This is a genomic window from Blautia faecicola, from assembly GCF_004123145.1.
In the GTDB taxonomy this organism is placed as follows: Bacteria; Bacillota; Clostridia; order Lachnospirales; family Lachnospiraceae; genus Oliverpabstia; species Oliverpabstia faecicola.
Genome location: NZ_SDKC01000001.1, coordinates 945,172 through 1,002,842, shown reverse-complemented (window position 1 = coordinate 1,002,842; position 57,671 = coordinate 945,172). Strand labels below are relative to the sequence as shown.

Genomic DNA, 57,671 nt, shown 5'->3' with positions numbered 1-57,671 from the left:
CTTTTCCCAGATTGCAGTGGATCTTTCCACTGTTATACACCAGAATGATCTCCTGATTCTCATTGAAACACAGCATCTCAGGCAAAATCTCGTATTTTTCCACCATTCGGGTGATTCCGAGGATCGTATTGTAGATGCCGTCGGCAACCGCCGGAATCGTATCGCCAAGCGCGATCCCGCTTGTCTTGTCCGTAATGCCGATCACTCGCGGCACATCCGTTACCGCTGCCTTGAACTTTGTCGCATTTTCATTGCCGGAATCGGACTCCACCGCCTGCAGTACCTGGTCATCGGCATTGTCTGCCTGCGCGGTCTCACTGTCGGTACCCTCTTCCTGTGCATCCTCCGTATCTGTACCGTCCGTGGTATCCGTGCTTTCTCCGGTCAGAGATTCCAGCGCCGCATCCGCTTCCTGTGCAGCTGCCTCCTGCGCCGCCTGTTCTTTTAACTGGTTCAGTTCTTCCTCTTCCTGATTCAGCGCATCGATTTCTTCCTGTTCCATCGATGTCACTTCCACAACCAGTCCATCCTTATTAAAATACAGCCTGTCCGTTCCCTGCGCGATATAGCCGACGATTTTCTTCTCGTTTACGTGAATCCGAAGCGTATGGGCGTTGACCCGCTCAAGATCAAAGGAATCCACAAACGGAATATTTTCTGCATTTGTATGTTTCTGGAAGAGCATCGCAAGAACCGTGTTGGATGTCATCGGTGTTGTCAGCACATATTCCTTGATCTGGTCATCCGTATATCTGGTACTTCCAACCACATATACGTTATCTACTCTGAACAGAAAGAAAAACGCCCCCAGAGCCAGCAGCACTATGACTGCCACGGCTCCGGCTGTAAGCATTTTTCCTTCTTTTGTCAGTCTTCTCTTTCTGATTTTTTTTTTCATTTTTCCACCTGTTCCCTTATTCTGATTACCGCTCCCAGCTGCCCGAACAGCTGATCCGGATGTTCATATCCCCGTTCGATATATTCCGCATGCTTCACGACACTTTCTCCCTGTGCCGAAAGCCCCGCCACCACAAGTGCGGCTCCTCCACGCAGTTCCCGGGCACATACGGCTGCCCCCGTCAGCTGTCTGCCACCGGAAATAACCGCCTGCCTGCCGCTGACCGTTACCCTGCCGCCCATTTTTTCCAGTTCCTCCACGATCTGGAACCGTTTTTCAAAAATGGTTTCCTCGATCCGGCTCTCCCCCGGAACTGTCAGAAGCACCGCCATCAGAATCGACTGCATATCCGTCGGAAATCCGGGATACGGCATGGTACTCACTTTTTCCACCGGAAAGCGGATCCCGGCTGCGTTCGCCCTTAGTGTACCACTCCTCATCTCCCATTGTCCACCCATTTTCTCATATACGGTAAGCACGGATCGCATTTCCCGCGGATCCACATCTTTCAGACTGATCTGCCCGCGGGTCGCTGCCGCCGCATACAGACAGGTTCCCGCAACGATCCGGTCGGACGGGATCGTATATTCCACATCCCGCAGTGCCGCAGCTCTCCGCATCCAGATCTTTCCTGTGCCGATTCCCCGGATCTCCGCCCCCATCGCCTGTAAAAAGCAACAAAGATGCTGAATCTCCGGTTCCCGGGCACAATTTTCCAGAAGCGTTTCCCCTCTTGCTGTAACGCCCGCAAGGAGTGCATTTTCCGTAGCTCCCACACTGGAAATCGGGAAACGGATATGTGCGCCGGAAAGTCCCTCCGGACATTCCCCACAGATCTCTCCCTCCGTCTCCCGGATCTCCGCTCCCATTTTTTTCATCGCTTCCAGATGCAGGTTGACGGGACGCGCTCCGATCGTACAGCCGCCCGGATAACCGATCCGGATCCGTTTACACCTCCCCAGCATACTGCCGAGCAGGAGGATTGAGGATCGCATCGTGCGCGTCTCTTCCCCCGGAATCCCGCTCTCCCGGATCTTTTTACAGTCCATCATCAGGGTGTGATCCTTCCACGCTGTCTTTACTCCCAGCGACTGCAAAATTGCCTCCATCTCAAACACATCCGCGATCCGGGGACAGTTGTGAAGCACGGTCACTCCCTCATGCAGCACTGCAGCCGCCATCATTGGCAGGGCAGCATTTTTCGATCCCTGAACCTTTACTTCTCCTTCCAGCGGACCATTTCCACGCATCCATATTTCACTCACTCGTTTGCTCCCACATGCCCTGTTATCTTATTCTATGCTGCCCGGGAGTATCTGGTGACTGACAGCGCGAGCCCCATCTCCCCCAGCAGAAACAGCACCGAAGTTCCTCCGTAACTGATAAACGGCAGCGTGATCCCGGTATTTGGGATCGTGTTTGTCACAACGGCGATGTTCAGGATCACCTGGATTGCGATATGCCCCATGATCCCTGCACCGATCAGTTCCCCCATAAGATCCCCCGCACGGACCGCCGCCACCATAAGCCGCCAGATCAGACAGGCAAAAAGAAGGATGACCAGAATCGCCCCGAAAAGCCCGGTTTCCTCACAGATAATAGAAAAGATCATATCATTCTGTGCTTCCGGTACAAACCCGAGTTTTTGCAGGCTGTTTCCCATCCCCCGCCCGAAGATCCCGCCGCTTCCGATCGCATACAGTCCCTGGATCGTCTGAAATCCTTTCTCATATTTTTCCGGATCCCGCCAGATGGCAAGGCGTTCGAGCCGGTAGCTTTCCATACTTAAAAAGATCGCGATAAATCCGATCCCCGCCGTGCCGATGCCAAGGAAAGGCAGATAGCGCGGATGTGCCACAAAGATCAGGATCACACCGATTCCCAGAATGATGATCGCCGTGCTCAGGTTATTCGTACCTACCAGCCCGACGATCGGCAAGAGCGCCGCCATCGTCTGGATCATAAACCAGATAGTGTCCGTCTTTTTCTTCCGGTTACTGATCCGGGATGCCAGAAAAAGTACCACCGCCACCTTGGCAAATTCCGCCGGCTGAAACGAGAGCGGTCCGAGTGCCAGCCACCGCTTCGATCCGTTATACGATCTTCCGACAAAAAGAACCGCCGTGGACAGCACAATGGAACACAGATACAGCGGCGTGGCAAATGCTGCCACCCGGTGATAGTCGATCCGCGCCATCACAAAGAACGCCGCCATCCCCAGCACACTGGCAAATAACTGTTTTTTCAGGTAATATCCCGCATCCTGAAACTTTACCTCTCCATTATATGTACTTGTACTATATAAAAGAAGCAGTCCCACCACTGTCAGTGCCATGACAAAAAGGGTAAGAAGCTCATCTGCCTGCCCGATTTTTCTTTCTTTTTTCATGGATTTTACACGCTTTTTTTTCAGTCTATGAACCGTAAAAATATTCAGTACTTTTTTTATAAAATCCCATTGACAAATACTGATTTTTTTTTATAATTAGTTTTAACAATAGTAAACATGAAATTTAGTAATACAATACTTTCCCGATTATCAGTAAGGCGGATCTTTTTACCTGCTACATGGCTGATAATCGGGATTTTCGTGTGTTTTTTCAAAGGAGTTTTTATGGATATTGGAACAAAACTGAAAAGTCTGCGAACGCAGAACGGACTGACCCAGCAGGAACTGGCGGACCGGGCGGAGCTTACCAAGGGGTTTATCTCTCAGGTTGAGCGAAATCTCACCTCTCCCTCCATCAGTACCCTTGCGGATATCCTGCAGTGTCTTGGCAGCAGCCTCCAGGAATTTTTTACGGATGACACGCCGGAGCAGATCGTCTTTCGGGAGGAAGATTATTTTCTGAAAGATGATCCCGAACTCGGGCATCAGATCGAATGGCTGGTTCCAAACGCACAGAAAAATCAGATGGAACCCATTCGTATGACCCTTGCCCCCCGGGGACGCTCCTGTATCGAGTCGCCCCATGTGGGAGAAGAAATGGGGTACGTCCTCGAAGGAAATATCCTTCTTACACTGGGCAAGAAAACCTACCGCGTACAAAAAGGTGAAACGTTTTATTTTCCCGCCAACCAGGAACACTGGCTGGAAGCAGGGAAATGGGGTGCTACGATCCTGTGGATCTCCTCCCCTCCAAATTTCTAATGATAAAAAGGAGAGACTATGAGCAATCGATTAATAGATTTACAGCATATTACAAAAATCTTTGACGGAGAAAAGATCCTCGACGATCTGAATCTCTATATCCGTAAGAACGAATTTCTCACCCTTCTCGGTCCGTCCGGCTGCGGCAAGACCACAACTCTGCGGATCATCGGCGGCTTTTTATTCCCGGATGAGGGAAATGTCATCTTTGACGGAAAAGATATCACACAACTGGCCCCCAACAAACGCCAGTTAAACACCGTCTTTCAGAAATACGCCCTGTTCCCGAATATGAACGTCGCGGAAAATATTGCTTTCGGTCTCAAGATAAAGAAAAAAAGCAAAGCCTATATCGATGACAAGATCAAATACGCACTGAAGCTGGTGAATCTTGACGGCTATGAAAAACGTAAAATCGATGCGTTAAGCGGTGGTCAGCAGCAGCGAATCGCCATCGCCCGCGCCATCGTCAACGAACCGAAGGTGCTTCTTCTCGACGAACCGCTCGGCGCGCTGGATCTCAAGATGCGTCAGGACATGCAGTACGAACTGATCCGTCTGAAAAATGAGCTGGGCATCACCTTTGTCTACGTTACCCACGATCAGGAGGAAGCCCTCACGATGTCCGATACGATCGTCGTCATGAACGGCGGTTATATCCAGCAGATCGGTACACCGGAAGATATCTACAACGAGCCGCAGAATGCTTTCGTTGCCGACTTTATCGGTGACAGCAACCTTTTTGGTGCCACGATGATCCAGGATCGTCTGGTGGAGATTCTCGGTGCCAAATTCTTATGCGTGGACGAAGGATTCGGAACAAACAACCCGGTCGATGTGGTTATCCGCCCGGAAGATGTGGAACTGGTGGAGCCGGAAGTCGGCATCATCAAAGGCCGCGTAACTTCCGTCATCTTCAAAGGCGTACACTACGAGATGACCGTTATGGCAAATGGTTTTGAATGGCTGGTACACAGCACGAATATGTATCCGGTGGACCGTGAAGTCGGTATCTTTGTCAAACCGTTCAATATCCAGATCATGCACAAACCGGAATCCGATGATGCAAAGGCGGTAGATATCAATGAATAGTTCAAAGAAAACCTGGTTTGCCTTTCCCTATATCCTGTGGATCATCGGATTTACCATGATCCCGCTGGGACTGGTATTTTACTACGCATTTACCTCCGCAGACGGCGGATTTACCCTGGCAAATGTCCTTGCCATCGCAGAACCCGTCCATCTGAAATCCCTGTGGACCTCGATCAAGATGGCGGTTTTGACCACCCTGATCTGCTTTCTCCTGGCGTACCCGCTGGGACTGGTGCTTTGCAGCCTGAACTTAAAGAAAAGTAATTTTGTTATTTTCCTCTTTATTCTTCCGATGTGGATGAACTTTCTGCTGCGGACCATGGCGTGGCAGCTGATCCTGTCCAACAACGGTGTGTTAAATACCCTGCTTGGTTTCCTGCATCTTCCGAAGGTGCATATCATCTACACGTTCCAGGCGGTTCTGATCGGCATGGTTTATGACTATCTGCCGTTTATGATCCTTCCGATCTACAACTCTCTGTCTTCCATCGGTGACGATGTGGTGGAGGCCGGAAAGGATCTCGGAGCCAGCTATTTTACGATTTTACGGAAGATCATTTTCCCGCTGTCTCTTCCGGGAGTCATCAGCGGTATCACGATGGTATTCGTTCCTTCCATGACTTCGTTCGTGATCTCGAATATCCTGGGCGGATCGAACACCTTACTGATCGGTAATATCATCGAGCAGGAATTCACGTATAACTTTAACTGGAACCTCGGCAGCGGACTTTCTTTTGTGCTTCTGGTATTTACCCTGATCAGCATGGGACTGATGTCCGTCTTTGACAAATCAGAAGGAGGAAATAACATATGGTAAAAACATGGGCCAAACGGCTGTATATGGCATTCATCTTTCTGTTGTTGTATCTGCCGATTATTGTTCTGATCGTACTGTCTTTTAACAAATCCAAAGCCAGAGTCACCTGGCGTGGGTTTACCCTGCAGTGGTATGCAAACCTGTTTGAGAACAGCCGGATCGTGGATGCATTTACCACTACGCTCGCGCTGGCTTTCGGTGCTGCACTGGCTGCCACCGTCATCGGTGTGGTTGGCGCGATCGGTATCAACGCGATGAAAAAACGGAATTATTCAATCATGCTGGGAGCTACCAATATCCCGATGTTAAATGCAGAGATCGTGACCGCACTGTCCCTGACACTGTTATTTATCCGGTTTATCAAACTGGGATTTACGACCGTTTTTATCGGTCATGTGACATTCTGTGTCCCGTATGTGATCCTGAATGTCCTGCCGCGTTTTCGTACCCTGAATAAGAATGCGTATGAAGCCGCACTCGATCTCGGAGCCACCCCGCTGTATGCCTTTTTCAAGGTCTGCTGGCCGGAACTGATGCCGGGTATCATGTCCGGTTTTCTGATGGCGGCTACAATGTCGATGGATGATTTTGTAATCACATATTTTACCAGAGGTCCGGGAATCAATACGATCTCCACGCTGGTTTACTCTGAAGTAAAACGTGGTATCCAGCCGGAAATGTATGCTCTTTCCACGCTTCTGTTCCTGCTGATTCTTGTTCTTCTGCTGCTCTTTAACTTCTTATCTGGAAGAAAAAGCAGCATAGAAGTGTAAAGGAGACTCATGATGATGAAATGTAAATTATTGGTGATACCTGCCCTTGCCGGATCCCTGCTGCTTCTGGGTGGCTGCGGTTACAACAAGAACAATTCTTTAGTAGTTTTTAACTACGGAGATTACCTGGATTCTTCGATCATTGATTCTTTTGAGGAGGAGACCGGGATCAAGATCCTGTATGAAGAGTATCAATCCCCGGAAGAAATGTATATGAAATACAAGGCAGACATCGTAGACTATGATGTGATCTGTTCTTCCGATTATATTCTGGAGAAGCTTCGTCAGGAGGATGAACTGCTCCCGATCAATTTTGATAATATTCCGAATGCTGCCAATGTGGATGAGCATCTCTGGGAGTTTTCGAAGTCGTTTGACCCGGAAAATAAATATACGATCCCGCATTACTGGGGTACGCTCGGTATCCTTTATAATACCCGGCTGGTGGACGAGGAGGTGGATTCCTGGGATATTCTTTTTAATCAAAAATACAGCGGACAGATCATCATGGAAAACAGTGTCCGGGATTCGTTCGTTCCGGCGCTGAAGCTGCTTGGTTATTCGATCAATACGGATAATACCGATGAGCTGGATGAAGCGGAAGCAATGTTGAAGGAGCAGCGCCCGATGGTACAGGCGTATCTGCTTGATTCCGCCCGTGATGAGATGATCGCGGAAAATGCGGCGATCGCGCTGGTGTATTCCGGGGAGGCTCCTTATGCGACGGAGTATAATGAGGATCTGGCTTATGTGGTTCCGAAAGAGGGGTCGAATGTCTGGGTGGATTCCTGGGCGATCACGAAGGACTGTAAGAATACGGAAAATGCGGAGAAGTTTCTGAATTATCTGTTAGAGGTAGAGATTTCGAAGATCAGTTTTGAGTATAATCATTATGGAACGCCGAACAAGAAGCTGGCGGAGATTCTGCCGGCGAAGTATACGGAGGACCCGGCGCTGTTTCCACCTAGTGATGTGTTGGATAATTGTGAGATTTTTAAGTCGTTGGATCAGGGGACACAGAATTATTATAGTAAGTTGTGGAAGGAAATTAAGTTGGATTAAGAAAGTTTGATTGCTCAAGACGAATTGTTTTTTGCTGTGAACTGGAATGGGAGGATGATAAAGTTGAAAGGAAATTTAATTTGTATGTTTATAAAACTTTATTAATCTTCTTCTCTTTTGCATTGTTTATATAAAATACCTTGAGAATATATGTAATCGTAAAAGCATTTATTCTCAAGGTATTTTATTTTTCTCAGTTATTATCCAATTTCGATTTCTACACTCCACATTCCCAATTACTGCGATAATTGTTCTGTTTTTGTTTATTCTAAGCTCAAGTTCCGGAGGTCTTCCGGGATGGGGGCGGTTAGGTGGAGTTTCTCGCCGGTGTAGGGTTGACGCAGGGTTACCTGGTAGGCGTGGAGGGCTGCGCGGTGGAGTTGGGTTTGGGGGCCGCCATAGAGGGGATCGCCCAGGAGCGGGCAGGTCTGGGTGGCCATGTGGAGGCGAATTTGGTGGGTTCTGCCGGTTTCCAGGTGGAGGGCGAGGCATTGTGTTACTTTGCCGGTCCAGAGGGGTTTATAGAGGGTTCTGGCGGGTTTGCCGAGAGGGGTGGAGATCATGCGAAGATGGTTTTCCGGATCGGGGGACATTGGGGTGTCAATCAGGGTCCAGGCATCTGTGTCTGATGTGGTTCCAAGATCTTCCAGGCGCCGGGTGATTTCGTTCCAGCCGGGGAATTTTTCTGCTTCGTTTTTTTCCATGATCTCCTTCTCGTACTCTTTTTCTATTTCACGTTTCTTTTCCTGGTCGATGTTCCGGGCATCGTCTTTTCTGTTCTGCGGAAGCTGGGTGACAGCAAGATAAGTTTTCCGGAATTCTCTCCGCTCTCTCTGTTTTTGCAGTCTGGCGGCTGCGATCTGGTTTTTGGCGAAGAGGACGATGCCGGAGGTGTCTTTGTCCAGGCGGCCGATGGGGCGGACGGTGTGGGACTCCTGCCGGGAAGCATAATAAGCGCTTACCTGGTTTGCCAGAGTGTCTTCGTAGTGACCGCCCTGCGGGTGCGTGACCACACCTGCCGGTTTATTGACAGCTAAAAGGTCCTGGTCTTCGTAAAGAATGTCCAGGACCTCTGTGTTGGCTGTCAGATGACCGGAACACTGTGTTTCCGTCTCCAGCAGGATCTCTATGATGTCACCGGGCAGCGTTTTTTCCGTCACTCTGCACCGGATGCCATTTTTCCGGATTCCGTCAGGAAGAAATTTTGCACGGCTGATCTCTTTTTTCGTGAAACCTGCCTGTCTTCGCAGGACTTCCTGCACCGTTCCTCCCTCTTCCACCTGAAGGCTCCATACCCTCCGGCTCTCGTTACGCATCTGCCTCCGGCAGGGCGTATACATATTCTTTGAACATCCGGCCACGCTGTTCGTAATTATCAAACTGTCCCCAGCTTGCACATGCCGGTGATAAGAGGACTGCATCACCTTTGTTCGCTTTTTCGGCACAGATCTTTACAGCCTCTTCCAGATTGTCCGCCAGGATCGTATTCATAAAACCACACTTGTGAGCAGTTTCTTCGATCTTTTCTCTCGTCTGACCGATCAACACCAGGTAACGCACTTTTCCGTCAAATGCTTCAATCCACTCTTCGTAAGAAGACTGTTTGTCATATCCACCACCGATCAGCAGTGTCGGGCGGTCCATCGCCTGGATGCCTTTGATGGCTGCATCCGGGTTGGTTCCCTTCGAATCGTTGTAATATACGACTCCGTTTTTCTCTGTTACATATTCAATTCGGTGTTCTACCGCTACAAAGTTTTCCACACTCTCTTTGATATTTTCCACCGGAACCCCTGCGTAATATGCCATGGCTGCTGCCGCCATTGTATTTTCGTGGTTATGTCGGCCAAGGATCTTCAGGCGGTCTGTGGTCGTGATCACGAATTCTTTTTCTCCGGCTCTTAAAACAATCTCTTTTCCTCTCAAGAAAATACCCTGTGAAAGTTCTCTGAGGCTGGAAAAATACACAACTTTTGCTTTCACCTGTCCGCTTTCCCCGAAAGTTCTCAGCACCTCATCTTCATAATTCAGTACACAGACCTGATCTTTTGTCTGGTTGCTGGTGATCAGTTCTTTCACACGGATATATTCTTCCATCGTATGATGACGGTTCAGATGATCCTCTGTGATATTCAAAATTGCACTGACTGCAGGCTGGAAGTCCTGGATGGTCTCTAACTGGAAGCTGCTGATTTCCGCCACTGTCACAGTCTCTTCTTTTGTGTCCAGAGCTACAGAAGTATACGGTGTTCCAATATTTCCAACCACATAGACACTGTCCAGATAATCACTCATGATTTTTCCAAGCATGGCAGTTGTCGTTGTCTTTCCGTTGGTTCCTGTGATCGCCAGGACTTTTCCTTTGCCCATCTGATAAGCAAGTTCTACCTCACCCCAGATCGGAAGTCCCTGTGTGCGAAGTGTCTTCACAATCGGAAGATCCGTCGGAACTCCAGGACTCATCACTACCAGATCCAGTGTTTTTCTCGCCTCTTCAGGCAGTTCTCCGAGAATAATATCCACATTCTCCGGCTGTTCCAGTCTGGCTTTGATCGCCTCCGGATCCTGTTTGTCATTTCCATCATAAATCACCGGACACGCTCCCACTTTACAGAGCAGATCCGCTGCACCGATACCACTGATACCAGCACCAAATACTAATACACGTTTTCCTTCTAACTTCATGGTTCTCTCCCCGTTTTTTTCTTATGTACACTCGGAATCTTTTTTGTGCTTGATTTTGTGAGAAGATTTTTTGTCAGTTGCATCCAAATTTCTGAGGCGTACGCGATACGTACGTTGATGAAATTTGGGTGCAACTGGCGGAAAATCAGCCACAGAAGCAAGTGCAAAAAAGACTCCGAGGGTACATCCATTACAGTGCCAGCAGACCGATCATGCACAGGATGGCTGTGATGATGGAGAATACTGCCACAACTCTTGTCTCAGACCATCCACACAGTTCAAAATGATGGTGGATCGGTGCCATTTTAAAGAATCTCTTTCCACCGGTCTTTTTAAAGTAAGTAACCTGGATCATAACAGAAGCTACCTCGATCAGATAGATCAGACCTACCAGGATCAGAAACAGCGGCATCTGTAACATATAGGCAGTACCTGCAACGAATCCGCCCAGTGCCAGAGATCCGGTATCTCCCATAAATACTTTCGCAGGAAATACATTGAACAGCAGAAATCCCATCAACGCACCGACAACCGCACAGGTGATCGGTTCAATACCGCTTTGTGTTCCCACTGCCACAACCGTAAAAAATGTTGCAACCATCACGGTCACGCTGGATGCAAGACCGTCCAGTCCGTCTGTAAAGTTTACACCGTTTACCGTACCGATCACCGCTACAAATAACAGCGGTACTGCCACCCAGCCGATGTTCCAGTAATAACCATGGCTGAACGGTACCAGCAGTGTCAGTTTCACATCGGTAAAACGAATCAGATAAAAAGCAAAAATTGCAGTTACCACGATCTGTCCTGCCATCTTCTGTGCCGGAAGCAGTCCGTCGGAACGTTTCAGCACAACTTTCAGATAATCATCCAGGAATCCGATCAGACCAAATCCCAGCGTCAGGAATAAGATCGGAATGATCTTCGGATAATCTTTTACATAAAACAAAGATGTCACTGTTACTGCGATCAGAAAGATCAGACCACCCATCGTCGGGGTTCCCGCTTTGGAAAGATGAGACTTCACACCGTCGGTACGTTCCGTCTGGGACGCTTTCAGTCTCCGCAGAAACGGAATAATCACGGGTGCCAGAATCACACTGATCACAAAAGAAATAATCACCGGTATCACAATTTTAAAATCCATATTTCACCTCGTACATTATGAACATTTTTCTGTTCAGTTTTTTTACGTTCTAAGTATAATACTTTTCCCCCCATTCAGCAACCGTTATTCCACACGCTTCCGCAAATTCCGGGATTCTGTCATTCTGTTTTGCTTTTCTCCGCCACGACTTCCGTTTTCTCTATCCCCAGATACGGCAGCACATTCTCAAAAATCGTTTTCATCACCGGGGCTGCTATCGTTCCGCCATAATAGATTCCCTGCGGATTATAGATGATACAGACCCCGAGGATCACCGGATCGTCCGCCGGGGCAAAACCGAGAAAAGAGGAAATATACCGGTTGGCACTTCTTGGAAGCGTCTGGGAAGTGGCTGTTTTCCCGCCGATCCGATAGCCCTCCACCTGCCCGTTTTTTCCGCCGCCCTCCTTCACCACCATCTCCAGAGCGTAGCGCATTTTCTCTGAGGTCTGCTCGGACAGGATTCTTTTTTTCTTCTCATAGGAATACGTTTTTATGACCTTTCCCTCCTGATCCTGTACCTTCACCCCGAAGTGTGGCGTGATCCGCTCACCACCATTAATCAGGGAAGCGGCTGTCGTTGCCAGCTGCATCGGCGTGATCTGAAAGGACTGCCCGAATGCGATCGTCGCCAGTTCCACCTGCCCGATATTTTCCTCTTTGTGCATGATCGTCCCCGCCTCTCCCGGCAGATCGATACCGGTCTTTTCCAGCAGACCGAATTTTTCAAAATAAGAATAATATTTTTCCACTCCCAGCCGCAGCGCCACATCGATAAATACCGGGTTGCACGAATTTTCTACCCCCTGCACAAAAGTCTCGGCTCCGTGTCCGGTTCTTCTCGCACAGTGGATCCGCCGGTCTTCCACCACCCGGAATCCCGGACAGGAAAACTGATCCTGCAATGTCACCACACCGGCTTCCAGACCTGCGGATGCTGTGATGATCTTAAAGGTGGAACCCGGTTCGTAGGTATCGTTGATACAGGTATTTCGCCACATCCGGTTTAAGGCATCTGTTTTCTCCTCCTGACCAGAAAGAACCGTCCCTGCTGACAGGGTGTAGGGATCATTCAAATTGAACTCGGGGACGTTAACACAGGCATAAATCTCCCCGTTTTTCGGATTTAATAACAGAATCGATACTTTCTCGGCTTCTTTTTGTTCCATCACCCGTTCCGCCTCCTGCTGGGCATACATCTGGATGTTATAGTCCAGGCTGGTGCTAAGATCGAAGCCCGCCACAGGCTCCTTCCGTTTTTCTCCGATTCCATTCTGTTCGATTCCCCTGGCATCTGTCGTTGTGAGGATGGTCCCGTTGATCCCTTTTAGTACCTCTTCATATTTTACTTCCAGTCCGATGATCCCCTGATTATCCCCTCCGGTAAATCCGAGTACCCGGGAAGCAAGTTCATTGTATGGATAATATCTTCGAAAATCCTCGTCCACTTTTACACCGGCAAGCTGATATTCCCGGATCTTATCCCCCACTTCTTTCTCCACGTTTGTTTTGACTCTTTCAATCGAAGAAACTTTTTCCACCCGTTTTCGCGCTCCCGCCTCATCAATCCCTAGTTCTTTTACCAGCATCGCGATCACCTTTTCCGGTTCTTTGATCTGGCTGTGGATGACCGATATCGTACAGACGGTCTTATTATCCGCCAGCACCGTTCCATTCACATCCAGAATCCGCCCTCTCGCCGCCTTGATCTTACGCTCTCTCTCATGCAGATCATCGGCTTTTTTCGCATAATACTCCGACTGTACCACCATCAGACTGACCAGCCGGCCGATCAGACCTGCGAGCATCGCGATACAACACAGAAAAACCACCAGCGTCTTTTTCTTATGAAACGTTTTATTTTTACTCATAAAGAAACCCCGCAGAAGCTTTCCATCTAATGTATGGCTGCTTCTGCGGGGTTATTCATATTCGTAATCTTCCTTAATTGCCACTCTGTATTGCCGCTTCTTCGTCCGTGATACCGTCGCTCTCCTGCTTGTTATTGAGCGTTGTCTCACTGTCGTCTTCCGGCGGTGCTGCCGTCGCGGTGTCATCTGCGCTGTCTGACTGTCCGGTGGATTCCACTTTCTGATTGATCAGTTCTTCCAGATAACTCATCTTGGCATTGGTCTTATCCGTCACTTCTTCGTCCTGGAAAATATTCAGGTATGGCAGGATTTCTGTCATAATCCCCTTGTAAAGATACTGGGCATACAGACTGTCTGCCTGAGATTCTGCATTCGGTTCATCCACAACCACATAGACAACCACCTGCGGATCATCAAGCGGTGCAAAACCGATAAAGGATACCAGATATTTTTTATCTTCACGCGGATATTTCTGTGCGGTTCCTGTCTTTCCGCCCATGCTGTAGCCGTCTACTTTCGCTGTTGCTCCAGTACCGTCCGACTCCATAACCGCGCCCATGTACTGACGAATCAGTGCGGAGACATCGCTGGATACCGTCTGCTTGGTTACCACCGGCTGGATGTCTTTGATGACATCTCCATCCTCATTCATAATCTTGCTGACCACATGCGGCTGATAGTAATATCCGCCATTGATCGCCGAACAGATCGCTGCAATCTCCTGGATCATGGTACAGGTATATCCCTGTCCGAAAGATGCACTGGCAAGCTCGGTGCTTCCCGAAGACAGATTTTCTTCGGAATGAAGGATACCGGTAGCTTCTCCCGGAAGATCGATGCCCGTAGTAGAGCCGAAATTAAAGATTTTCTGATATTTCAGAAATTCCTCCGGACCTAGCAGTGCTCCGATCTGCATCAGACCATCGTTACAGGAATGTTTGATCAGATCCGACAGGGTCTCTGTTCCGTGCGCTCTCGGATAGATAGAACACCGGATCATCGTATCCCCAAATTTCTGATAGCCGTCGCAGACAAAGGTATCGGTCGGCTGTACCACATCCGCATCCAGTGCTGCCCCGATCGTCAGTGGTTTTACTGTCGATCCAGGCTCGAACGCATCACTGATACAATAGTTCTGCCAGATGCCGTACAGTGCTTCCAGCATCGTTCCGTCATCCTTGTCTTTCATTTGCTTGATCTCTTCGTCCGAATAATATGGCGTGAGATCTCTCGGGTTATTCAGATCGTATGGATTGTCGGTTGCCATGGCAAGGATCTCACCGTTTTTCGGATTGGCTACCACCACGCCAACATTGGCGGCTCCCTGTTCTCCTCGCGGACCGTTTGCCATACCGGTCATAAACTTGTCGATATATTTTTCTACTACCTGCTGGATATTCAGGTCAATCGTTGACTGTACGCTGTTTCCGTTGACCGGATCGATGATCGTCTGCTCCACATCGTCATCGGAATTATAGTATCCGAACTGTCTTCCGTTGACACCGTTCAGGGTACTGGAATAATATCCCTCGATTCCCCAGTCTGCGGTATCTCCCGTATAGGTAAATCCGACCAGATGACTGGCTGTGGAATTCAGCGGATAGACTCTCCGGTAATCTTCCTCGAACCATACCCCTTTGACATTGGAACGTTCTGCGATTTCTTCTTTGGTCAATGTTTCTTTTGCCTCATCGCTGGACACATCGGTATAGTCCTCAAACGCTTTTTTCTGGTTGATGGACACATTGCTTTGCAGGATCTGATACTGGCTGCTCTTTGTCGTCTTATCTTCCAGTCTTTCCCGAATCGTTTCCTCATCCAGCCCCAGCACATCCACCAGGGCTTTGATTGTCGGTTCCACATACTCTTCTTTGGTATTGACCACTTTACAGTCCAGGATCACTTTATACACTTTCTCACTGGTCGCCAGTACCACACCATTCCTGTCGGTGATGTCCCCACGTTTGAACGGGATCACACGGCTGTCATACTTTTGCTGTGACTGGCTTAGTACCTGTTTGCTGTACTGTTTTCCCTGGCTGGCATTGATCACGGTAATTCGTATGCCTAAACCTACGAAAGCCAGTACGACTATTCCAAACAGCCATACCAGCTTCATACGCATCTTACTATTTATCTTTCTTGTTAAAAGGGCGTTGCCCCTTTTCTTTCTTCTTTTTCTTTGCACGTAACCACCTTATTTTGTCGTATCAGGTACATCTTTATACTGACGTACATAGCTGTTTCCTGCTGTATCAAACTGATAAATCTGATCTTCCTGCGGATAGGTCATCCCCAGTTCGTTCATCGCTTTATCCTTTATCTTTTCCAGATCCACTGATGAGATTACACTGTTGTATAATGCATCATTGTCTGCTTTCAGCTGACTCAGTTCTGATTCCGTAGTAGCAATCTGTTTATTCTGTGTTGTGATTGCAGATTTGATCTGCAGATAACGGGCACACATAAACAGAGCTGTCGCTGATACCACCGCCAGAAACATCACATAACCACGGCTCATGGCTCTGGTTCTCGCACGATTTCTGGAAGTCGACCGTCGAACCGGTTTTCTTTCCGGCTCTTCCTGTGGTATGGCCTGAATCTTGCGGATCGTATTGCCGTCCACGACATACTGTTCCACTATTCGTTCCGATCTGGAATTTACCCTTCTGTTTTGCTTTCTGGCCATTGTTGCTGTCTCCTTACTTTGCTTCGGATATCTGACGTTCAAATACCCGCAATTTTGCACTCTGTGAGCGACTGTTCCACTCGAGTTCTTCCGCAGACGGAAGAATCGGTTTTCTTGTTATCACTCTGCCCTTGGATACTTTTCCGCATACACATACGGGAAAATTCGGCGGACAGGTACATGGATTTTCATTTCTTCGGAAAATCGTCTTTACGATCCGGTCTTCCAGAGAATGGAAGGTAATGATACAAATCCTTCCCCCGTCATTTAAAAAGTCAATCATTCCATCCAGAGAATCGCGCAGAACATCAAGCTCATGATTCAGTTCGATCCTGAGCGCCTGAAACGTTCTCTTGGAAGGATGTCCGCCCGTTGCCCGGACTTTCATCGGAATGGCTCTTTTTATAATCTCCGTTAATTCTCCTGTGGTATGGATCGGTGCTTCCTGTCTTGCCAGACAGATATGTTTTGCAATATTTTTCGCAAACTTGTCCTCTCCATAGTCACGAATAATCCGGTACAGATCACTCTCGCTGTAAGTATTTACGATATCTTCCGCCGTCTTGGTCTGCCGCTGATCCATACGCATATCCAGAGGCACATCCTCCCGGTACGTAAAACCGCGTTCTGCATGATCCAGCTGATAGGAAGATACTCCCAAATCCAGCACAATACCATCAACAGAGTTGATTCCCCTTTTTTTCAATTCCGGGACCATGTGGCAATAGTTGCTGCGAATGATCATCGTGCGATCCTGATAGTCCCGCAGTCTCTCACTTGCCGCCTGTATTGCCGCATCGTCCTGGTCTATTCCTATTAATCTCCCCGTGGCAGATAATAATTTGCACACTTCTGAGGCATGTCCTGCCCCTCCCAAAGTTCCGTCAACATAGATGCCATCCGGCTTGACTTTCAGATTGTCTATGGTTTCTTTCAGTAATACCGATTTGTGTTTAAACTCCATCTAACGCTCTTACTCCTTTTTCTTTCACCGGACTTTAGATGATAATTCCCATCTCCTGCATGTCTTCTGCAATCGCATCCATATCATCATAGTCATTATTTTCACTCCACTTCGCCTTGCTCCAGACTTCAATCCGGTTCAGATTACCGGTGAGTACCACATCTTTTTCCAGACCTCCAAATTCCCGTAACGTTGCCGGTACCAGAATTCTCCCCTGTCGATCCAGTTCACATGTCGTCGCACCTGCCACGAAGAATCGTGAAAATTTTCTCGCATTTTTGTTTGTAAGCGGTAAAGCTTCCAGTTTCTTCTCAAAGACTTTCCACTGTTCCATAGGATAAATAGAAAGGCAGCCGTCTAAACCCTTTGTTAACACGAATTCATCTCCCAGTTCTTCGCGAAACTTAGACGGTATAATAAGTCTTCCTTTTGCGTCAATTGTATGACTGTACTCTCCCATGAACATAGAATTTACCCTCTTTGAGTACCGGGGAACTCCCCGGAATCATGAAATAAACGGTTCTCCCCAACCTTTTATTTCGGGTGCTTGTTGGAATCGGCTGCCACACGTTCTCCCCTTCGCACCACTTTCCTCCACTTTCTACCACTTATGCTCTTTATTCTAAACCATATGTTGAAAGAATACAAGGGGAAATTTTGGAAAAAAAATGAGGAAAAGTCGAACTTTTCCTCATTTTTCCTCGTTTTTTTACTACTCATTTACTTATACATTGAAACGGAATAAAATCACATCTCCGTCTTTTACCACATACTCTTTTCCTTCCATGCGGACCAGACCTTTTTCTCTCGCACCTGCATAGGAACCGGATTCCAGAAGATCTTTATAGTTGACAACTTCTGCTTTGATAAATCCTCTCTCAAAATCGGTATGAATCTTTCCTGCTGCCTGCGGTGCTTTCGTTCCCACTTTGATGGTCCATGCACGGGTCTCATCCTCGCCGGCAGTCAGATAACTCATCAGTCCCAGCAGTTCATAACTTGCCTTGATCAGTTTCTCCAGACCGGACTCCTCAATTCCCAGATCATCCAGGAACATCTTCTTCTCATCGTCTTCCAGCTCTGCGATCTCCTGCTCAATCTCCGCACAGATGACAAACACACCGCTGTTCTGCTCTTTTGCCAGCTCGCGGACTGCCTGTACATGCGGATTGGAAGCTCCGTCATCCGCCAGATCATCCTCGGAAACATTTGCTGCAAAAATGACCGGTTTTGCTGTCAGCAGATTGTACTCCTGCATCCATGCCTCTTCATCTTCATTTTCCAGCTCCAAGCTGATCGCCGGTTTTCCGTCTTCCAGATGCGCTTTGATTCTCTGCTGCAGTTCCAGCTCTTTCGCTGCTGTCTTATCCATTCTGGCTGCCTTTGTCGTCTTGGCAATTCTTCTCTCCAGAATCTCCAGATCCGAAAAGATCAGTTCCAGATTGATTGTCTCAATATCACGTACCGGATCGATCTTTCCATCCACATGGATAACATTGGAATCTTCAAAACAACGAACCACATGAACGATCGCATCCACTTCTCGAATATTCGCAAGAAACTGATTACCCAGGCCTTCTCCCTTGGAAGCTCCTTTTACCAGACCTGCAATATCCACAAACTCAATCACCGCCGGAGTCACCTTCTTGGAATGATAAAAATCCCCCAGCAGTTTCAGTCTCTCATCCGGCACTGCCACGATACCCACATTCGGATCAATCGTACAGAACGGATAATTGGCAGACTCAGCACCTGCCTTAGTCAGTGAGTTAAATAATGTACTCTTACCTACGTTCGGAAGTCCAACGATACCCAACTTCATAATCTATATTCCTCTTTCCTGTCTGTTATTCTTCATCCAGCCCTTATATCCCCGGCTGTATTTTTCCATGTATTCTCTATGAATACACATCTTCTTAGAGTCTACCATATTTCCCACACACAGGCAAGTTTTCTTTTCTCCCACCATTTGTTTTGAAAAATCATTTTTGGTTTTTTAATATTTTAATGGTATGCTGTTCCTCTTTTACCCTACGCCCTTCTGTTTTTATGACGTTTCTTATAATCCTCTCTGATCGATGCACAGCAGGCTGATATCGTCTGATTCATCTCCACTCTGCTCCTCGATTTCCTTACAGCAGATACGGTTTCAGAAAGGACCTGATAATTCAGAGCAGTTCCTTCTCTGTCGCATTCATAATTGATCGCCCTGTCAGCTCCGATACCAACTCTTCCGGCGACTTCGATTGCATCTATGTTGGCTCCCAGGAATAAGAATTCCCAGCCATACTTCTCTTTTTCCTTCTCAACCATTTTCTTCACTTTATGAAAGGAATATTTATGACTGGCATTTTCCATACCATCGGTTGTTATAATAAATAAAGTCTTTTCCGGTCTGTCCTCTTCTCTGGCATACTTGTGAACCTTTGCAATATGGTGAATCGCTCCGCCGAGTGCGTCGAGAAGTGCTGTACACCCCCTCACATAATATTGACGGTCATTCATCGGCTCTACCTTATCTACCGGCACCCTGTCATATAAAACCTCTTGCCGATCATCAAAAAGCACTGTGGAAATGCAGGCTTCGCCTTCCTCTTTGCTCTGCTTCTCAATCATGGAATTAAAGCCGCCAATCGTATCCGCCTCAAGTCCTCTCATAGAACCGCTTCTGTCTAAAATAAAAACAACTTCTGTTAATCCTTTACGCATAAAATTCGTCCTCCTTTACGATTCTCACCTCGCGGTGTTTTCTTTTTACAGACTCATTATACGAAAAAGATCTTCCAAACCGGTCGCTTTCAAAGCGACCTTAAATTTCTATGAAATTATACACGGCAAGCCATGCTCCTCCAGCTGAATATCAAGCTCAATCATGTCATAAATTTCATTCTCAATGAAATACGAAAAGATGATATCCGTCTTATCACAGGGCGATAACGCATATCCTGCTCTTGCCAGCAAATCTTTTGATTCATCCAGATTCACCTTTGCCCCAACACACAGGCATAACGCGGTCAGCTTGTTGGGATGGTAGTTTGCTCTCGTGCTGTTCTTCAAAATCAAGGCATGCAGTCTCATCACTTTCACATAATTTATCGCCTTGTCGAACTTCTTTCGAGAGATATTTCTTTGCCGTTTCCTTTTTTAATGTGGAAGTCTGACGTCTTTCCATCCTCTGAGCGTTCGGAAGATACGCGTCATAGACCAGTTCGCTTTGTCTTATCGGAACATAAGCATCACCATACTCTTTTTTCCTGGCTTCCTTAACATAGTTCTGATCGATATACGCTTCCAGTCCGGGATAAATTTTCTCTCCCAGCTGAGTAGCCTTCGTATCAAACACTATCAGGAAAATATCCATTTCATTGCTAAGCAAAAATGCATTCATCTCATCTACTGCAATTCGCATTCCTTCTTCCTTGGGATACCCAAATCCTCCGGTAGAAATAAGGGGAAATGAAATAGATTTTATGCTGTTCTCCTTTGCAATCTGTAGACTCTTTCTGTAACAGGAACGAAGCTTTTCTTCCTCTCCCTGATCTCCTCCCATATAACGCGGACTTACTGCATGAATAATATACCTTGCCTCAAGATTAAATCCAGGAGTGATAAAAGCTCCACCTTCTGGCACAAAACCAATTTTTTCTTTTCGATATTTCAGAAGTTTATCGTAGCCTGCTGCCTTGTAAACAGCACTGTCACAGCCGGTACCAACTGATACATATTCATTTGCCGTGTTGACAATAGCTTCTGTATGCATTTTTGTAATGTCATTGCGTACGATCCTGAATGGCACTCCAATCGCCTCCTGTTCTTCCCTTTCCTGTCGCCCTATTCCGGAACTGCTATCACAATCCCCCTGTAAGCCACCAAATTTCTTAATAAACGCGTAAAATATAATAGCCGGGTGACCTCCCAGTGCAAGGGGAAAAGCAAAACATACACACTGGGAGTCCCCGGTTACTACCAAGAATCTATTCAGTTTCCGAAACCTCAGACTGAAATCCAGTCTTTTTTAAAACGTAACCTTTAACGTCTTAATCTCATAAGGTTTCATCTCGAAAGTCGCCTGATTTCCTGTAAACTCTACAGGATCTGCTCCTTCCTCCATCATATTACACTCGACAACAGATGTCAATTCCTTACCGAAAATTAGTGTCACCGGAGTTCTTCTGTTATAGCACTCGTACAGACGAACGATGACAGCATCCGAATCTTCCGCTTTTTTCACAACCTCGATCACTGCATTATCCTGATCAGAGGAAACCAGAGAATATTCCGGAGCAAGTGTTCCTCCTTCATTCTCTTTCCAGCTGCAGGTCAGAGGGTTATTGATCTGGTAAGCCTGTTTTACCGTACCGGCTTCTCGCCAGCCGCCCTGATGTGGATAAATAGAATAAGTAAATTCATGCAGTTCTTTATCAGCTTCCGGATTCGGATGAATCGCAGATTTCAGCATGGACATACCGATCACACCATTGCGGACACCAACACCATACTTGCAGTCATTTAACATACTGACACCGTAGCCATCCTCGGACACATCCATCCATTTATGGTGGCAGACTTCAAATTTTGCAAAATCCCAGGAAGTATTGTCATGGGTATCACGTTTTACGTTACCATACTGGATATCAAATGTAGCTTCGTTGGTATGTACATCGATCGGGAAGTAGTCTTTCACAAAGATCTGATGCTCTTTCCAGTCAATTACATTCTTGATATCGATTCTTGGAATGTCATGATACAGATAAATAAACTGTGTGATCGTGGAATCCAGATATTTACGCTCTACTTTTACGCAGGCTCTTACCGGACCATTTTCCACTACTTCCATCGCAGATACCTGATCGATATCCCAGGATTTTTCTGTATAATAATTGTTTACATCCCATGCATCATAGTTGTGCGGACGGTCTTCGTAACTTACGATCACGTTACCGGCTTTGCCAGGTTTCAGTACGTCACGATCTGCTTTCTTATCATAGATCTTCGCAAACTGACCTTTTTCATTATATTCTACCTTGAAGAACTCATTTTCCATCACCTCTGTGGAAACTTCCATCGTCGGTGTGGTATCTGCTGTTTCTTCTTTTACGGTATAAGTCTTATATCCTTTTCCCGGTACGCCTGCTGCAAAGAATACATATGCACCGTCTGCGGTTTTCTGAACAGCCAGTTTTGTCTCGCCGTCGTAAACTGCAGGCTCTCCCATGCCTTCCGGAACGGTAAAGGTTATCAGATCATAAGCAGCTGCACTGTTCGGGTTGTAAACAACCAGAGAATGTTTCGGTGCTTTTACACCTGCTGCGATATGTGCCAGTGTTGCATCGGTCAGCGCTTTGTTCTCTGCAAAGATACCTTCGTACTCTGCTTTGGAATCATCATATACTTCTTTGATCGAAGATCCCGGCAGAATATCGTGGAACTGGTTACGCAGGATGACTTCCCATCCTTCATGCAGTTCTTTTTCCGGATATGCACCACCTGCAGTCTGTGCATCCAGCATTGCGTACATTTCTTCGTTCTGATATGCAAACTCCGCTTTCCGGTTGAACTTTTTGTTTCTTGCCATAGAAGTATAAGTACCTCTGTGGTATTCCAGATACAGCTCGCCCACCCAGGTCGGCAGATATTTTTTTCCGGTTACATGTTTATCCAGAACATGGAAGAATTCTTTTGCAGTAGACATCTTGGTTCTCGGCATACCCGGGAGACCTTTTGCCAGACGTCTCTGATTCTCCAGCATATCTTTGGTTGGGCCACCGCCACCATCTCCAAAACCGAAGCTGCAAAGTACTTCTTCGTTCAGATATTTCTGGCTGTATCGTGCCCATGCACCCTTCATCTGGCTTGGATTGATATATCCGTTATAGGTGGTAAAGTGTTCTGTCTCTGTACCCCCCTCAACTGCTGCCCTATTGTAATCACGGGTCGGAACAAAATGTGTCAGTACACGGGTTCCGTCGATACCTTCCCACTCGAATGTATCATACGGCATCTTGTTGAACTCATTCCAGCTGATCTTTGTGGTCATAAAGTAAGGGATTCCACATTTCTGCAGAATCTGCGGAAGTGCTGCGGAATAACCGAATACGTCAGGAAGCCACAGAATCTCATTGTCCACGCCGAACTCTTCTTTGAAGAATCTCTGTCCGTGTACAAACTGGCGAACCAGTGCTTCACCGGAAGCGATATTACAGTCTGCCTCTACGAACATACCACCGTCCGGCTCCCAGCGTCCTTCTTTGACTCTTTCTTTGATCTGTTCATACACATCTGGAGCATTTTTCTTCACATATTTGTACAGCTGTGGCTGGCTGGACATAAATACATATTCCGGATATTCTTTCATCAGTTCCAGTACGGTAGAAAAGCTTCGGACTGCCTTGTCTTCTGTCACACGCAGAGTCCACAGCCATGCACAGTCAATGTGTGTATGTCCTACACAGTAGATGATCGGGCTTTTCTCACCGTCACAATATTTCTCATAAAATTCTTTTGTGATGTACTCCTGTGCTTTTTCCAGGCTTTGATAATACTCTTTGGAACCTTCTTTTCTCATATCCAGCAGATTCAGAGATTCGTTCAGTGCCTGAATAATCGTAATATATGCCTGATCTTCCGTGTTCAGCAGTCTGGCACTCTGGTACGGAACTTCCAGGTCATAGTAATATTTCTCAGTCTTACGATCCAGTACTTTCAGGCTGGAGTTCATCTTCAGACTGAAGTTCTGGTCTCCGGTAAATGCGGAAAGAACAATGCGATAGGTGTCTCCTGCTTTGGCAGGCTCTGCCAAAATGATTTCTCTGTGGTTGACATCAAGCCCCTGTACTCTCACACCGTTTACAAAGATGGAAAACTGTGGATTCGTTGCATCCCACTCTCCTTCTTTTCCGGTTTTCAGTTCATACACTACACACTCTCCGTCAAATTCTTCCGGAATTGTCACTACGGTCTCAAACCAGTAATATTCTCTGTGTCCGCCCCACAGTTCCTGGTTCGTAATCTCGGTCCAGGATGAGGTATCCAGATTGTTTACATCCAGACATCTCTCATCGGTGCGGATCATCTTGTAACTCGGAATCGCAACCTGCTTCGGATATACCTGTTCCTGCAGATATTCCAGCATTTTACCGATTCTTTCTTTTAGCAATATCATTTTTGCTACCTCCTGATAAATAATAACTTATTGGCAACCGTTTTCTCTCTTTACCCCCTGCGGTTGCACAAAAAAACATCACCAATGCCTGTGCACACAGCAAACATTAAAATAAATCTGTGTACTTTTCTGCATCCGGCGATGTTTTTTTATAGCGGTTCTCTTAGGAAACAGAACATACAGCAGAACTGACAGCTTTTCGTCGAGAACTTTCCCATCACGGAAAGCACTGCTGGTAATATTATACCATACACTCTCTCCTTTTTAAAGTTCTGATGTTATCTTTTTCCTATATTTATTCGTTTTTTCAGATTTTTTTCGTCAACTTTACTTTTTCATAGAAAGCGCAAATAATGCAAACAATGAGTTCGCCCATGCGAACCATTCTCTGGTGAATTTCTTCGGATCCTGACAGTCAAATCCCTCGTGCATCACTTTACAGTCTGCATCGGTAGCCAGAAGGGTTTCCAGCAGTTCTTTTCTCTCTTCTTCGTCATCAGAAGTCAGTCCCTGCATCGTCAGTGCGATGTGCCAGATATACTGATCCGGTGTGTGCGGACTTCCGATTCCTTTTGCGCTGGCGCCTTCAAAATAATATGGATTCTTTTTGCTTAATACAAAGGCTCTTGTATTTTTATAGATTGGATCGTCTTTGCCACAGTATGCCAGCCACGGCAGAGATAACAAACTCGGCACGTTGGCATCGTCCATCAGATTGTAGTTGCCAAGACCGTCTGTCTCGTACGCATAAATCTTTCCGAAGGTTTCATCTTCCACGATACCATATTTCCGGATACCTTCCTGGATCTCTACCTGTAATTCTTTTGCTTCTTTTGCCATCTGTGGATCCTGGAAATCTTTCTCCAGGAATTCTGCCATATAATCCAGAACTACGCTTGCAAACATGTTGGACGGAATCAGATAACCATACTTGCACGCATCATCACTTGGGCGGAATCCGGACCAGGTCATACCGGTGTAACCTACCGGTGCACCCTTTCCATCGTTACTTAAGGTATCAGACGGCGGACAGTTGAGACGTACGAAAGAATACTCGGAGTTCTCATGGTACTGCTCTGTCTGCCATACATCCAGGATATCGCGGAATGCCTGTTTTACTTCCGGGGTGAAGACATCTCTTGCTCCGGAATTCTCCACATACCGTTTGATCAGCCAGATCGGGTAGCACAGGGAGTCAATCTCGTATTTTCTCTCCCAGTTCCACGGATTGTATTTAGTCAGGTCTTTCTCCCAGCAGTTTCCGTTGTCTTCTTCGTTAAATGCATTGGCATACGGATCAATATGTACATACTTTGCCTGACGGGCGATCAGCCCTTTTACCATCTCTTTTAAGATCGGATATTCTTTCAGATATGGCAGATAATGAACGACCTGTGCAGAAGAATCTCTCAGCCACATTGCTGCGATATCTCCGGTAAATACATACGCTTCTCCGCTCTCAAGAAATTTTGTCGTGGTTTTTGCAGTACTTACATAACAGTTCTGGAAGGTTTCCTGCATCTTCGGGTTTCCTTCCCAGTATGCTGCTTCTTTTTTTGCGATCTCTTCTACCGCCTGCACCAGTGCTTCTTTCTTTTCCTGTGTGTTCATGTAAAAATCCTCCTTGTCACTTCAGTCTTTGCTTTGTATCATCAACAGTACACCCTGTTCCCAGCTGACATCTGCCACATCCGCTGTGATCTCATTGCTTACCCCCAGACCTTCCCGGTCTTTTAACTGATAGTGATCCAGCGGATATTTAAAGCCCTTAAGTGTCAGTCCTTCCACGGTTTCACCCATGGGGAACAAAGACACATAGGTGCCATACTGTTCTTCTTTTTTGAGAGAAAATGTTTTTTCTACCGGAAGACCGATCTTATTTCTGCTGTCCACGATCCATACCGGTACTTTTTTCTCCCATGCTTCTTTTAATATCTGCAGATTGCAGACCACGTGATCGATCCTAGTCCCCGTTGCCCCCAGAATCCAGATCTCTGTACTGCCGTCTTCCAGGGCTTTATCCAGTGCGATCTTTGTATCTGTCGCATCCTTTACCGGATTGTAGGTACGGATCGGGATCTCTCCCTCCTGCCGGTAACGTTCCAGAATCTCGCCCGGAAGACTGTCAAAATCTCCCACGATATAATCCGGACGAATATCATGTTCATAACAAAACTGTAACCCTCTGTCTACCCCAAGAATATAATCCGGCTTCAGTTCCTGTATAAAGGAGAGAGCAAAATCTACCTCGATCATGCCCCCTGTGATAATCAGCGTTTTCATTTCCTATCTGCGCTCCATTCTCTCTTTCAGGCGGCGGACATTTTCTCCGATGTTTCCGCCAAAGACAGCAGATCCGGCAACCAGAATATTGGCGCCTGCATCCAGCACTTTGTCGATGGTCTTTTCATTGATGCCGCCATCTACCTGAATGTCCACATCCAGTCCGGCATCCGTGATCATTTTACGAAGTTTCTGTACTTTTCCGGTACAGCTTTCAATATAACTCTGACCGCCAAATCCCGGATTGACCGTCATAACCAGTACCATATCCACCAGATCCAGCACACATTCCAGCTGGCTGACCGGTGTACCCGGATTGATCGCCACACCGACTTTCATTCCTGCTTTGCGGATCTCCCGTAAGGTACTGTCCAGATGCTTGCATGCTTCCGCGTGTACCGTCAGCATATCCGCTCCGCTCTTTTTGAATTCTTCGATATATCTTCCCGGCTCCTCGATCATCAGATGGACATCAAAAAACAGAGAACTGTTTTTCCGGATCGATGCGATCACCGGCATTCCAAAGGAAATACTCGGAACAAATGCTCCGTCCATCACATCAATATGAAGCCATTCCACTCCTGCTTCTTCAACCTGTCGGATCTGTTCTCCCAGACAATTAAAATCTGCTGCCAATATAGATGGTGATAACTGATACATGTTTTAATATCTCCTTTTTTCCTGTTCTTTCAGTTCTTCATAGAAACTGACATAATTTTGATAGCGCTGGCTGTGGATCTTTCCTTCTTCCACTGCCTGTTTGACCGCGCAGTCCGGTTCATGGACATGCACGCATCCCTGAAAACGGCAGGCTCCTTCGTATTCCGCAAATTCCGGATAATGGAACCGCAGTTCTTCTTTCTCCATCCCCTCCACAAACAGGGAACTGAATCCCGGTGTGTCCATCAGATAGGTATGTTCACCCACTGTCAAAAGCTGTGCATGACGGGTCGTATGGCGGCCGCGTTTCAGTTTTTTACTGATCTCACCGGTCTCCATGCTGACTTCTCCCTGCAACAGATTCGTCAGCGACGATTTTCCCACTCCGGAAGGTCCTGCAACCACTGTTGTTTTTCCCTCCAGGATCCGGCGGATCTGGCTGATCCCCTCTTCCTGTTCGGCACTGGTAAGCAATACCTGGTACCCGCAGGAACTGTAGATCTGGCACATCCGTTCCAGTTCTTCCTGTTCCGCCAGGTCTTTTTTATTGAAACAGATAATACTCGGAATCTCCTGTTGTTCCATTGTAATCAAAAAACGGTCCAGCAGCTGGTAGTTCGGATCCGGCTGACGGACTGCAAAAATCACAAGTGCCTGATCCACATTTGCCGCTGCCGGCCGGATCAGCTCATTCTTTCTTGGCAGAATCTGAATCAGATTGCCTGTCTTTTCTTTTTCATCGAGAACTTCAATCTCTACGTTATCGCCAACCAGAGGTTTTTTCTTTTCTTTCCGGAAAATCCCCTTGGCTTTACATTCATAAATTCCGGATTCTGCTACGTCCACGTAGTAGAATCCGGCAATTCCTTTTATAATCTTTCCCTGCATAGATACCTCTTAAGACTGTTTGAACGGTACATTTGAATAATGTCCACGTTCTACATATTCTCCGTCTACCATTTCTCTCAGATATACGGTTCCGGTATCCACGCCGTCTGCACCGGCAATGGTCAGTGTATATGGGAATGTAATTGTCTGTCCGTCCAGAATCACAGTTTCCACGTTCTGTCCGTTGATATTCTGTACCAGTGTCAGCTGTACCGGACCACCAATGTAGGTAGATGGCTGATCCAGTTTTACATTACAGGTCCAGCTTCCGCTGTCTGCGGTTCCGCCATTTTCCGACTCTGCCGGTACAGATGGTGCATGATACACCTGCAGCGTAATGGTTGAACCCGGATCTACAGAAGTTCCTGCTACCACACTCTGGTTTGCCACGCAGCCTTCTGCCACATTACCGGAGGCATCGGTTGTTGTCTCTACATTTACCTGTAATCCCTGATCGTTCAGTGTCTTCTTAGCGGTTGCCTCATCCTGTCCGATCACGTTCGGTACTTCCACCTGTTTGTTTTCTTCACCCAGACTGACTACCAGTGTGATCGTAGATCCTGCGGACACCTGTGTTCCCTCGCCCGGATCTACACTGATAACTTTTCCGATTGCCACGGTATCACTGTAATCCTGCTGGATCTCTGTATTCAGTCCCAATGCTTTGATCAGTGCTTCTGCCTCACTCTGTGACTTTCCGATTATACTCGGTATCGTCGGTGCATCGGTTCCTGTACTTACCACATAGTTGATCACAGTTCCCTGATCCACTTTGGTTCCTGCCTCTGTTTCCTGAGACATGATCGTTCCTGCTTTGTATTCGGAAGACGGGCTTTCGCCGATCTTATTTCCCTTTAAGCCCAGCTGTTCGAGAACGCTCAGTGCGTTTTCTTCTGTCATGCTGGTCAGTTTCGGTACGGATACCTGTCCGTTTTCATCTACGGTATCATCGATTTCTTCCTGCTCGGTCTGCTGTGCATCGTCCTTGTTGGCAGATCCTCCGATATTAACCAGACCTGCTGCCCTTGCGATAAAGAAGATCAGAATACAGATAATGATCGCTCCGATGATAAATCCACCGATTGTCATGGCTTTTTCCAGTTTGGAACTTACTTCACCCTCGTCGTCATCATCATCTTCATCGTCGTATTCCTCATCATATTCGTCTTCGTCATCCTCGTCCTCATCTTCATCCTCATAGGTATCTTTCTGAGGAGTCGCATAACCGGAACGACCTTCCCGGATAGCTTCGAGTTCGTCTTTTGAAAGCATCACGGTCTGTGCATGCTGTGCCAGCGGTGTCACGGTGACAAAGTTTCCGTTCGGATCCAGCAGGGAATGTTTCAGATCTTCGATAACCTCCGACATGCTTGCATATCTGCGGTCCACACTCTTCTGTGTACATTTTAAAATGATCTGTTCCAGGCTGTACGGCAGATCCGGCACGTATTTTCTCGGTGATACGATCTCTTCCTGCAGATGTTTAATCGCGATCGCTACCGTCGTATCCCCGTCAAACGGAACCCGTCCGGTTACCATCTCATACATCGTAATACCAAGAGAATAGATATCACTCTTCGCATCGCTGTAACCGCCACGTACCTGTTCCGGAGAACTGTAATGTACAGATCCCATCACATTGGAACTGATCGTGTTCGAAGATGCTGCTCTTGCGATACCGAAATCAGACAGTTTTACTTTACCGTCCACGGAAATGATGATGTTCTGCGGTTTTACATCTCTGTGTACAATGTTGCTCTTATGTGCGGCTTCCAGTCCCAGAGAAACCTGGATCGCAATACTGGTTGCTTCCCTTACGGAAAGTTTTCCTTTTCTTGTAATATAGTCTTTCAGGGTAATGCCCTGTACCAGCTCCATAACGATATAGTAAATGCCGTTATCCTCCCCAACGTCATAGACATTTACCACATTCGGATGCGCCAGACCTGCTGCGGCCTGTGCTTCCTTTCGGAATTTGGAAATAAAGCCTTTGTCCTGGCTGAATTCCGCTTTCATTACCTTCACCGCTACAAGACGATTCAGCTTATGATCTTTTGCTTTGTAGACATCTGCCATACCGCCGCTGCCGATTCTGCTGATGATCTCGTATCTTTCTCCTACAATCATTCCCTCTTTTAACATTCTTTCACCTCGTTTGTAAATGGTTCGATTAGAATTACTGATATATTATCTCTGCCCCCGTTTGTATTGGCAATTGCCACCAGTTGTCTGCCGGACTGTTCGATATCTTCTGAACTCTGAATGATCTCCTGGATCTGTTCATCCGCTATCATATTACTCAGTCCGTCTGAGCACAGCAAAATCCGATTCTTTTCCTCCAGCTGCACATCGAAGAAATCGATATCCACCTCTTCGGACGCTCCCAATGCTCTTGTGATAATGTTTTTATCCGGATGGTTCCTGGCTTCCTCTTTGCTGAGTTCTCCCCGCATCACCATCTCTGCGATCCAGGAATGGTCTCTGGTGATCTGCACCAGTCCCTGCTCATCGGATACATACAGACGACTGTCTCCCACATTGGCCACATACGCATAATATCCCACAACGGTCACAGCCACGAGGGTTGTCCCCATCCCGGCTTTTGCTGCGTCTTCTTTCGCAAGCTCATGAATCTTTTCATTTGCCTCCTCAATCGCATGACGCATGATCTTTATGGGATTAAAACTCATATCTTTTTTTACTGACGCTTCGATTACGGAAACGGCACAGCGTGAGGCAAAATCTCCGGCATTATGCCCGCCCATTCCATCAGCAAGCACAAACAGATTTGGAAGATTTCCTATCGGCTGCTCGGACGCATATACATAATCCTGATTCTGACTTCTGACTTGTCCTACATCGGTCAAAGAAAATGACTTCATGCCAGCTTCTCCCTTGTCTTCTTTATTTTTCTTCGGCGGAGTCTTTTGTTGTATTTTCCTGCCGGTCGCTGTATTTCTTTCTCAGCTGACCGCAGGCCCCATCGATATCCCTGCCCATTTCTCTTCTAATAGTAACATTAATTCGATATTTTTCAAGTTTATTTTTAAAATTCTCTATCACTTTTTTGTCGGACTGTACGAAATCCCGCTCCTTGATCGGGTTGACCGGAATCAGGTTAATATGGCAGTTTAACCCGTGTACCAGCTCCGCCAGCTGTCTTGCATCTTCCTGGCTGTCGTTCTTTCCGCCCACCAGACTGTACTCAAAAGTCAGTCTTCTTCCGGTCTTTTCAAAGTAATATTTGCATGCCGGAAAGACTTCCGACAGCGAATATTTATAGGCGATCGGCATCAGTTCTTTTCGCTTTTCATCGTTTGGTGCGTGAAGCGAAAGTGCCAGGGTGATCGTCAGATTCTCCTCTGCCAGCTGCCGGATCCGCGGCACCAGTCCACAGGTGGACACGGTGAGGTTTCTCTGGCTGATGTTCTGCCCTTTTTCATCACTTAAGATCCGGATAAAGCGAAGCAGGTTATCGTAATTATCCAGCGGTTCTCCCGTTCCCATCACAACGACGTTGGACACCCGTTCTCCGGTCATCTCCTGGATCCGGTAGACCTGATCGAGCATCTCGGACGGCAGGAGGTTTCTGGTCAGTCCGCCGATCGTGGATGCACAGAAACGGCATCCCATCCGGCAGCCTACCTGGGAAGAAATACATACGGAATTGCCGTGTTTGTATTTCATCCACACACTCTCGATCACGTTGCCGTCCGCCAGACGGAACAGGTATTTTTGTGTGCCGTCGATCTTAGAAGTCTGCACTTCCACCACTTCCAGATGCGTCAGCGGTTCCTGTTTCGTTAATTTCTGCCGCAGGCTCTCCGAGAGATTCGTCATCTCCTCATAACTTCCCACCGCTTTCTGATGAAGCCACTGATACAGCTGTTTTCCCTTGAACGGTTTTTCGCCAAGTGAAACCATCTTTTCTTTCAGCTCGTCTTCATACAGCGATTTGATATCTAATTGTTCCATTCTGTTTCCTCTTTTTTCCTTAATCTTGCCAGGAAAAATCCATCGGTCTTATGCACGCCCGGAAGCAGCTGCAGATACCCCTGTGCTGTTGTCTCGCTGTGGAGTTCTTCGCACAGATACGGATCCAGGCTTTCGAGTACAAACGGATAATTTTCCGTAAACCATGCCACATTGTCCTGATTTTCCTCCCGGGTGATCGTACAGGTACTGTAGATCAGTACCCCGCCCGGTTTTACATAAGATGCTGCATTGTGAAGGATCCGTTTCTGAAGTACCGAAAGTTCCTGAATCTTATCCTCATCCGTACGGTACTTGATATCCGTCTTCTTTCCGATGACGCCCAGTCCGGAACACGGTACATCCGCCAGCACAATATCCGCTTTTTCGATGGATTCTTTGTCCAGGATCGTTGCATCTTTTCGATACGCACGGATATTCAGTGTCTGTGTTCGCTCTATATTTTCTTCGATCAGACCCACTTTATAATCCGTAAGATCTCTGGAGTCCACCATGCCTTCTCCCTGCATCTTATCGGCTGCATGAAGGCTTTTTCCGCCAGGTGCCGCGCAAAGATCAATGACATAATCTCCCGGTTTCGGATCTGCTGCTTCCGTTACCAGCATCGAACTGACATCCTGCACCACGAACCTTCCCATCACAAAAGATTTAAGTCCTTCGAGGTGGCTGTAATCCGACAGATAGTACGCATACGGAAGATACGGCGCCCGCTTAACCGTCGCTCCCTGTCTCTCCAGACTGTTGATCGTCAGCTCCGGATCTACCCGGTGCAGCTGGCAGCGGATCGTCAGCGGATGATCCGTCAGAAAATCCTTCAGCATACCTTCCGTCGTCTCTGTTCCATAAGCCTTCACCCAGCGTTCTACCAGCCACTGCGGTACGGAATAGTACACCGACAGATATTCTGCAGGGCTGGTCTTTGCATCCGGATATGTGATTTCTTCTTTTTTTCTTGCCACATTACGCATCACGCCGTTGACAAAGCCTTTCAGACTGTAAAATCCTTTTTTCTGTGCCAGTTTTACCGCTTCGTTGCAGGCTGCCGAGTCCGGCACGCTGTCCATAAATAACAGCTGATAGACACCGCTTCGAAGAATGTTGCGGATCACCGGTTTCATCTTATTTACCTTTACGCTGGAAAACTGATTCAGGATATAGTCGATCCGAAGCATATATTCCAGTGTTCCCTCCACAAGACGGTTGATAAATGCCCGATCCTGTTTCGGAAGATACTGTACTTTATTCAGGGCATTGCGGATCGCCAGATGGCTGTATTCTTTTTCCTGTGTAATCTCCAATAATATCTCCAGGGCGATTCCCCGGAGTTCTGTTCCATTTGCCACGTTTTTCTCCTCCGGCTGTTTCATACACTAACACGGAAGCACGGTTCCCGCTTCCACGGTATAGCCTCGTAAAAATGCCTGCGCATCCATCCGTTTCTTTCCTTCTAACTGCAAGGTGTCAATCTTCAGGATTCCCTCCCCGGTCTGGATCCGAAATCCCTTGGCATCTGCCTGCAGTACGGTTCCCGGTGCTTTTTTCTCACCGTTTTCTTCTTCCACCGAAGCTTCCCATATTTTCAACGTTTTTCCGTTCAGATGGGAAAATGCACTCGGCCACGGATTCAGTCCGCGGATCAGGCGTTCCAGTTCCTCTGCTGATTTTGTCCAGTCCATCTCACCCATTTTCTTGCTGATCATGGCGGCATACGGAGTGGTGCTCTCCTCCGGCTGTTTTTCAAAGACGGCACTGCCATCCTCCAACTTCGGAAGTGTCTCCACCAAAAGTTTTGCCCCCGCCTCGCTCAGACGGTCAAACAGGCTGCCACCCGTTTCTTTCTCATCCAGTGTCACAATTACTTTATTGATCATATCTCCGGTATCCAGTCCTTCGTCCATCCGCATGATCGTCACACCGGACTCCTTATCCCCGTTGATCACTGCCCACTGGATCGGGGCTGCACCGCGGTATGCCGGAAGCAGGGATGCGTGTACATTGATGCATCCATATTTTGGCATTTCCAGGATCTCTTTCGGAATGATCTGTCCGAACGCCACGACTACGATCACTTCCGGCTCCAGATCTCTTACCACCTGGATAAATTTCGGATCTCTTACCTTTTTCGGCTGGTAAACCGGAAGTCCCAGTTCCATTGCCACTTCCTTGACCGGTGTGGGCTGCAGGTTCTTTCCTCTGCCCTTCGGCTTGTCCGGCTGACTGATCACGCCGACAATCTCATGACCTGCCTTCGCCAGCTCTTTTAATGTTCCCACGGAAAAATCCGGGGTTCCCATAAATACTACTCTCATTTATTCGTCATCCTCTTCTTCGTAATTCACATCGTGCAGTTCGCCTTCCACGTGTTCCACATACAGGATACCGTCCAGATGTTCACACTCATGGCAGATCGCACGCGCCAGAAGTCCCTCTCCGGTCAGCGTAAACGGTTCCATGTTGATATCCTGCGCCTCTACCGTTACCACGTTCGGTCTTGTCACGATACCGGATTTTCCGGGTACGGAAAGGCATCCTTCTTCTCCGGTCTGTTCACCGGAAGTCTCTTTAATCACCGGATTGATCAGCACATACGGACCGTTTTCATCTCCGACATCGATCACAACGATTCGTTTTAACATGCCCACCTGCGGTGCTGCCAGTCCTACACCGTACGCATCGTACATGGTTTCCAGCATATCTTCCACCAGTTCCCGAAGCTTCGGTGTCATCTCTTCCACCGGTCTGCACACTTTGTTCAAGATCCGGTCTCCCATAGTTCTGATTTTTCTGATTGCCATTCTTTTTTGTCCTCCTGTCAGTGGTTAAAATCCAGCTGGATCCGGATCTCCCGAAAACCGCTGTTTACTTCTATATATTGTTCCAGTCTGCCCTTTGCACGCAACAGCAGCTGGTGGTCTTCCTGTTTTACATAAATAACTTTCCGATACATATCGGCGATCTTCGATACGGTTTCATCCGCAGGTCCGATGATCTGCAGCTGTCCGTGGCTATCCACCCGGTTCAAGAATTTTCTGATATACTGCATTCCTGTCTCCAGAAGTTCTTCATTTCCGCAGCTTCCGTGAATTGCCAGCAAGTTTGATGCCGGAGGGTATCCGAGAAGCTTTCGATAGCCGATTTCTTCTTCGTAAAATGCCCGGTAATCCTGATGCATCGCCGCCTGAATACTGTAATGTTCCGGCTGGTACGTCTGAATGATCGCCTCTCCCGGTTTTTCCCCTCTCCCGGCTCTTCCCGCCGCCTGTGTCAACAGCTGGAACGTCCGCTCACTTGCCCGGTAATCGCTGATATTCAAAGAAAGATCCGCAGCCAGCACGCCGACCAGCGTCACTTTCGGAAAGTCATGTCCCTTGACGATCATCTGTGTGCCGATCAGGATATCCGCCTCCTGATTTGCAAATGCAGCCAGAATGTTGGTATGTCCTTCTTTTTTTCTGGTCGTGTCCAGATCCATCCGCAGAACACGCGCCTGAGAAAATCGTTTTTTTACAATTTCCTCAATCTGCTGCGTTCCCGCGCGAAATCCTCCAATATACGGAGATCCGCACACCGGGCACTGCTGCGGCTGTCTCGTCTCATATCCGCAGTAATGGCACACCAGTTTTCCGTTCCGGTGCTGTGACAGGGAAACATCACAGTGCGGGCATTTCATCACCGTCCCGCAGGAACGGCAGGAGAAAAATCCCGCATAGCCGCGGCGGTTTAAAAACAGCATGATCTGTTCTTTCTTTTTTAACCGGTCTTCAATCTTCTCCTGTAAGATTCCGCTTAAGATCGACCGGTTTCCCTGTTTTAATTCTTCCCGCAGATCCACGGAATAAACTTCCGGCATCTGCCTGTTTTCATACCGGTTGTTCAGTTCAAACAGCCGGTACGTTCCGTTCTGCGCCTGATAGTAGGCATCCACCGACGGCGTTGCGCTCCCCAGCACGACCGGACAGTGTTCCAGATTGCCTCTCTCGATCGCCGTCTCTCTGGCATGATAGCAGGGAACCGTCTCACTCTGATACGAGGTTTCGTGTTCTTCATCGATCACGATCAGACCGAGATTCGGAAACGGGGTAAACAGTGCGGACCGCGGACCGATCATCACCTGCAATTCCCCTTTTTTCGCCCGCTCAAACTGATCGGAACGCTCCCCGGGGGAAAGTCTGGAGTGTAAGACCGAGATTCCGGCTCCAAACCGGCGGTAGAACCGCTGCACCGTCTGATACGTCAGTGCAATCTCCGGGATCAGCAGGATCACCTGTTTTCCCTGTCGGATCACTTCCTCCATCAGTTCCATATACACCTGAGTCTTTCCGCTTCCGGTCACCCCGTGGATCAGTACCGGACGAAGATCCTGTTCTCTCCAGCCCTTCAGGATACCGTCTGCCACTTCTCTCTGCGGCGGTGACAGCGGCTGTTTTGTCTGTTCCTGTTCTGTGTTCTGCACCGGATTGCGATACACTTCCTTGGTCTGGATACAAACCGTGCCGGCACTCTCCATCGTCTTGATCACACTGGCAGTCAGATGCAGTTTATCCAGTGCCAGGCTATAGGAAATCGTATTGTTTTCAAGCAGTGCTTCCAGAAGACGCTGTCTTGCCACATAATGTTTTCTGCGGCATAGTTCCAACTGCTCGTTCGCTTCGTCCTTTGTGAGCAGTAACTGGATCCAGCGCTCTTCTTTCTGTTTCATCTTCTGCTTGACCGGAAGTACGGTTTTTAATGCCTGGATCATCGTGGCACCGTACTGTTCCCGGATCCAGGCGGCAAGCGCGATCAGGCGGGATTCGATGGAATTGCTTCCCGTCTCCACCTCCCGGATCTCTTTCATGCGGCTGACATCAAAAGACGGCTGATCCGTCACCCGGATCACATACCCTTTGATCGTCCTGCCTCCGTTTCCAAACGGAACCTGCACCTGCATCCCCGGCTGTAATTTTCCTTCTAGATGTTCCGGAACCAGATACTGAAAGGACCGATCCAGTTTTTCACTGGTAATATCTACAATAATATCCACATATGTCTTTGTCATGCTTTTTTCTTTGCATCTTCTTCCAGGATCTCACGGATCAGCACACGTTCATCCATCGGATATTTTTTTCCTTTGATTTCCTGATAGTCTTCGTGGCCTTTTCCCGCAAGTACAATGATGTCTCCCGGCTGTCCGTGATGGATCGCATAGGCGATGGCTTCCTTCCGATCAATGATCTCCACGTATTTTCCATCGGTTTTGCTGATACCGGTCTTGATATCGTCGATGATTGCCTGTGGTTCTTCATTTCTCGGGTTATCCGATGTAATGATCGTCAGATCCGCCAGTCTACCGGACACCTCTCCCATCTCAAATCGACGGTCACGGGAACGGTTACCGCCGCAGCCGAACAGGCATACCAAGCGGTTCGGTTTATATTCCCGCAACGTAGTAAGGAGGGATTCCAAACTCATCGCATTGTGCGCGTAATCGATCATCAGGGTGAAATCGTCGGATACTTTTTCCATCTCGATTCTTCCCTTTACTTTTGCATATTTCAGTGCCTTGCAGATGTTTTCTTCGGATACGTTAAAATGTCTGCAGATTGCAATGGCGGTCAGGGAATTGTAAATACTGAATTTTCCTGGCAGATCGATCTCTACCGGGAAATTAAGAAGTCCCTGCAGCTCATAGGAAATACCCAGTACGCCTTTCTTGGTCAGCAGTTTCGGATTGACAGCGCGAAGGTCGGCCTCCGGTGAAAATCCGTACGTCTCCAGACTGCAGGTATGTCCGTCAATGATCTTTTCATAATGTTCGTCATCTCTGTTGACAATACCGATCCGGCACTGGCGAAGCAGCATCTTTTTACAGGACAGGTAGTGTTCAAAGCTGGTATGTTCGTTCGGTCCGATATGATCCGGTTCGATATTGGTAAAGATACCGATATCAAAGGTAAATCCTGCGGTTCGATGAAGCATCAGTCCCTGGGAGGATACTTCCATCACTGCACAGTCACAACCTTCATCCAACATCTGTCGCAGGTATTTCTGCACCAGAAGAGATTCCGGTGTGGTATTTGCAGACGGGATCACGGTATCTCCGATGATTGTTTCGATGGTTCCGATCAGACCCACTTTGTAACCGGCATTTTCCAGAATGGATTTTACCATGTAGGTCGTTGTGGTTTTTCCTTTTGTTCCGGTGATTCCGATCACACGCAGCTTATCTCCCGGATAATCATAGTAGGCTGCTGCCACAAGTGCCATCGCATACCGGCTGTCCTTTACCTGGATCACTGTCACATCCTCCGGCACTTCTACCGGTTCTTCCACGATAATTGCCTTCGTTCCCTGTCCGGCTACACTTTTTGCAAATGTATGACCATCCACAACGGCACCACGGATACAGATAAAAAGAGAACCTTCCTTTGCTTTTCTGGAATCCGCAACAACTTCCTCAATCTCCTGATCAAGGGTGCCCTGCAGACATGTATATTCCAAACGTTCTAAAATCTTTGATAATTTCATCAACTGTCAACCTCCTTTGGATTGTGGGCGGGTCAATTGCCCATAGATATTTATAGAATAGCATATTTTGCACAAAAAAAGAAGAGGGGGGATGGGATTTTGCGGGGAAATGGTTGTGAGGCGGACGCCGGAGAAGGGGACGGGCGGGAGCGGGGAGGGAGGGGCAACGCGTGGGCAGGGGAACTTTGAGCTAGCCGCTAACTCCGGCTATTATTCACGAGGGTCAGCTGACCCTCGCGAAAGCCTACGTAAGCGTCGGATCTCAAAGCTTCCCCTAACCGCCCACAAAGTGCGTTCGCCCCTTCCCTCCCCGCTCCCGCCCGTCCCCTTCTCCGGCTGATATTGGCTAAAACTGGTGATGAATTTCCCCGGAAAATCCCTGGGGAGGAAAGATGGATCGCTGGTTTTACGTTTTCGTAGTAGTTTTTCTTCGATATATGTGATACTTTAAATATATTTTCATAATATGTTTTCTGTACGGAAGTTTTGCTCCTTATTACTGTTTTTCGATTTTTTCTTTCGTAAATCTCTATCGTATTTTCTCACCTAGATACACTATTTACTCATTTTCATTCATCCCCAATCTTTTTCATCATTTAGTACTCACCAGTACACAGCCAGCATGGCTTGGGAGCCTGGGTGCGGGAACACTTTGTGGGCGGTTAGAGCAAGCTTTAAGATCCGACACTTACGGAGACTTTCGCTTGGGTCAGCTGACCCAAGTGAATATAGTCGCAGTTAGTGGCTAGCTTAAAGTTGCTCTACCCACGTTCCCGCACCCAGGCTCCCAATCCATGCCGGCGTCCCCTTGAAAATCAAAAAGAACTACCGTCTTCAAAACACTTCATTTTGAAAACGATAGCCCTTTTATAAAAAAGCAATATACGCTCTTAGCAGATCACTGTACCCGTCCGTCCAAGGTACGCATCCACTGCCTTATCGATTGAAGTAATCACAGCCTTCTTTCCTTCGCCCTGTTCCACGAACTCGACAGAAGCCTGGATCTTCGGCAGCATAGTGTTGGCTTCGAACTGTCCCTCAGCCATATATTCTTTCGCCTGTGCAACAGAAATCTCGCCCAGTTCTTCCTCATCCTGCTTGTGGAAATTCACAGAAACCTTCTCCACACTGGTCAGGATCAGCAGTTCATCTGCATCCAGCTGTTCTGCCAGACGACCGCTGGTATAATCTTTCTCAATAACCGCACTTGCACCCTTCAGTTCCGTACCCTGCTCCAGAACCGGGATTCCGCCACCGCCGCAGGCGATAACGATCTGTCCGGCATCAAGCAGTGCACGGATCGCATCGATCTCCACGATCTTCTGTGGCTTCGGTGCAGCTACGATTCGGCGGTAACCGTCACCGATCTTGGTAACGTAATTACCCTTATTTTCTTCCTCTTCCGCTTCCTGCTCATTCAGCACACGTCCGATGACTTTAACAGGTTCAGCAAAAGCTTCGTCATACGTGTCTACGGTTACCTGTGTCAGGATCGTGGATACCGGTTTGTAGATGCCTTCTTTCATCAGTTCTGCACGGATCGCATTCTGCAGGTCGTATCCGATATAACCCTGGCTCATGGCAGAACACACGGACATTGGTGCGTATGTATAATCCGGATGATACTTTCCGAATTCATTCATTGCCATATGGATCATACCCACCTGGGGTGCATTACTGTGAGAAATCACGACCTCTGCGCCCTCTTTTACCAGCTGCGCAATGATTTTTGCAGTTCTTTTTGTAGCTTCTTTCTGCTCCGGCAACGTATTACCAAGTGCCCGGTGTCCCAGAGCAATGACAACTTTCTTCTTCTCCATGTTACGCCCTCTTACTTTCTCTCATACATAATCGGGTAAAAATACCTTTTGCGAATTTCACCCGTCACTGTCACGGTATTTACCGAATTCCATACAGATATGGGTTCCGGTTTATGATCTGCCGATACCGGTTTCTGTTACAGATCAACACCTCTATCGTTAGTTTATTCCTGTTTTCTACTTTATGCAAGCAGGAAATAAGCAAGTACCACAACACCAAGAGCGATCCGGTACCATCCAAATACCTTGAAATCGTGTTTCTTGATATAACCCATCAGGAACTTGATCGCTGCAATGGAAACACCAAAAGCGACAACCATACCAAGCAGCAGATATACAACCTCTGTTCCGGTAAAATGCAGACCAAATTTTATCAGTTTCAGAAAGCTTGCTCCAAACATAACCGGGATGGCAAGGAAAAAGGTATATTCCGCTGCCAGTTTTCTGCTCATGCCGAGGAGAATACCTCCGATGATGGTTGCACCGGAACGGGAAGTACCCGGAATCAGGGCAAGCAGCTGGAAGATTCCGATAAACAGTGCATCTTTGAAAGAAATATCACTGAGCTTTGTTCTGCTGGGCTTCCGGCTTTTATTGTAGTTTTCGATAACAATAAACAGTACACCGTATACGATCAGCATCACGGAAACGACCCAGTAATTCATGAATGTTTTCTCGATCCAGTTGTTAAACGGAAGTGCCACGATGATTGCCGGCACACAAGATACCAGAATCTTTAACCACAGCACGATCTTATTCATGTTGATGTATTTGTCTGCAAATTTCTGTAATTTCCCGATACGCTCATTCGTACTGATATAGTTCCAGTTACTCTCTCTGGACGGATCATTTTTATGAAATGGCCATAATTTTTTAAAATCCAGTACCACAACCGCCAGTACGGCTCCCAGCTGGATGACCACAAGGAACATCTGCCAGAATTCCTCACTGACTTTCAGTTTCATAAACTGATCCACCAGGATCATATGGCCGGTACTGCTTACAGGAAGCCATTCGGTGATTCCCTCCACAATACCGAGAAAAATTACTTTCAGTAATTCGATAATATCCATATTTTCCCCTTTATTAGATCTGTGCGATATCAATCAGCGTAAGCCTGTTCAGATCTGTATTTTCCAGACTGGTTACCAGTGCTTTGGCTGTGTCCATAGCAGTCAGAACGTTAACACCTGTCTCGATAGCATTTCTTCGGATCAGGAAACCGTCTTTTGCGTGTTCCACACCCTGAGAAGGTGTATCGATGACCAGATCGATCTTGTGACCCAGGATCAGATCCATCAGGTTTGGTGACGGCTGTTCGAGCTTATTGGTACGGATTGCTTTTACGCCGGCTTCCTGCAGCGTTTTAGCTGTATTTCTGGTTGCATAGATCCGGTAACCCAGTGCTTCAAACCGTTTCCCGATCTCAACTGCTTCCTCTTTATCCTCATCACGAACGGTCATGATCATATTTTTATGTTTCGGCAGATTGATACCTGCACCAAGGAATGCTTTGTACAGTGCCTCATTAAAGCTTTCCGCAATACCCAGACACTCACCGGTGGACTTCATCTCCGGTCCAAGACTGATATCCGCACCACGGATCTTCTCGAAGGAGAACACCGGCATCTTGATCGCAAAATATTTTGCTTCCGGCTGCAGTCCCGGTGTATAACCCATATCTTTCAGTTTGTATCCCATGATGGCTTTTGCTGCCAGAGGAACGATCGGGATACCGGTTACCTTGCTGATGTACGGAACGGTACGGCTAGAACGTGGATTAACCTCGATGACATAGACTTCTTCACCGCATACGATAAACTGAATATTGATCATGCCGATGACATGCAGTGCTTTGGCCAGACGTTTGGTGTATTCTTCAATGGTAGCTTTTGCAGTCTTGCTGATGGTCTGTGCCGGATATACAGAGATACTGTCTCCGGAGTGGATACCGGCTCTCTCGATATGCTCCATGATACCCGGGATTACGATGTCTTCGCCGTCGCATACCGCATCAACCTCGATCTCTTTACCTACCAGGTATTTGTCGACCAGGATCGGATGTTCCTGTGCGATCCGGTTGATGATGCCGATGTACTGTTCCACATCTTCATCGTTGATCGCGATCTGCATACCCTGACCACCCAGAACGTAAGAAGGACGAACCAGAACCGGATAACCCAGTTCGTTGGCAGCTTTCTTAGCCTCTTCAGCGGTAAATACGGTCTGTCCCTTTGGTCTCGGGATCTGGCACTGTTCCAGGATCTCATCGAACAGCTCACGGTCTTCGGCTGCATCTACATTTTCTGCGGATGTTCCGAGGATCGGCACACCCATCTTCATCAGTGCCTCGGTAAGTTTGATAGCGGTCTGTCCACCGAACTGCACCACTGCTCCGTCCGGTTTCTCGATATTTACGATGTTTTCCACATCTTCCGGTGTAAGCGGCTCAAAATACAGTTTGTCAGCGATATCAAAGTCTGTACTTACGGTTTCCGGGTTGTTGTTGATGATGATGGTCTCATAACCTTCTTTTGCAAAGGCCCAGGTACAGTGTACAGAACAGAAGTCGAACTCGATACCCTGTCCGATACGGATCGGGCCGGAACCAAGTACCAGAACTTTTTTCTTGTCCGGTGTGCGCTCTGCCTCATTTTCTCCGCCATATACAGAGTAATAATACGGTGTGGTGGCTGCAAACTCAGCGGCACAGGTATCTACCATTTTGTAAGCTGCGGTGATACCGTATGTTTTACGCATTTCTTTTACCGTTTCTTCTGTCTTTCCGTTCAGTTTTGCAATCACATAATCCGGGAATTCCATGCGTTTTGCTTCTCTTAACAGATCCTCGTCCAGTTCCCTGGTCTTTAACGCATATTCCATCTCGGTCAGGATCGCGATTTTATCGATAAACCACAGATCGATCTTGGTGATCTCATGGATCTCTTCCTGAGAAATACCGATGCGGATCGCCTGTGCGATTCTCCAGATTCTCATATCATCTACAATATGAAGTTCCTGCAGCATCTCTTCTCTGGACAGATTTGAGAAATCGTAGGACATCAGGCTGTCTACGTGCTGTTCCAGGGAACGGATGGCTTTCATCAGTGCACCTTCGAAGTTATTGCAGATACTCATAACCTCACCGGTTGCTTTCATCTGTGTGGTCAGGGTACGTTTTGCACTGATAAATTTATCAAATGGCAGACGCGGAATCTTGACAACACAGTAGTCTAACATCGGCTCGAAACTTGCATAAGTTTTTCCGGTAATGGCATTCGGGATCTCATCCAGAGTGTAACCCAGAGCGATCTTTGCTGCTACTTTTGCGATCGGGTATCCGGTTGCCTTACTTGCCAGTGCGGAAGAACGGGATACACGCGGATTTACCTCGATCACACAGTATTCAAAGCTGTCCGGATTCAGAGCGTACTGTACGTTACATCCACCGGTGATGCCAAGCTCTGTGATGATGTTCAGTGCGGAAGTTCTCAGCATCTGGTATTCTTTATCACCCAGTGTCTGAGACGGTGCCACAACGATACTGTCACCGGTATGTACACCAACCGGATCCAGGTTTTCCATATTACAAACGGTGATGCAGTTTCCTGCGCCGTCACGCATTACTTCGTACTCGATTTCTTTCCATCCGGCGATACATCTTTCTACCAGAACCTCGCCTACACGGGAAAGACGCAGACCATTTTCCAGGATCTCGATCAGTTCCGCTTCGTTGTGAGCGATACCGCCGCCGCTTCCGCCCAGGGTATATGCCGGCCGAAGAACCACCGGATAACCGATCGTGTTGGTAAATGCAATACCGTCTTCTACGGTTGTAACAACCAGGGATGCCGCAACCGGCTCACCGATCTTTTCCATCGTATCTTTGAATTCCTGACGGTCTTCTGCTTTTTTGATGGTCTGGGAAGTCGTACCGATCAGTCTTACATTATGTTCTTTTAAGAATCCTCTCTCTTCCAGTTCCATCGCCAGATTCAGTCCTGCCTGACCACCCAGGGTAGGAAGCACGCTGTCCGGTTTTTCTTTCAGGATCAGCTGTTCCACAACCTCTACGGTCAGCGGCTCAATGTAAACTTTGTCTGCGATATCTTTATCGGTCATGATGGTTGCCGGGTTGGAGTTCAACAGGACAACTTCCACGCCCTCTTCTTTCAGAGAACGGCAGGCCTGTGTTCCTGCATAGTCAAATTCTGCTGCCTGACCGATAACAATCGGACCGGAACCAATCATCAGTACTTTCTTAATCTCTGGATTCTTTGGCATTACTCTTCTCCTCCCATCATTTTGATAAACCGGTCAAACAGATAACCGGAATCCTGTGGTCCCGGGCATGCTTCCGGATGGAACTGTACGGTGAAAATATTTTTCCCTGTATATTTCAGTCCTTCATTGGTTCCGTCGTTTACATTGATAAACGCCGGTACGGCAACTTTCGGATCCAGATTGTCGGTGTCTACCACATATCCGTGGTTCTGAGAAGAAATATACACTCTTCCGGTTTCCAGATCTTTGACCGGATGATTGCCTCCTCTGTGACCGTATTTCATCTTATGGGTATCCGCACCGGTTGCCAGTGCCATCAGCTGATGTCCAAGACAGATTGCGAAGATCGGTGTGTCGGACTCGTATAATTTACGGATCTCTTTGATCACTTCCGTACACTCCTTCGGATCTCCAGGGCCGTTTGACAGCATGATACCGTCCGGATTGGATGCCAGGATCTCCTCTGCTGTGGTAGATGCAGGATAAATCGTTACCTCGCATCCTCTTTTATTCAGAGATTTCGCGATGTTGTTCTTTGCGCCAAGATCCAGAAGGGCTACTTTCTTTCCGCTGCCTTTCAGTACCTTTTTCTCAGAACAGGTTACTTTCTCCACTACTTTTCCTGTAGTATATGCTTTCAGTCTCGGAATGATGGTATCCAAATCATAATTTTCATCCGTTGTGATCATACCATTCATGGTTCCTTTTTCTCTCAGAATTCTGGTCAGCGCGCGGGTATCGATCCCTGCGATTCCCGGAATGTCAAATCGTTTCAGAAAATTCTGAATCGTATCTTCACACCGGAAGTTGCTTGGTGTTCTGGAAAGTTCTCTTACAATATATCCATCCGGCCATGGTCTCAAAGACTCCGTATCCTCATAGCAAATACCGTAATTGCCGATCAGCGGATAAGTCATACATACAGCCTGGCCTGCGTAAGACGGGTCTGTCAGCACTTCCAGATATCCAGTCATGGAAGTATTGAATACGATCTCGCTGATGACTTCTTTTTTGGCTCCAATGCTGGTTCCGGTAAATACATGTCCATCTTCAAGTATTAAAAAAGCTTTCATCATTCCGTTTCCTTTCTCTTTTCTTATGTAGGCTTTTTGCAGCCCGTTTGTGTCTTTTTCCGCATAAAAGGGGAGAAATTCCCCTTGAAATCACTCCCCCTTGCGTAATCTTAGAGATTTTACCACAAAGTCTTTTTCATTTCAATACTTTATTTGAGAAAAGTGTCGCTTTCTGCGGGAGAAATATTTTTTTATCTTTTTTTCAAAAAAAGTGTTGACACTTTGCGTTTTATGCTGTATAGTATCACTTGTCGTTGACGGAGCGGCAAACAAATTTCATACTTAACAGATGTGCAGGAATGGCGGAATTGGCAGACGCGCAGGCTTCAGGTGCCTGTGGTAGCAATATCGTGCGGGTTCAAGTCCCGCTTCCTGCACTGTTTTTTTGTCTCTGTGCAGATTTATTCTCTCACATTTCTATGTACTTTTCAATTTTCATTTTCTGATTTTTATTTTATCTTTTTCTTTTCCCGGTATTCTGGCTCCCTGATCTGATTCTTCTTTGCTTTTTGTTTCATGAATCTCTCCTCTTCTTACCGGATAATAAAATAAATTGTTTTTTTTATCAGAAAAGTATTGACAACTTCGACAATTTCATGTATAGTATGTTTTGTCGATGAGACATACAGAATTTCATACTTAACAGATGTGCAGGAATGGCGGAATTGGCAGACGCGCAGGCTTCAGGTGCCTGTGGTAGCAATATCGTGCGGGTTCAAGTCCCGCTTCCTGCACTATTTTTTTCTTCTATTTTACCAAAATCCATTTGGCATTGTCACTCTTCAGGCTGTATCCACAGAAGGAGCAGCAATGATTCTCATCCGGTACAAAGTTGGCTCCACAGGATGGACATTCTTTCTCCATGAAGAAAACGCCGTCTTCTCTTCTTCTTTCCGGGTAACGGGCTCTTTGCATGATAAGTGTTCGCTTCACTTTTTTTCTATATGGATTTCTTCTATCTGGCAAATAGGTCTCGCTTGCACAGACTTTTACCTTTATTTTTGTAATATATTCTGTGTTGACCACTTTCTTTAACGTGATATTTCCGATTCCATAATCCATCAGTTCATCCGATTCTGTTTCGTTATAAATGGCATCACCGATACAGGACCTGAGATAATTCTCCGAGTATCTTACTATGGAGTCCGCCATCTTTTCCTGTCTGTTTCGGAAAAACTGATTGGATACCAGGATCAGCACAAAAACCAGAAGAGCTGCACCAACACCGGCTGTCAGGGAAACTTCTGTATCCTCGATCATATACAGGCATAAAAATACGCAGACATACACGATTCCCATAGCCCCTGTCAAAAGCAATGCACGCCGAAGATTTGTTCCTATTCGCTCATATACCTCAAATCTTTCCGTCTGCCAGTCATAAAACTCGCTTCGGATCACACCTCCGCAGTACTCACAGACCACCTGCTGACCGGTCAGTTCCACCGACGCTCCACAGGATGGACAGATGATTTTCTGTACGGTGGAATAATAACTTTTTTTCTTCTGGACACGATCTGAGTTTCGGATATGCCGAGACTGAAGGATCCGAAGATAGGCATGTTTTCGATAATTCTCATAACGGATTTTCCCATCTTCAGTGGAAATCAGGCGTTCCAGAGCACTACACTTGATAATAGATTCTCTCCATTCTCGTCCATCATTGTTCCAGCGTTCAAAATCATTGTCCGGCTGAACTTCCACGTCTGTCATCAGAATCTCACGGCACAGCTTCTGCTGATTCAGTCGATCAATCTGTCTTACGATATTTTTCCGAAAAGTCATATCCATTCTTGAGGGAAGTCTGTTTTTATCCGCTTTTTCAAGGGGAATCAGGATTCTCTCGAAGGCTTTCCTTATATCACGGCGTATTCCTGACTTTTGAAGAGTGGTATCGCCGCGCTGTTCCATCATTCTTTTTATTTTCCCCTTTTTCCGGTTTTTTGCCAGAAAAACAGAAAAATCGATATCCAGTATCCGTTCACCGATATAAATCCCTAACAAAATGGCAACTGTTGCAGCAAACCACGATGCATCTGATAGTCCCATATGTCGCCTCCCATTTCATGTTATCTATTTCTATTTTTATCCTTATTTTTCTTTTTTTCTGATTCTTCACCGTTTTCCGGTTCTTTCTTGAACATTTCGGCTATGAAGATCGCTGCAAAACCTGCTCCAAGGATAATAGCTGCACAGCAGAACAAGAATTCCAGGGGATCTCTGTCTGGCACAATCTTATATTTTCCTTTTGACGTTCTGTAAACTTCCACGTCGATCTCGTCCCCTGTATTGATCTCCTCATCGTTCCAGCAGTATACGGTGTCTCTGTCTTGGTAGGTTTCTCCATCGATCTCAAAAGTGACTTTCACTCTGTATTCCCGTAATTCTCTTTCACGATGATATCCATCCTCATCCTTGTCTTTATTTACGACTTCTCTGCAATATCCGACAACAGCCGAAACCTCCCGAATATCCGTACTGTTTTTATACTCATGGCTTGCTATCCGGCTTGAGACCACACCATAAATTCCTGCACCACACACAACAAGTCCCACCAGAATACCCAATAGAATAATTTTTATATCTTTCTTCTTACCATTTTTTACACTATTCATCGCTATCCCTCCTTCCATTCTTTATATACTCTCTGAATCTTTATCCTGTCGGTTTCTCGAAACATTATCCATAGGTCCTGATGGCCTCCAGAAGCTGTGTATCATTTTGATTGGACGGCATGCTGGCGTTTTCTGTCTCATTTTCCAGAAGCAGTCCCGAACCGCTGTATACAGAATACACACAGAATGTTTCTGACCAGGTAACCGGATCTTCACCCTTCTGATACCATTCGCCACCGGTTCGTGTCGCCTCCATTGTCAGATACGTTCTCCCCTTCTCCTGGGAACAGCTCCAGGTTCCTTCATAAGCCTCTGTTTCTGTATCATCGTAGTCCTCTTCGTCCACGCCATATTCTCTTTCACACCAGGAAATATGTAATTTCCCACCTTTTCGGAATTCCAGAAAATAGTTTCCATAACTATCCGTACTTCCCATCGCTATCTGAAGTTCCCAGCTAGTGTCTGCCAGATTCTTTTCTTTCAGCTCCATACTGACATCTCCGTACCATCCTCCAAATCTGCTGGCACCGCAGGCGGCATAATCCGTAAAATCCTTAGCCTGGGGCTCATCCGACTCGGTAACAGGGACTGCCACGCGTCCAAGCATATCCATCATGGGATACCAGTCTGCCTGGTAGCCGGCTTCTGTTCCCATGGAGATCATAGCCGTAGCATATCCTCCCACTCCGTTACACATCACAAGATAGGGTTCTCCGGTCTCGGAGGAATACAGCTGCCCTACTTCATCCATCTCAAAAGTCTCAAAGTTCATCCTCTGTTCTATGATCTCCACCGGATCATCACCGCTTCTCGGAACAACGCAAAACAGCTGTCCGATTTCGTTTCCAATGATTCTTTCTTCTGGAATCATCTTTACAAATGGATACTCCTCCGAAAGATCCGGGAAGTTTTCTTCGATCCATTCCGGTATCCGGTCTACATAGGATTCGTCCACTTCTCCAAGAAAGGCCACTCCAAAGTTCTGAAGGGTTCCTTCCATGCTCTGGCGAAAAGCTTCCAGAGACTTCTCTGCTTTCTGTTCTTCTGTCTCTTCTGTCTCTTCTTTCTTTTCCGGTTTTGGAGTAGTCTCCGGTTCTTCCGGCTGTTCCGGTTTCTCTGTAGTGGAACTATCTTTTATTTCCGGTTTTCCGGCCTTGTTGGCCTTGATGGGAACCGGTTCGGCATCTCCATTCTCCGGGAGTTCTCCATCCGCCGTTCTTCCATTTACCATGCCGTCTCCGTCTTGCTTGTCAATACATCCGGTAAATATGGTCAGCGATGTAATGCAGAGCATTCCTGTAAGAAGGGCTCTGAGCAATATATTTTTATTTTTCACACATGTTTCCCCCTTTATAAAAGATTTCGAGCGCACCTAAGATAGATCGGGATTTTGGTGTATTCATGCCAAAACACCTCGCTGGACAGTGGCCACTGAATAGTTACTCTTTATTTATCAAAGCTTCATAGGTGTGGGACATCAGGAACTGCCCCGGATCATCCTCGGTCATATTTTCCATGATATTCTTTAAGCTTTCTTTTGAAGCATCGTCTCCACGCTCCATGATATATTTCATTGCGATTTCTCTTCCTCTTCTGTCTGCATCCTGATCCGCTACGATATCCAGCATCAGGTTATTAATTTCTGCCTCATCAAAATAGGTGGCTTCTTTCTTCCAGTCTTCATAGCTGGTGCCCATGCTGGAAGCACTTCTGAATGCGCCAACCGTTGTCCAATATGGAATCTCTCCGTTGCGTGGCTTCTGTGACAGATAATCTATCGTTATGCGGTATGCCCTTTCATTGGTATATCTATGACTGGGGTAATCATACCACATATAGGTCAGGGAAGTGATGCACGCATCGTGGAACTGAACCAGACTGCTGTCCTTCAAAACTTCCTCCAGCGGATCGATCACCCGGTCATCGTGGAGCCTTCCGGCATACTTATATGCACACGTTCTTACTTCCTCATCCTCATCCCCCATCAGTTTGAGAATGGCATCTACCATGCCGTCAATACCCATAGCCCATTCAGATCCTATAGCAAGGGCTGCCTGTTTCCGGACATTGGCATTCTCGTGCTCGGTCATATTCAAAACGAACTCTGCAACCGCCGGATTGCTCACGGCACCTCCAAGACTTCTTAAAGCGGCAAATAATACTACAGGTTCTGTTTCCTTGGCCAGTACTTCTTCTGCCATCTTTTCTTCCTCACTGCTTGTGCCAAACAGGCCTCCGATCGTGGTGAATGCATAGGCGCGAACGTTGGCATTTTCACTGTGGAGCATGTTATCCCTGATTGTTGTGGTATATGGAATCTTGCATCCATCATCCTTGAGGATTTTGAAAGCCTCATCGGTAATATTTTCTTCTCTGCCATAAAAGTCTTCTGTATAGTTTGTATAAGCATATGTAGAATAAAGTGCCAGTGCTTCGTCTTCTGTGATATTTTTCACGTCTTTGATACGATCTATCAGATTCTGAGCAGACATACTTTCATATTCTTTTTTCGTAACCTGTGCCGGTTCATAATCATCGTCCGAGAAATCTGTTTCGTTCTCGGTATCCGTGTCTTTATCTGATTCTTTGGTTTCTTTGTCCTCCTTTGGTACCGGTGTTTTGGGCGGAGCATCCGTTTCGGCAGAATCGTCTCCGGTATCTGTCGTTTCTACTCCTGAAGTTGTGTCTTTATCCTTGTTTCCGTCCTTTCCACAGCCTATAGGCATCGCCAGCATAGCTGCGATCAGCAGCATGCTAATAACTTTTTTCCACATCATAAAGTTTCCTCCCTTCGTTTCTGCAAAACTTTTTCTATGATTGACCTTACCTTCTCTATAATTATATTAAACAATATAAAACCAGTTTTCACTATTACTTGTGTTAGTTACCGATAGTTGTTTGTCTGTTTCCTGTCAGAAAATGTTTTTACAGTTAATTTCCGCGAATCGTCGGAATACATTATTCAATTACGCATTTCATAAAAGTTCTCTATTTTCTATATTTTTCTATGTTTTTTCAAAAAATCTGTTGACAACCAGTGTTTTTTCATGTATAGTACATTATGTTGTTGAGATGCAACGAAACTTCATAATAAAAGTTGTGCAGGAATGGCGGAATTGGCAGACGCGCAGGCTTCAGGTGCCTGTGGTAGCAATATCGTGCGGGTTCAAGTCCCGCTTCCTGCACTATTTTTTTGTCTTTGTACAGGCTATTTATTTTCTGCAATCGTAAAAAGATCGCTGCATTCACATTTTTCTGTAAACACAGCGACCTTTTCTTTCATCTCTTCTTATAACTGTTCAATACCCTCACAGTTTCCTTTTATTTTTCAAGCACAAATGCTTCATACGGGCGAATCGTCATCTGTTCTTTGATTTCTCCTTCCGGATAATTTGCGATCAGATAGCTTCCCTTGCGGAATTCCTCCGGAATCTCTACTGCTACTTCTTTTTCACTGAAGTTACATACCACCAACAGTTTTTCTTCTCCCAGTGTTCTTGTATACATATAGATTTCTTCGGACTCCGGCAGTAACAGATCATAAGTTCCGTATACGATGATCTCTTTTTCTTTTCGCAGTGCGATCAGCTTTCTGTAATAATTAAATACAGATTCCGGATCGTCGACCTGTTTCTTCGCATTGATCTCTTTATAGTTCGGATTGACCATGATCCATGGTTCTACGGTGGAAAATCCTGCATAAGCACTGTCATCCCACTGGAACGGTGTTCTCGCATTGTCACGGCTCTTACGGCACAGATAACGCATCATTTCTTCCGCGGTAAATACATGCTGTTCTTCTACCAGTTCTCTGTAAGCATTGATGCTGTCCAGATCACGGAACTGATCGATCGATGTGAACGGAACGTTCGTCATGCCAAGTTCTTCTCCCTGATATACATAAGGAGTTCCCTGCATCATGTGAATACAGGTTGCCAGCATCTTTGCAGATACATCATGATATTTTGCGGAATCATCGGCATATCTGGATACCGAACGTGGCTGATCGTGATTCTCCCAGAACAGACTGTTCCAGGCAATATCCTCCAGACCTTTCTGCCATTTGGTCAGAACAGCTTTCATCTCGCGCAGATCCATCTTTTTATCGGTCCATTTGTTATCCGCATCAGCATCCACATCCATATGTTCAAACTGGAATACCATATTCAGCTCTTTTTCATCGCTTCTTGCGTATTTTTTAGCTTCTTCCAGAGTCACACCGGAACACTCGCCTACGGTAATGGTATCCGCATTGTTTAATACTTTTTCACGCATCTCCTGCAGATATTCATGGACATGAGGACCGTTTGCCGGCTCATTAAAGCTTGCGTATCCATTGATTCCCGGCTTTCCATCCGGCAGATCCGGCTTTTTGGAGATCAGGCTGATCACATCCATACGGAATCCATCTACTCCTTTTTCCAGCCACCAGTTCATCATGTCAAATACTTCTTCCCGGACTTTTGGATTATCCCAGTTCAGATCCGGCTGTTTTTTTGAAAACAGATGCAGATAATACATATCCGTTTCTTCATCATACTCCCATGCCGGCCCGGAGAAACAGGAGCCCCAGTTATTCGGTTCCTTTCCATCTTTTCCATCTCTCCAGATATAATAGTCGCGATATGGATTGTCTTTAGACTTTCTGCTCTCTATAAACCATGGATGTTCATCGGAGGTATGGTTGACTACCAGATCCATGACGATTTTGATTCCATGCTCATGTGCTGCTGCCAGCATCCGGTCAAAATCTTCCATGGTTCCGAACTCGGTCATGATCGCACGATAATCGCTGATATCGTATCCATTATCATCATTCGGAGACTGGTATACCGGTGATAACCATACGACATTCACTCCCAGTTTTTCCAGATAATCCATCTTTTCTGTGATACCGTTCAGATCACCGATTCCATCTCCGTTGCTGTCCTTAAAACTTCTCGGATAAATCTGATATACGATACTTTCTTTCCACCATCTTTTTTCCATAGTTTTATCTCTCCCTTTTACATTTATCATTTTGTGTTTTTGCCAAACACCAGATACTCTCATCATAACCGAAAAAAGGGCGAAAAACTTCCATTTTTCTCCCCTTTTTCTATACTATTCTGACTTTTCATGTTCACCGATTCTTCGGATCACTTCCGTTACCAGCGCACGGAATTTCGGTGCGGCAAGATCGGCGGCTTCCTGCACCTCTTTGTGGGACAGCGGCTGTGTACTCATGCCGGCTGCCAGATTCGAAATAAAGGAAATTCCCAGGATCTTCATTCCCATATGGTTGGCTGCGACAGCTTCACACGCGGTACTCATTCCCACCGCATCTGCCCCCAGTGTCCGTACCATGCGGATCTCTGCCGGAGACTCATACGCCGGACCGGTAAACTGCAGATACGTTCCTTCCTGAAGATCAATGTTCAACGCTTTGCTGCTCTCCCGGATGATCTTCCGGTACTCCCTCCGGTAAATCTCACTCATATCCGGAAAACGCGGTCCCAGATCTTCTCTGTTGGCTCCGATCAGCGGAGACGGTACAAAACTTGAAATCTGATCGGTGATCATCATCAGATCCCCGGCATGGAAGTTCTCATTGACACCACCGGCGGCATTGGTCAGAAACAGGATCTCCGCACCCATTTTCTTCATCAGACGCACCGGAAGTACCACATCCTGCATCGGATAGCCTTCATAATAGTGTACCCGCCCCTGCATCATAACGGTCGGTACCCCTTCTACCTTTGCATATACAAACTGTCCTTTGTGTCCGGCTACCGTAGACCGCGGAAATCCTTCGATGCTCTCGTACGGAATAACCTTTTCCACAGTCACATGGTCTGCATAATCACCAAGACCAGATCCAAGGATCAGCGCCAGTTTCGGTACAAATGGGAGCTGATCTTTCACTGCCTCATAACACTGATCCAGTTTTTCTTCACTCTTCATCGCCGTCCTCCTTCTGTGCGCAGGCATCCCATACTTCCTGCTCTGCATCCTGTTCCGGCGCTGTTTCTTCTTTTGTTTCTTCCTGGGGTTCTTCGGTTTCTTCTTCAACTTCTGTTTCCGGCTCTTCGCCTTCTTTCTCTTCCTGGTCTTCCGTCTCCTCTACCGGTCCCTGGGTAAACCATTCCTCTTCTTTTTCTTCCTCTTCCCCCGGAAGTTCCGTACCGCAGTACATGCAGAATACGGCATCTTTCGGATTGGAGATTCCACAGGCAGGGCATACATTTTTTCCCTGTTTTGCAGCCATGCTCTCTTTACACTCTGCCAGTTCTTTCTGCAGACCCATCACCACTTCACAGTGACCGGTCAGTTCTTCATCCATGGTATCTCCGTCTACATAGCGCTTATACACAATTTCACCGACATCCGCATATTTTTTCCGAATTTCTCTTTGCAGTGTCCGCACTTTGTTTCGCATCTTCTGTGTCTCAACAAATTCCTCTGTTTTCTTTCCCACAGCTCCTGCGGTCTCTGTGATCGTCTGTTTGATGCTTCCAAATAAATCTTCGTTCATAAGTCATACCTCCTTGCATATTAACCCCATTTGTATCCTTTTTACTGCAACAACAGCGGTTCCTGTCCTCTCAGAAGGATCTTCGGACCACCGATGTGTTCGATATACTCTTCGGTGATGATCACCTCTCCGATGCTGTCATCTTTCGGAATCTCATACATGATATCCAGCATGTATTCTTCCAGAATCGCCCGCAGTGCTCTCGCACCGGTATCTTTTTCCAGTGCTTTTTTCGCAATCGCCCGCAGCGCATTCTCTTCAAATTCCAGCTTCACTTCGTCCATCTCCAGTAGTTTTTCATACTGTTTGAGGATTGCATTGCGCGGCTCTTTCAGGATCTTCACCAGCATATCCTCATCAAGTCCCTGCAACGTGAAAATAATCGGCAGTCTTCCCAGAAATTCCGGCACCATACCGAAGGCTCTCAGGTCTTCCACCGTCACTTTATCCAGCAGGTTTTTATCGTTATCGTATTTGTCCTTCAGATCCGCCTGGAAACCGATCGACGATTTTTTATTTAACCGCTCTTTGATGATCTCAGTCAGATCCGGGAATGCACCACCGCAGATAAATAAAATATTGCTGGTATTTACCGTAGCCAGCGGTACCATAGCATTCTTGCTGTTCGCGCCGACCGGCACTTCCACATCACTGCCCTCGAGAAGCTTCAGCATCCCCTGCTGTACCGCCTCACCGCTGACATCTCTCTGGTTCGTATTTTTCTTTTTGGCAATCTTGTCAATCTCATCGATAAAGATAATTCCATGCTCCGCCCGCTCCACATCGTTATCGGCTGCCGCAAGCAGTTTGGAAACCACGCTCTCGATATCATCACCGATATAACCGGCTTCCGTCAGGGAAGTTGCATCCGTGATCGCAAGCGGCACATCCAGCAGTTTTGCCAATGTCTGCACCAAGTAAGTCTTACCGCTTCCGGTCGGTCCAATCATCAGCATATTGGACTTCGCGATCTCCACCTCACCGCTTTTCTGTTCCGAACTGAGCACCCGTTTGTAATGATTGTAGACGCCGACAGAGACAACTTTCTTCGCATGCTCCTGTCCGATCACATATTCATCCAGCTTCGCTTTGATCTTATGTGGCGGCGGAACATCCTTCATGGTAAATTCCTGTTTCTTTTCTTCTGTTTTCTTTTTTTTCTTCACTCTCTGTTTCTCTGATACCTGATTCGGAATACTCGACAGATCCATCATGCTGATATTCGGCATATGACTCATCAGATCTCCGTAATTCATATTGCCGTTATTCATGGTATCAAAACTCTTCTGCATACATTCCGTACAGATATGTATATTCTGAGGAAGCGTAATCATCGGTCCCGTCTTACTCTCCGGTCTCCGACACAGAAAGCAGACTTTTTCGTACTCGTCTTCCTTCGTATTTCCATCAGAAGCCTCCCGCCCCTGCATCTCTTTTTCCTGTAAATCCTTGTCTTCTGACATCCCTTTATCCCTTTCTCATCCCACATTCCATGAGACACTGTCCCCGAAACCACCCATCACTCCCCGTGCCTCCGGTTACTTAACCTATATTATAAAACAGAATCCTCCTGCCCTCAAGTAAACTTTTTCTAAACACAGCTTTCAACATACTGTCTCCCCCTATTTTCCTTCTGTTCTCCCCCTCTGAATAAGTTCTATCCCTTCATTCCTTTTATTTCCTGCCATTCCCACCATATTTCAACTTTCTCCCACCGTCAACGCACAGCGGCAGGGGTTCCCGCCAGGGTCCGGCAACACTGTGTGGGCGCTTAAAGTTGCTCTGCCCCACGTTGCCGGACTCTGGCGGGAACCCCTGCCGCGTCCGTCTATGATACTACTTATTCACTTACTTACCCTGCTGGGGATCCGCCTGCTTCATCTCACTCTTCTTTCCAAGAGTAACCGAAACCGTCTGCTCCTGATACTCCCCGTTCTGTGCCCGGCTGATCACAACATCCACAGTCTCACCAGCCTGATAATACTCCAGTTTTCCAACCAGATCAGAACTTCCGGAAACTGTCATACCGTCAAACTTGACAATGACATCCCCTTTCTGGATACCGGCTGTCTGCGCCGGTCCGCCTTCTTCTACGGAATCCACAAACGCACCCAGCGGAATACCGTAAGTCTGTGCGGAAGTAGAATCCACATTCAGACAGGTCACACCGATATAACCCGCATGCTCCTCATCCGTCTTATATCTTGTCTCACGGTTCATCAGTTCGTCCAGAATCGGCTGTGCCACAGATACCGGAATCGCATAACCCATTCCTTCTACCTCGGTAGCTGCCGCTTTCGCAGAGTTGATACCGATCAGTTCTCCCTGCATGTTCAGCAGTGCGCCACCGCTGTTTCCAGGATTGATCGCTGCATCGGTCTGGATCAGTTTTCCGGTTGTCTTTCCGTCTTCGTCGGTTACTTCACGATCCACCGCACTGATCCATCCGGAAGTTACGGACTGTCCATATCCCAGTGCATTACCAATGGCAACTACCTGTTCCCCGATTTCCAGCTCGTCGGAATTGCCGATGCTTACTACTTTAATGGATTTCAGAGTATCTTCACTCATATCCGAAATTTTCACAGCGACTACCGCCAGATCGTTGTCGGAATCCGTTCCCTTGACCTGAGCTTCATACACCGCATCATCATCAAAAGCGACCGTAATAGTATCTGCATCAGCTACTACATGATTATTCGTTGCTACCAGGATTTCACTGTCAT

Annotated in this window: 45 protein-coding genes and 3 tRNA genes (2 of these 48 only partly in view); 8 read left to right on the top strand and 40 right to left on the bottom strand. The window is 47.0% G+C overall.

What is annotated here, in order from left to right; translation table 11 throughout:
* The 3 genes in view from ETP43_RS04635 to ETP43_RS04625 are tightly spaced (at most 32 nt apart) and all read right to left on the bottom strand, a layout consistent with a single transcriptional unit that may run on beyond the window.
* Positions 1-898, bottom strand: the 5' portion of a protein-coding gene (locus ETP43_RS04635; protein ID WP_129257189.1) for a cell division protein FtsQ/DivIB. 461 nt of this gene lie to the left of the window's left edge; 898 of the gene's 1,359 nt are visible here — the first part of the coding sequence; its start codon is at positions 896-898; its stop codon lies off the left edge, out of view.
* Positions 895-2,163 carry a UDP-N-acetylglucosamine 1-carboxyvinyltransferase gene (gene murA / locus ETP43_RS04630; protein WP_243114190.1) on the bottom strand — a complete coding sequence of 423 codons (1,269 nt, stop codon included), beginning with the start codon at positions 2,161-2,163 and terminating at the stop codon, positions 895-897. The genes ETP43_RS04635 and murA overlap by 4 nt, the downstream gene beginning before the upstream one ends.
* Positions 2,164-2,195: 32 nt before the next feature.
* On the bottom strand, positions 2,196-3,287 hold the full coding sequence (locus ETP43_RS04625) for an FtsW/RodA/SpoVE family cell cycle protein (RefSeq protein ID WP_129257188.1): 1,092 nt from the start codon (positions 3,285-3,287) through the stop codon (positions 2,196-2,198).
* Positions 3,288-3,512: 225 nt separating this feature from the next.
* Here ETP43_RS04625 and ETP43_RS04620 point away from each other — a divergent pair, with 225 nt between their 5' ends.
* Genes ETP43_RS04620 through ETP43_RS17290 form a run of 5 tightly spaced genes read left to right on the top strand, consistent with a single transcriptional unit; the run spans position 3,513 to position 7,793 of the window.
* Positions 3,513-4,049, top strand: a complete 537-nt coding sequence (locus ETP43_RS04620) for a cupin domain-containing protein (RefSeq protein WP_129257187.1) — start codon at positions 3,513-3,515, stop codon at positions 4,047-4,049.
* A gap of 18 nt (positions 4,050-4,067) precedes the next feature.
* On the top strand, positions 4,068-5,141 hold the full coding sequence (locus ETP43_RS04615; RefSeq protein ID WP_129257186.1) for an ABC transporter ATP-binding protein: 1,074 nt from the start codon (positions 4,068-4,070) through the stop codon (positions 5,139-5,141).
* Positions 5,134-5,958: an ABC transporter permease gene (locus ETP43_RS04610; RefSeq protein ID WP_129257185.1), complete on the top strand. Its 825-nt coding sequence runs from the start codon at positions 5,134-5,136 to the stop codon at positions 5,956-5,958. The genes ETP43_RS04615 and ETP43_RS04610 overlap by 8 nt, the downstream gene beginning before the upstream one ends.
* Positions 5,952-6,731 (top strand): ABC transporter permease, encoded by a 780-nt coding sequence (locus ETP43_RS17295; RefSeq protein ID WP_022399441.1) that lies wholly within the window; start codon positions 5,952-5,954, stop codon positions 6,729-6,731. The genes ETP43_RS04610 and ETP43_RS17295 overlap by 7 nt, the downstream gene beginning before the upstream one ends.
* A 15-nt stretch (positions 6,732-6,746) precedes the next feature.
* Positions 6,747-7,793 (top strand): ABC transporter substrate-binding protein, encoded by a 1,047-nt coding sequence (locus ETP43_RS17290; RefSeq protein ID WP_022399442.1) that lies wholly within the window; start codon positions 6,747-6,749, stop codon positions 7,791-7,793.
* A 263-nt stretch (positions 7,794-8,056) separates the two neighbouring features.
* On the opposite strand, the gene ETP43_RS04595 is transcribed toward ETP43_RS17290, so the two are convergent.
* From ETP43_RS04595 to ETP43_RS04455, 28 genes are all read right to left on the bottom strand, one after another.
* Entirely contained in the window at positions 8,057-9,073 is a 1,017-nt protein-coding gene (locus ETP43_RS04595; RefSeq protein ID WP_164979596.1) for an RluA family pseudouridine synthase, read from the bottom strand.
* Positions 9,074-9,101: 28 nt separating this feature from the next.
* Positions 9,102-10,478 carry a UDP-N-acetylmuramoyl-L-alanine--D-glutamate ligase gene (gene murD, locus ETP43_RS04590; protein WP_129257183.1) on the bottom strand — a complete coding sequence of 459 codons (1,377 nt, stop codon included), beginning with the start codon at positions 10,476-10,478 and terminating at the stop codon, positions 9,102-9,104.
* A 190-nt stretch (positions 10,479-10,668) separates the two neighbouring features.
* Complete coding sequence (gene mraY / locus ETP43_RS04580; RefSeq protein WP_022399445.1) at positions 10,669-11,625, bottom strand: phospho-N-acetylmuramoyl-pentapeptide-transferase; 957 nt, start codon at positions 11,623-11,625, stop codon at positions 10,669-10,671.
* Between the two features lie 119 nt (positions 11,626-11,744).
* The gene (locus tag ETP43_RS04575; protein ID WP_129257181.1) at positions 11,745-13,496 is read right to left on the bottom strand and encodes a peptidoglycan D,D-transpeptidase FtsI family protein; all 1,752 of its coding nucleotides are present in this window, start codon (positions 13,494-13,496) and stop codon (positions 11,745-11,747) included.
* Between the two features lie 73 nt (positions 13,497-13,569).
* Positions 13,570-15,615, bottom strand: coding sequence for a peptidoglycan D,D-transpeptidase FtsI family protein (locus tag ETP43_RS04570; protein ID WP_330546371.1), 2,046 nt, complete (start codon positions 15,613-15,615; stop codon positions 13,570-13,572).
* Between the two features lie 78 nt (positions 15,616-15,693).
* Entirely contained in the window at positions 15,694-16,185 is a 492-nt protein-coding gene (locus tag ETP43_RS04565) for a hypothetical protein (RefSeq protein ID WP_129257179.1), read from the bottom strand.
* A 13-nt stretch (positions 16,186-16,198) separates the two neighbouring features.
* Positions 16,199-17,149 carry a 16S rRNA (cytosine(1402)-N(4))-methyltransferase RsmH gene (rsmH, locus tag ETP43_RS04560; RefSeq protein ID WP_022399449.1) on the bottom strand — a complete coding sequence of 317 codons (951 nt, stop codon included), beginning with the start codon at positions 17,147-17,149 and terminating at the stop codon, positions 16,199-16,201.
* Between the two features lie 34 nt (positions 17,150-17,183).
* Complete coding sequence (gene mraZ, locus ETP43_RS04555; protein WP_022399450.1) at positions 17,184-17,615, bottom strand: division/cell wall cluster transcriptional repressor MraZ; 432 nt, start codon at positions 17,613-17,615, stop codon at positions 17,184-17,186.
* Between the two features lie 258 nt (positions 17,616-17,873).
* Positions 17,874-18,971, bottom strand: coding sequence for a redox-regulated ATPase YchF (gene ychF / locus ETP43_RS04550; protein ID WP_022399451.1), 1,098 nt, complete (start codon positions 18,969-18,971; stop codon positions 17,874-17,876).
* A 209-nt stretch (positions 18,972-19,180) separates the two neighbouring features.
* Positions 19,181-19,858 carry a vWA domain-containing protein gene (locus ETP43_RS04545; protein WP_022400339.1) on the bottom strand — a complete coding sequence of 226 codons (678 nt, stop codon included), beginning with the start codon at positions 19,856-19,858 and terminating at the stop codon, positions 19,181-19,183.
* A 262-nt stretch (positions 19,859-20,120) separates the two neighbouring features.
* Positions 20,121-20,945 (bottom strand): macro domain-containing protein, encoded by an 825-nt coding sequence (locus tag ETP43_RS04540; RefSeq protein ID WP_129257178.1) that lies wholly within the window; start codon positions 20,943-20,945, stop codon positions 20,121-20,123.
* 219 nt (positions 20,946-21,164) lie between these two features.
* Positions 21,165-24,311, bottom strand: coding sequence for an alpha-mannosidase (locus tag ETP43_RS04535; protein WP_129257177.1), 3,147 nt, complete (start codon positions 24,309-24,311; stop codon positions 21,165-21,167).
* Positions 24,312-24,638: 327 nt separating this feature from the next.
* The gene (locus ETP43_RS04530) at positions 24,639-25,922 is read right to left on the bottom strand and encodes a glycoside hydrolase family 125 protein (protein WP_129257176.1); all 1,284 of its coding nucleotides are present in this window, start codon (positions 25,920-25,922) and stop codon (positions 24,639-24,641) included.
* A 21-nt stretch (positions 25,923-25,943) separates the two neighbouring features.
* Positions 25,944-26,594: a thiamine diphosphokinase gene (locus ETP43_RS04525; protein ID WP_129257175.1), complete on the bottom strand. Its 651-nt coding sequence runs from the start codon at positions 26,592-26,594 to the stop codon at positions 25,944-25,946.
* A gap of 3 nt (positions 26,595-26,597) precedes the next feature.
* Positions 26,598-27,254, bottom strand: a complete 657-nt coding sequence (rpe, locus tag ETP43_RS04520) for a ribulose-phosphate 3-epimerase (RefSeq protein ID WP_129257174.1) — start codon at positions 27,252-27,254, stop codon at positions 26,598-26,600.
* Between the two features lie 3 nt (positions 27,255-27,257).
* On the bottom strand, positions 27,258-28,142 hold the full coding sequence (gene rsgA, locus ETP43_RS04515) for a ribosome small subunit-dependent GTPase A (protein WP_129257173.1): 885 nt from the start codon (positions 28,140-28,142) through the stop codon (positions 27,258-27,260).
* Between the two features lie 9 nt (positions 28,143-28,151).
* The gene (gene pknB / locus ETP43_RS04510) at positions 28,152-30,284 is read right to left on the bottom strand and encodes a Stk1 family PASTA domain-containing Ser/Thr kinase (protein WP_129257172.1); all 2,133 of its coding nucleotides are present in this window, start codon (positions 30,282-30,284) and stop codon (positions 28,152-28,154) included.
* Positions 30,278-31,024, bottom strand: a complete 747-nt coding sequence (locus ETP43_RS04505) for a Stp1/IreP family PP2C-type Ser/Thr phosphatase (protein ID WP_129257171.1) — start codon at positions 31,022-31,024, stop codon at positions 30,278-30,280. The genes pknB and ETP43_RS04505 overlap by 7 nt, the downstream gene beginning before the upstream one ends.
* A gap of 22 nt (positions 31,025-31,046) precedes the next feature.
* Positions 31,047-32,117 (bottom strand): 23S rRNA (adenine(2503)-C(2))-methyltransferase RlmN, encoded by a 1,071-nt coding sequence (gene rlmN / locus ETP43_RS04500; protein ID WP_129257170.1) that lies wholly within the window; start codon positions 32,115-32,117, stop codon positions 31,047-31,049.
* Complete coding sequence (gene rsmB / locus ETP43_RS04495; protein WP_288937877.1) at positions 32,105-33,478, bottom strand: 16S rRNA (cytosine(967)-C(5))-methyltransferase RsmB; 1,374 nt, start codon at positions 33,476-33,478, stop codon at positions 32,105-32,107. The genes rlmN and rsmB overlap by 13 nt, the downstream gene beginning before the upstream one ends.
* A gap of 27 nt (positions 33,479-33,505) precedes the next feature.
* Positions 33,506-34,444, bottom strand: coding sequence for a methionyl-tRNA formyltransferase (gene fmt / locus ETP43_RS04490; RefSeq protein WP_129257168.1), 939 nt, complete (start codon positions 34,442-34,444; stop codon positions 33,506-33,508).
* The gene (def, locus tag ETP43_RS04485) at positions 34,445-34,930 is read right to left on the bottom strand and encodes a peptide deformylase (RefSeq protein WP_129257167.1); all 486 of its coding nucleotides are present in this window, start codon (positions 34,928-34,930) and stop codon (positions 34,445-34,447) included.
* Positions 34,931-34,947: 17 nt separating this feature from the next.
* Positions 34,948-37,173, bottom strand: a complete 2,226-nt coding sequence (gene priA, locus ETP43_RS04480; RefSeq protein WP_129257166.1) for a replication restart helicase PriA — start codon at positions 37,171-37,173, stop codon at positions 34,948-34,950.
* On the bottom strand, positions 37,170-38,642 hold the full coding sequence (locus tag ETP43_RS04475) for a UDP-N-acetylmuramoyl-L-alanyl-D-glutamate--2,6-diaminopimelate ligase (protein WP_129257165.1): 1,473 nt from the start codon (positions 38,640-38,642) through the stop codon (positions 37,170-37,172). Before ETP43_RS04475 ends, priA begins: the two co-directional genes overlap by 4 nt.
* An 890-nt stretch (positions 38,643-39,532) precedes the next feature.
* Positions 39,533-40,462, bottom strand: coding sequence for a carbamate kinase (gene arcC, locus ETP43_RS04470; protein WP_022171601.1), 930 nt, complete (start codon positions 40,460-40,462; stop codon positions 39,533-39,535).
* Between the two features lie 182 nt (positions 40,463-40,644).
* Positions 40,645-41,535 (bottom strand): undecaprenyl-diphosphate phosphatase, encoded by an 891-nt coding sequence (locus ETP43_RS04465; protein WP_117525265.1) that lies wholly within the window; start codon positions 41,533-41,535, stop codon positions 40,645-40,647.
* 13 nt (positions 41,536-41,548) lie between these two features.
* Positions 41,549-44,746 carry a carbamoyl-phosphate synthase large subunit gene (carB, locus tag ETP43_RS04460; protein ID WP_129257164.1) on the bottom strand — a complete coding sequence of 1,066 codons (3,198 nt, stop codon included), beginning with the start codon at positions 44,744-44,746 and terminating at the stop codon, positions 41,549-41,551.
* Positions 44,746-45,819: a carbamoyl phosphate synthase small subunit gene (locus tag ETP43_RS04455; RefSeq protein ID WP_129257163.1), complete on the bottom strand. Its 1,074-nt coding sequence runs from the start codon at positions 45,817-45,819 to the stop codon at positions 44,746-44,748. The genes carB and ETP43_RS04455 overlap by 1 nt, the downstream gene beginning before the upstream one ends.
* A 293-nt stretch (positions 45,820-46,112) precedes the next feature.
* On the opposite strand from ETP43_RS04455, the gene ETP43_RS04450 reads away from it, so the two are divergent.
* Together ETP43_RS04450 and ETP43_RS04445 are read left to right on the top strand one after the other, a co-directional pair.
* Positions 46,113-46,196, top strand: a tRNA-Leu gene (locus ETP43_RS04450).
* Between the two features lie 273 nt (positions 46,197-46,469).
* Positions 46,470-46,553: transfer RNA gene (locus tag ETP43_RS04445), tRNA-Leu, on the top strand.
* A gap of 13 nt (positions 46,554-46,566) precedes the next feature.
* Here the strand turns inward: ETP43_RS04445 and ETP43_RS04440 are convergent.
* From ETP43_RS04440 to ETP43_RS04425, 4 genes are all read right to left on the bottom strand, one after another.
* Entirely contained in the window at positions 46,567-47,865 is a 1,299-nt protein-coding gene (locus ETP43_RS04440; protein ID WP_129257162.1) for a zinc ribbon domain-containing protein, read from the bottom strand.
* 20 nt (positions 47,866-47,885) lie between these two features.
* Positions 47,886-48,431, bottom strand: coding sequence for a hypothetical protein (locus tag ETP43_RS04435; protein ID WP_129257161.1), 546 nt, complete (start codon positions 48,429-48,431; stop codon positions 47,886-47,888).
* Positions 48,432-48,495: 64 nt separating this feature from the next.
* A complete protein-coding gene (locus ETP43_RS04430; RefSeq protein ID WP_129257160.1) occupies positions 48,496-49,767 on the bottom strand; it encodes a hypothetical protein in 1,272 nt (423 codons plus the stop codon).
* Between the two features lie 103 nt (positions 49,768-49,870).
* Entirely contained in the window at positions 49,871-51,208 is a 1,338-nt protein-coding gene (locus tag ETP43_RS04425; protein ID WP_129257159.1) for a HEAT repeat domain-containing protein, read from the bottom strand.
* Between the two features lie 324 nt (positions 51,209-51,532).
* Here ETP43_RS04425 and ETP43_RS04420 point away from each other — a divergent pair.
* A tRNA-Leu gene (locus tag ETP43_RS04420) sits at positions 51,533-51,616 on the top strand.
* 136 nt (positions 51,617-51,752) lie between these two features.
* Here the strand turns inward: ETP43_RS04420 and ETP43_RS04415 are convergent.
* From ETP43_RS04415 to ETP43_RS17525, 5 genes are all read right to left on the bottom strand, one after another.
* Positions 51,753-53,420 carry a glycoside hydrolase family 13 protein gene (locus ETP43_RS04415; RefSeq protein WP_129257158.1) on the bottom strand — a complete coding sequence of 556 codons (1,668 nt, stop codon included), beginning with the start codon at positions 53,418-53,420 and terminating at the stop codon, positions 51,753-51,755.
* A gap of 114 nt (positions 53,421-53,534) precedes the next feature.
* Positions 53,535-54,374, bottom strand: coding sequence for a purine-nucleoside phosphorylase (locus ETP43_RS04410; protein WP_022400316.1), 840 nt, complete (start codon positions 54,372-54,374; stop codon positions 53,535-53,537).
* Complete coding sequence (locus ETP43_RS04405; RefSeq protein WP_129257157.1) at positions 54,364-54,945, bottom strand: zinc ribbon domain-containing protein; 582 nt, start codon at positions 54,943-54,945, stop codon at positions 54,364-54,366. The genes ETP43_RS04410 and ETP43_RS04405 overlap by 11 nt, the downstream gene beginning before the upstream one ends.
* Before the next feature lie 41 nt (positions 54,946-54,986).
* Complete coding sequence (clpX, locus tag ETP43_RS04400) at positions 54,987-56,408, bottom strand: ATP-dependent Clp protease ATP-binding subunit ClpX (protein WP_129257156.1); 1,422 nt, start codon at positions 56,406-56,408, stop codon at positions 54,987-54,989.
* 385 nt (positions 56,409-56,793) lie between these two features.
* Positions 56,794-57,671 carry the 3' end of a S1C family serine protease gene (locus ETP43_RS17525; protein WP_243114189.1) on the bottom strand. Its footprint extends 1,249 nt past the window's final position, so the window shows 878 of its 2,127 coding nt (coding positions 1,250-2,127); the start codon falls outside the window, past its right edge; its stop codon occupies positions 56,794-56,796.

Excerpts from the sequence above, each read along its gene's own strand:
- ETP43_RS04625 (WP_129257188.1), bottom strand. The coding sequence starts at position 3,287 with ATGAAAAAAGAAAGAAAAATCGGGCAGGCAGATGAGCTTCTTACCCTT.
- ETP43_RS04620 (WP_129257187.1), top strand. The coding sequence starts at position 3,513 with ATGGATATTGGAACAAAACTGAAAAGTCTGCGAACGCAGAACGGACTG.
- ETP43_RS04615 (WP_129257186.1), top strand. The coding sequence starts at position 4,068 with ATGAGCAATCGATTAATAGATTTACAGCATATTACAAAAATCTTTGAC.
- ETP43_RS04610 (WP_129257185.1), top strand. The coding sequence starts at position 5,134 with ATGAATAGTTCAAAGAAAACCTGGTTTGCCTTTCCCTATATCCTGTGG.
- ETP43_RS17295 (WP_022399441.1), top strand. The coding sequence starts at position 5,952 with ATGGTAAAAACATGGGCCAAACGGCTGTATATGGCATTCATCTTTCTG.
- ETP43_RS17290 (WP_022399442.1), top strand. The coding sequence starts at position 6,747 with ATGAAATGTAAATTATTGGTGATACCTGCCCTTGCCGGATCCCTGCTG.
- murD (WP_129257183.1), bottom strand. The coding sequence starts at position 10,478 with ATGAAGTTAGAAGGAAAACGTGTATTAGTATTTGGTGCTGGTATCAGT.
- mraY (WP_022399445.1), bottom strand. The coding sequence starts at position 11,625 with ATGGATTTTAAAATTGTGATACCGGTGATTATTTCTTTTGTGATCAGT.
- ETP43_RS04575 (WP_129257181.1), bottom strand. The coding sequence starts at position 13,496 with ATGAGTAAAAATAAAACGTTTCATAAGAAAAAGACGCTGGTGGTTTTT.
- ETP43_RS04570 (WP_330546371.1), bottom strand. The coding sequence starts at position 15,615 with ATGAAGCTGGTATGGCTGTTTGGAATAGTCGTACTGGCTTTCGTAGGT.
- ETP43_RS04565 (WP_129257179.1), bottom strand. The coding sequence starts at position 16,185 with ATGGCCAGAAAGCAAAACAGAAGGGTAAATTCCAGATCGGAACGAATA.
- rsmH (WP_022399449.1), bottom strand. The coding sequence starts at position 17,149 with ATGGAGTTTAAACACAAATCGGTATTACTGAAAGAAACCATAGACAAT.
- mraZ (WP_022399450.1), bottom strand. The coding sequence starts at position 17,615 with ATGTTCATGGGAGAGTACAGTCATACAATTGACGCAAAAGGAAGACTT.
- ychF (WP_022399451.1), bottom strand. The coding sequence starts at position 18,971 with ATGAAGTTGGGTATCGTTGGACTTCCGAACGTAGGTAAGAGTACATTA.
- ETP43_RS04545 (WP_022400339.1), bottom strand. The coding sequence starts at position 19,858 with ATGCGTAAAGGATTAACAGAAGTTGTTTTTATTTTAGACAGAAGCGGT.
- ETP43_RS04535 (WP_129257177.1), bottom strand. The coding sequence starts at position 24,311 with ATGATATTGCTAAAAGAAAGAATCGGTAAAATGCTGGAATATCTGCAG.
- ETP43_RS04530 (WP_129257176.1), bottom strand. The coding sequence starts at position 25,922 with ATGAACACACAGGAAAAGAAAGAAGCACTGGTGCAGGCGGTAGAAGAG.
- ETP43_RS04525 (WP_129257175.1), bottom strand. The coding sequence starts at position 26,594 with ATGAAAACGCTGATTATCACAGGGGGCATGATCGAGGTAGATTTTGCT.
- rpe (WP_129257174.1), bottom strand. The coding sequence starts at position 27,254 with ATGTATCAGTTATCACCATCTATATTGGCAGCAGATTTTAATTGTCTG.
- rsgA (WP_129257173.1), bottom strand. The coding sequence starts at position 28,142 with ATGCAGGGAAAGATTATAAAAGGAATTGCCGGATTCTACTACGTGGAC.
- pknB (WP_129257172.1), bottom strand. The coding sequence starts at position 30,284 with ATGTTAAAAGAGGGAATGATTGTAGGAGAAAGATACGAGATCATCAGC.
- ETP43_RS04505 (WP_129257171.1), bottom strand. The coding sequence starts at position 31,024 with ATGAAGTCATTTTCTTTGACCGATGTAGGACAAGTCAGAAGTCAGAAT.
- rlmN (WP_129257170.1), bottom strand. The coding sequence starts at position 32,117 with ATGGAACAATTAGATATCAAATCGCTGTATGAAGACGAGCTGAAAGAA.
- fmt (WP_129257168.1), bottom strand. The coding sequence starts at position 34,444 with ATGAGAGTAGTATTTATGGGAACCCCGGATTTTTCCGTGGGAACATTA.
- def (WP_129257167.1), bottom strand. The coding sequence starts at position 34,930 with ATGGCAATCAGAAAAATCAGAACTATGGGAGACCGGATCTTGAACAAA.
- priA (WP_129257166.1), bottom strand. The coding sequence starts at position 37,173 with ATGACAAAGACATATGTGGATATTATTGTAGATATTACCAGTGAAAAA.
- ETP43_RS04475 (WP_129257165.1), bottom strand. The coding sequence starts at position 38,642 with ATGAAATTATCAAAGATTTTAGAACGTTTGGAATATACATGTCTGCAG.
- arcC (WP_022171601.1), bottom strand. The coding sequence starts at position 40,462 with ATGGAGAAGAAGAAAGTTGTCATTGCTCTGGGACACCGGGCACTTGGT.
- ETP43_RS04465 (WP_117525265.1), bottom strand. The coding sequence starts at position 41,535 with ATGGATATTATCGAATTACTGAAAGTAATTTTTCTCGGTATTGTGGAG.
- carB (WP_129257164.1), bottom strand. The coding sequence starts at position 44,746 with ATGCCAAAGAATCCAGAGATTAAGAAAGTACTGATGATTGGTTCCGGT.
- ETP43_RS04455 (WP_129257163.1), bottom strand. The coding sequence starts at position 45,819 with ATGAAAGCTTTTTTAATACTTGAAGATGGACATGTATTTACCGGAACC.
- ETP43_RS04440 (WP_129257162.1), bottom strand. The coding sequence starts at position 47,865 with ATGGGACTATCAGATGCATCGTGGTTTGCTGCAACAGTTGCCATTTTG.
- ETP43_RS04435 (WP_129257161.1), bottom strand. The coding sequence starts at position 48,431 with ATGAATAGTGTAAAAAATGGTAAGAAGAAAGATATAAAAATTATTCTA.
- ETP43_RS04425 (WP_129257159.1), bottom strand. The coding sequence starts at position 51,208 with ATGATGTGGAAAAAAGTTATTAGCATGCTGCTGATCGCAGCTATGCTG.
- ETP43_RS04415 (WP_129257158.1), bottom strand. The coding sequence starts at position 53,420 with ATGGAAAAAAGATGGTGGAAAGAAAGTATCGTATATCAGATTTATCCG.
- ETP43_RS04410 (WP_022400316.1), bottom strand. The coding sequence starts at position 54,374 with ATGAAGAGTGAAGAAAAACTGGATCAGTGTTATGAGGCAGTGAAAGAT.
- ETP43_RS04405 (WP_129257157.1), bottom strand. The coding sequence starts at position 54,945 with ATGAACGAAGATTTATTTGGAAGCATCAAACAGACGATCACAGAGACC.
- clpX (WP_129257156.1), bottom strand. The coding sequence starts at position 56,408 with ATGTCAGAAGACAAGGATTTACAGGAAAAAGAGATGCAGGGGCGGGAG.